Source organism: Streptomyces sp., from assembly GCF_035644915.1.
GTDB lineage: Bacteria > Actinomycetota > Actinomycetes > Streptomycetales > Streptomycetaceae > Streptomyces.
The window spans coordinates 1-57277 of record NZ_DASQNP010000203.1 but is presented as its reverse complement, the minus strand read 5'-3'; the positions used below and the strand labels follow the sequence as shown (position 1 = coordinate 57277).

The 57277-nt window shown below is 74.0% G+C and carries 48 protein-coding genes and 1 pseudogene (1 of these 49 cut by a window edge); 18 read left to right on the top strand and 31 right to left on the bottom strand.

Annotated features, from left to right (window positions below; all coding sequences use genetic code 11):
* The 5 genes in view from tkt to pgl are tightly spaced (at most 35 nt apart) and all read left to right on the top strand, a layout consistent with a single transcriptional unit that may run on beyond the window.
* A protein-coding gene (gene tkt / locus VE546_RS22305; RefSeq protein ID WP_324925136.1) for a transketolase crosses the window boundary here: on the top strand, window positions 1-651 show its 3' portion. 1428 nt of this gene lie to the left of the window's left edge; the window shows 651 of its 2079 coding nt (coding positions 1429-2079); its start codon lies off the left edge, out of view; it ends in the stop codon at window positions 649-651.
* Window positions 652-686: 35 nt separating this feature from the next.
* Window positions 687-1805, top strand: coding sequence for a transaldolase (gene tal, locus VE546_RS22300; RefSeq protein ID WP_324925135.1), 1119 nt, complete (start codon window positions 687-689; stop codon window positions 1803-1805).
* A gap of 5 nt (window positions 1806-1810) precedes the next feature.
* Window positions 1811-3337: a glucose-6-phosphate dehydrogenase gene (zwf, locus tag VE546_RS22295; protein ID WP_324925133.1), complete on the top strand. Its 1527-nt coding sequence runs from the start codon at window positions 1811-1813 to the stop codon at window positions 3335-3337.
* On the top strand, window positions 3334-4428 hold the full coding sequence (gene opcA, locus VE546_RS22290; protein ID WP_324925131.1) for a glucose-6-phosphate dehydrogenase assembly protein OpcA: 1095 nt from the start codon (window positions 3334-3336) through the stop codon (window positions 4426-4428). The genes zwf and opcA overlap by 4 nt, the downstream gene beginning before the upstream one ends.
* Entirely contained in the window at window positions 4425-5216 is a 792-nt protein-coding gene (gene pgl, locus VE546_RS22285; RefSeq protein ID WP_324925129.1) for a 6-phosphogluconolactonase, read from the top strand. The genes opcA and pgl overlap by 4 nt, the downstream gene beginning before the upstream one ends.
* A 96-nt stretch (window positions 5217-5312) precedes the next feature.
* Here the strand turns inward: pgl and pgi are convergent, their stop codons facing one another.
* The 12 genes from pgi to VE546_RS22225 form a co-directional block, all read right to left on the bottom strand.
* A complete protein-coding gene (gene pgi, locus VE546_RS22280) occupies window positions 5313-6968 on the bottom strand; it encodes a glucose-6-phosphate isomerase (RefSeq protein ID WP_324925127.1) in 1656 nt (551 codons plus the stop codon).
* A gap of 145 nt (window positions 6969-7113) precedes the next feature.
* A complete protein-coding gene (locus tag VE546_RS22275; RefSeq protein WP_076971064.1) occupies window positions 7114-7449 on the bottom strand; it encodes an RNA polymerase-binding protein RbpA in 336 nt (111 codons plus the stop codon).
* 163 nt (window positions 7450-7612) lie between these two features.
* The gene (secG, locus tag VE546_RS22270) at window positions 7613-7843 is read right to left on the bottom strand and encodes a preprotein translocase subunit SecG (protein ID WP_324925123.1); all 231 of its coding nucleotides are present in this window, start codon (window positions 7841-7843) and stop codon (window positions 7613-7615) included.
* A gap of 161 nt (window positions 7844-8004) precedes the next feature.
* The gene (tpiA, locus tag VE546_RS22265) at window positions 8005-8781 is read right to left on the bottom strand and encodes a triose-phosphate isomerase (protein ID WP_324925121.1); all 777 of its coding nucleotides are present in this window, start codon (window positions 8779-8781) and stop codon (window positions 8005-8007) included.
* Between the two features lie 4 nt (window positions 8782-8785).
* Complete coding sequence (locus tag VE546_RS22260) at window positions 8786-9988, bottom strand: phosphoglycerate kinase (protein WP_324925119.1); 1203 nt, start codon at window positions 9986-9988, stop codon at window positions 8786-8788.
* A 174-nt stretch (window positions 9989-10162) separates the two neighbouring features.
* Window positions 10163-11167, bottom strand: coding sequence for a type I glyceraldehyde-3-phosphate dehydrogenase (gene gap, locus VE546_RS22255; protein ID WP_324925117.1), 1005 nt, complete (start codon window positions 11165-11167; stop codon window positions 10163-10165).
* A gap of 240 nt (window positions 11168-11407) precedes the next feature.
* Complete coding sequence (gene whiA, locus VE546_RS22250) at window positions 11408-12385, bottom strand: DNA-binding protein WhiA (RefSeq protein WP_324925115.1); 978 nt, start codon at window positions 12383-12385, stop codon at window positions 11408-11410.
* Window positions 12376-13422 carry a gluconeogenesis factor YvcK family protein gene (locus tag VE546_RS22245; RefSeq protein WP_414720548.1) on the bottom strand — a complete coding sequence of 349 codons (1047 nt, stop codon included), beginning with the start codon at window positions 13420-13422 and terminating at the stop codon, window positions 12376-12378. Before VE546_RS22245 ends, whiA begins: the two co-directional genes overlap by 10 nt.
* The gene (gene rapZ / locus VE546_RS22240) at window positions 13419-14396 is read right to left on the bottom strand and encodes an RNase adapter RapZ (RefSeq protein ID WP_324925113.1); all 978 of its coding nucleotides are present in this window, start codon (window positions 14394-14396) and stop codon (window positions 13419-13421) included. Before rapZ ends, VE546_RS22245 begins: the two co-directional genes overlap by 4 nt.
* 49 nt (window positions 14397-14445) lie before the next feature.
* The gene (gene uvrC, locus VE546_RS22235; RefSeq protein WP_324925111.1) at window positions 14446-16464 is read right to left on the bottom strand and encodes an excinuclease ABC subunit UvrC; all 2019 of its coding nucleotides are present in this window, start codon (window positions 16462-16464) and stop codon (window positions 14446-14448) included.
* 147 nt (window positions 16465-16611) lie between these two features.
* On the bottom strand, window positions 16612-17268 hold the full coding sequence (locus VE546_RS22230) for an MBL fold metallo-hydrolase (RefSeq protein ID WP_324925109.1): 657 nt from the start codon (window positions 17266-17268) through the stop codon (window positions 16612-16614).
* 52 nt (window positions 17269-17320) lie between these two features.
* Window positions 17321-18022: a maleylpyruvate isomerase family mycothiol-dependent enzyme gene (locus VE546_RS22225; protein WP_324925107.1), complete on the bottom strand. Its 702-nt coding sequence runs from the start codon at window positions 18020-18022 to the stop codon at window positions 17321-17323.
* Window positions 18023-18218: 196 nt separating this feature from the next.
* Between VE546_RS22225 and uvrA the strand changes: the two genes are divergently transcribed.
* From uvrA to VE546_RS22210, 3 genes are all read left to right on the top strand, one after another.
* Window positions 18219-21065: an excinuclease ABC subunit UvrA gene (uvrA, locus tag VE546_RS22220; RefSeq protein ID WP_324925105.1), complete on the top strand. Its 2847-nt coding sequence runs from the start codon at window positions 18219-18221 to the stop codon at window positions 21063-21065.
* Between the two features lie 163 nt (window positions 21066-21228).
* Window positions 21229-21660 (top strand): Rieske (2Fe-2S) protein, encoded by a 432-nt coding sequence (locus VE546_RS22215; protein ID WP_324925103.1) that lies wholly within the window; start codon window positions 21229-21231, stop codon window positions 21658-21660.
* Window positions 21661-21951: 291 nt separating this feature from the next.
* On the top strand, window positions 21952-25374 hold the full coding sequence (locus VE546_RS22210; protein ID WP_324925101.1) for a phosphodiester glycosidase family protein: 3423 nt from the start codon (window positions 21952-21954) through the stop codon (window positions 25372-25374).
* 52 nt (window positions 25375-25426) lie between these two features.
* Here VE546_RS22210 and VE546_RS22205 read toward each other — a convergent pair whose 3' ends face one another.
* The 4 genes from VE546_RS22205 to uvrB all read right to left on the bottom strand — a co-directional run bounded on the left by VE546_RS22205 (window position 25427) and on the right by uvrB (window position 31558).
* The gene (locus VE546_RS22205) at window positions 25427-26404 is read right to left on the bottom strand and encodes a TerC family protein (protein ID WP_324925099.1); all 978 of its coding nucleotides are present in this window, start codon (window positions 26402-26404) and stop codon (window positions 25427-25429) included.
* Between the two features lie 203 nt (window positions 26405-26607).
* Window positions 26608-28560 (bottom strand): TerD family protein, encoded by a 1953-nt coding sequence (locus tag VE546_RS22200; RefSeq protein ID WP_324925097.1) that lies wholly within the window; start codon window positions 28558-28560, stop codon window positions 26608-26610.
* A 160-nt stretch (window positions 28561-28720) separates the two neighbouring features.
* Complete coding sequence (locus VE546_RS22195; protein WP_324925096.1) at window positions 28721-29299, bottom strand: TerD family protein; 579 nt, start codon at window positions 29297-29299, stop codon at window positions 28721-28723.
* A 129-nt stretch (window positions 29300-29428) separates the two neighbouring features.
* Window positions 29429-31558: an excinuclease ABC subunit UvrB gene (gene uvrB, locus VE546_RS22190; RefSeq protein ID WP_324925094.1), complete on the bottom strand. Its 2130-nt coding sequence runs from the start codon at window positions 31556-31558 to the stop codon at window positions 29429-29431.
* Window positions 31559-31724: 166 nt separating this feature from the next.
* Here uvrB and VE546_RS22185 point away from each other — a divergent pair, with 166 nt between their 5' ends.
* From VE546_RS22185 to VE546_RS22175, 3 genes are all read left to right on the top strand, one after another.
* Window positions 31725-32690 (top strand): glycerophosphodiester phosphodiesterase, encoded by a 966-nt coding sequence (locus tag VE546_RS22185; RefSeq protein WP_324925092.1) that lies wholly within the window; start codon window positions 31725-31727, stop codon window positions 32688-32690.
* 64 nt (window positions 32691-32754) lie between these two features.
* Complete coding sequence (locus VE546_RS22180; protein WP_324925090.1) at window positions 32755-33315, top strand: methylated-DNA--[protein]-cysteine S-methyltransferase; 561 nt, start codon at window positions 32755-32757, stop codon at window positions 33313-33315.
* An 82-nt stretch (window positions 33316-33397) separates the two neighbouring features.
* Window positions 33398-34762: an MFS transporter gene (locus VE546_RS22175; protein ID WP_414720547.1), complete on the top strand. Its 1365-nt coding sequence runs from the start codon at window positions 33398-33400 to the stop codon at window positions 34760-34762.
* Between the two features lie 120 nt (window positions 34763-34882).
* Here the strand turns inward: VE546_RS22175 and VE546_RS22170 are convergent, their stop codons facing one another.
* Both VE546_RS22170 and VE546_RS22165 read right to left on the bottom strand, forming a co-directional pair.
* Entirely contained in the window at window positions 34883-35605 is a 723-nt protein-coding gene (locus VE546_RS22170) for a PIG-L family deacetylase (protein WP_324925218.1), read from the bottom strand.
* Between the two features lie 140 nt (window positions 35606-35745).
* Entirely contained in the window at window positions 35746-36210 is a 465-nt protein-coding gene (locus VE546_RS22165) for a type II toxin-antitoxin system PemK/MazF family toxin (RefSeq protein ID WP_324925088.1), read from the bottom strand.
* 126 nt (window positions 36211-36336) lie between these two features.
* On the opposite strand from VE546_RS22165, the gene VE546_RS22160 reads away from it, so the two are divergent.
* Window positions 36337-37014 carry an AIM24 family protein gene (locus VE546_RS22160; protein WP_324925086.1) on the top strand — a complete coding sequence of 226 codons (678 nt, stop codon included), beginning with the start codon at window positions 36337-36339 and terminating at the stop codon, window positions 37012-37014.
* Window positions 37015-37084: 70 nt separating this feature from the next.
* On the opposite strand, the gene VE546_RS22155 is transcribed toward VE546_RS22160, so the two are convergent.
* From VE546_RS22155 to VE546_RS22130, 6 genes are all read right to left on the bottom strand, one after another.
* Window positions 37085-37612 carry a Pycsar system effector family protein gene (locus VE546_RS22155; RefSeq protein ID WP_324925084.1) on the bottom strand — a complete coding sequence of 176 codons (528 nt, stop codon included), beginning with the start codon at window positions 37610-37612 and terminating at the stop codon, window positions 37085-37087.
* Window positions 37613-37707: 95 nt separating this feature from the next.
* Window positions 37708-38124 (bottom strand): hypothetical protein, encoded by a 417-nt coding sequence (locus tag VE546_RS22150; protein WP_324925083.1) that lies wholly within the window; start codon window positions 38122-38124, stop codon window positions 37708-37710.
* Between the two features lie 5 nt (window positions 38125-38129).
* A complete protein-coding gene (locus tag VE546_RS22145; protein WP_324925082.1) occupies window positions 38130-39149 on the bottom strand; it encodes a hypothetical protein in 1020 nt (339 codons plus the stop codon).
* Window positions 39150-39188: 39 nt separating this feature from the next.
* The gene (locus tag VE546_RS22140) at window positions 39189-41390 is read right to left on the bottom strand and encodes a hypothetical protein (RefSeq protein ID WP_324925080.1); all 2202 of its coding nucleotides are present in this window, start codon (window positions 41388-41390) and stop codon (window positions 39189-39191) included.
* The gene (locus VE546_RS22135; RefSeq protein ID WP_324925079.1) at window positions 41387-42175 is read right to left on the bottom strand and encodes a hypothetical protein; all 789 of its coding nucleotides are present in this window, start codon (window positions 42173-42175) and stop codon (window positions 41387-41389) included. The genes VE546_RS22140 and VE546_RS22135 overlap by 4 nt, the downstream gene beginning before the upstream one ends.
* A 105-nt stretch (window positions 42176-42280) precedes the next feature.
* Window positions 42281-43030 carry a Crp/Fnr family transcriptional regulator gene (locus tag VE546_RS22130; RefSeq protein WP_324925216.1) on the bottom strand — a complete coding sequence of 250 codons (750 nt, stop codon included), beginning with the start codon at window positions 43028-43030 and terminating at the stop codon, window positions 42281-42283.
* Between the two features lie 758 nt (window positions 43031-43788).
* On the opposite strand from VE546_RS22130, the gene VE546_RS22125 reads away from it, so the two are divergent.
* Window positions 43789-44472, top strand: coding sequence for a class I SAM-dependent methyltransferase (locus VE546_RS22125; RefSeq protein WP_324925077.1), 684 nt, complete (start codon window positions 43789-43791; stop codon window positions 44470-44472).
* 849 nt (window positions 44473-45321) lie between these two features.
* Here the strand turns inward: VE546_RS22125 and VE546_RS22120 are convergent.
* Window positions 45322-46008 (bottom strand): hypothetical protein, encoded by a 687-nt coding sequence (locus VE546_RS22120; protein WP_324925074.1) that lies wholly within the window; start codon window positions 46006-46008, stop codon window positions 45322-45324.
* A 69-nt stretch (window positions 46009-46077) separates the two neighbouring features.
* On the opposite strand from VE546_RS22120, the pseudogene VE546_RS28030 reads away from it, so the two are divergent.
* A pseudogene (locus VE546_RS28030) lies at window positions 46078-46362 on the top strand (hypothetical protein); the annotation flags it as partial.
* On the opposite strand, the gene VE546_RS22115 reads toward VE546_RS28030, so the two are convergent.
* Window positions 46331-46726 carry a hypothetical protein gene (locus tag VE546_RS22115; RefSeq protein ID WP_324925072.1) on the bottom strand — a complete coding sequence of 132 codons (396 nt, stop codon included), beginning with the start codon at window positions 46724-46726 and terminating at the stop codon, window positions 46331-46333. The pseudogene VE546_RS28030 and the gene VE546_RS22115 sit on opposite strands and share 32 nt — an antisense overlap.
* A 637-nt stretch (window positions 46727-47363) precedes the next feature.
* Here VE546_RS22115 and VE546_RS22110 point away from each other — a divergent pair.
* Entirely contained in the window at window positions 47364-48413 is a 1050-nt protein-coding gene (locus VE546_RS22110) for an alanine racemase (RefSeq protein ID WP_324925070.1), read from the top strand.
* A gap of 82 nt (window positions 48414-48495) precedes the next feature.
* Here VE546_RS22110 and VE546_RS22105 read toward each other — a convergent pair whose 3' ends face one another.
* Entirely contained in the window at window positions 48496-49269 is a 774-nt protein-coding gene (locus VE546_RS22105; RefSeq protein ID WP_324925068.1) for an HNH endonuclease family protein, read from the bottom strand.
* A 197-nt stretch (window positions 49270-49466) separates the two neighbouring features.
* Between VE546_RS22105 and VE546_RS22100 the strand changes: the two genes are divergently transcribed.
* Entirely contained in the window at window positions 49467-50225 is a 759-nt protein-coding gene (locus VE546_RS22100; protein ID WP_324925066.1) for a hypothetical protein, read from the top strand.
* Between the two features lie 96 nt (window positions 50226-50321).
* Here VE546_RS22100 and VE546_RS22095 read toward each other — a convergent pair whose 3' ends face one another.
* The 4 genes from VE546_RS22095 to rpsA form a co-directional block, all read right to left on the bottom strand.
* Window positions 50322-50693 (bottom strand): tetratricopeptide repeat protein, encoded by a 372-nt coding sequence (locus VE546_RS22095; protein WP_324925064.1) that lies wholly within the window; start codon window positions 50691-50693, stop codon window positions 50322-50324.
* Between the two features lie 196 nt (window positions 50694-50889).
* Window positions 50890-51501 (bottom strand): dephospho-CoA kinase, encoded by a 612-nt coding sequence (coaE, locus tag VE546_RS22090; RefSeq protein ID WP_324925062.1) that lies wholly within the window; start codon window positions 51499-51501, stop codon window positions 50890-50892.
* Between the two features lie 216 nt (window positions 51502-51717).
* The gene (locus VE546_RS22085; protein ID WP_324925060.1) at window positions 51718-52710 is read right to left on the bottom strand and encodes a PAC2 family protein; all 993 of its coding nucleotides are present in this window, start codon (window positions 52708-52710) and stop codon (window positions 51718-51720) included.
* Between the two features lie 378 nt (window positions 52711-53088).
* Window positions 53089-54591 carry a 30S ribosomal protein S1 gene (gene rpsA, locus VE546_RS22080; protein ID WP_324925053.1) on the bottom strand — a complete coding sequence of 501 codons (1503 nt, stop codon included), beginning with the start codon at window positions 54589-54591 and terminating at the stop codon, window positions 53089-53091.
* 374 nt (window positions 54592-54965) lie between these two features.
* Between rpsA and VE546_RS22075 the strand changes: the two genes are divergently transcribed.
* The gene (locus VE546_RS22075) at window positions 54966-55796 is read left to right on the top strand and encodes a class I SAM-dependent methyltransferase (protein ID WP_324925051.1); all 831 of its coding nucleotides are present in this window, start codon (window positions 54966-54968) and stop codon (window positions 55794-55796) included.
* 22 nt (window positions 55797-55818) lie between these two features.
* Window positions 55819-57277 (top strand): helicase-related protein (locus tag VE546_RS22070; RefSeq protein ID WP_324925049.1); only part of this gene is annotated, 1459 nt, incomplete at its 3' end.

The window sequence follows — 57277 nt, the reverse complement described above, 5'->3', positions numbered from 1 at the left end:
CTGCCGGTCACCTACGTGTGGACGCACGACTCCATCGGCCTGGGCGAGGACGGCCCGACCCACCAGCCGGTGGAGCACCTGGCCGCGCTGCGCGCCATCCCGGGCCTGAACGTGGTCCGCCCGGCCGACGCCAACGAGACGGCCATCGCCTGGCGCGAGGTCATGCGCCGCCACGGCGACCGCCCGGCCCCGCACGGCATCGCCCTCACGCGGCAGAACGTGCCGACCTACGAGCCGAACGAGGACGCCGCCCGCGGCGGGTACGTGCTGCTGGAGGCCGAGGGCGGGGAGCCCCGGGTCGTCCTCATCGCCACCGGTTCGGAGGTGCAGCTGGCCGTCGCCGCCCGCGAGACGCTCCAGGCCGAGGGCGTGCCCACCCGGGTGGTGTCGATGCCGTGCCTGGAGTGGTTCGAGGAGCAGGACCGGACGTACCGCGAGAGCGTGCTGCCGCCGTCGGTGAGGGCGCGGGTGGCCGTCGAGGCCGGTGTCGGCCTGACCTGGTACCGGTACGTCGGTGACGCGGGCCGGGTCGTCTCCCTGGAGCACTTCGGCGCCTCGGCCGACTACAAGGTGCTCTTCCGCGAGTTCGGCCTGACCCCGGAGGCCGTGGTCGCCGCCGCCCGGGAATCAATCGACGCCGCCGCGAGCTGACGCCAACAGGCAACGAAGTAGGAGATGCATTTCCCATGACAGACGCACTCAAGCGCCTGACCGACGAAGGCGTCGCCATCTGGCTGGACGACCTGTCGCGCCACCGCATCACGTCCGGCAACCTCGCCGAACTGCTCGACGAGCAGCACGTCGTGGGTGTGACCACCAACCCGTCGATCTTCCAGAAGGCCATCTCCGAAGGCCACGGCTACGACCAGCAGCTCGCCGACCTCGCCTCGCGCGGGGTGACGGTCGAGGAGGCCCTCCGGATGATCACCACCGCCGACGTCCGGGACGCGGCCGACGTGCTGCGCCCGGTCTTCGACGCCACCGGGGGTCTGGACGGCCGGGTCTCCATCGAGGTGGACCCGCGGCTGGCCCACGCCACGCAGCCGACGGTCGCCGAGGCCAAGCAGCTCGCCTGGCTGGTGGACCGCCCCAACACCTTCATCAAGATCCCCGCCACCCGGGCCGGGCTCCCGGCGATCACGGAGACCATCGCCGCGGGCATCAGCGTCAACGTCACGCTGATCTTCTCCATCGAGCGCTACCGGATGGTGATGAACGCCTACCTGGAGGGCCTGGAGAAGGCCAGGGAGAAGGGCCTGGAGCTGTCCGGGATCCACTCCGTGGCGTCGTTCTTCGTCTCCCGGGTGGACACCGAGGTCGACAAGCGGCTGACCGCCCTGGGGACCGAGGAGGCCCTGGCGCTGAAGGGCAAGGCGGCGCTGGCCAACGCCCGGCTGGCGTACCAGGCGTACGAGGAGTTCGTCGCCTCCGACCGCTGGACGGCCCTGGAGTCCGCCGGCGCCAACCGGCAGCGCCCGCTGTGGGCCTCCACGGGCGTCAAGGACCCGAACTACCCCGACACCCTCTACGTCACCGAGCTGGTCGCCCCCGGCACCGTGAACACCATGCCGGAGGCCACCTTGCGGGCCGTCGCCGACCACGGCGAGATCACCGGCGACACCGTGCGCGGCACCTACGAGCAGGCCCGGGCCGACCTCGACGCGATCGCCAAGCTCGGCATCGACTACGACGAGGTCGTCGAGCTGCTGGAGGCCGAGGGCGTCGAGAAGTTCGAGAAGTCCTGGAACGACCTCCTGGCCTCCACCGAGGCGGAGCTGAAGCGCCTCGCCCCGAAGGAGGCGTAACGCAGGTGAGCAGCGCAGCCAACCCGCTGCGTGACGCACAGGACCGACGGCTCCCGCGCATCGCGGGGCCGTCGGGCCTGGTGATCTTCGGCGTCACGGGCGATTTGTCGCGAAAAAAGTTGATGCCGGCCGTCTACGACCTCGCCAACCGGGGCCTGCTGCCCCCGGGTTTCTCCCTCGTCGGCTTCGCCCGCCGCGACTGGGAGGACCAGGACTTCTCCCAGGTCGTGCACGACGCCGTCAAGGAGCACGCCCGCACCCCCTTCCGCGAGGAGGTCTGGCGGCAGCTCAGCGACGGCATGCGGTTCGTGCCGGGCGTCTTCGACGACGACGAGGCGTTCCGCAAACTGCGGTCCACCATCGAGGAGCTGGACAAGTCCCGCGGCACGGGCGGCAACTTCGCCTTCTACCTCTCGGTGCCCCCGAAGTTCTTCCCCACCGTCCTGGAGCAGCTCAAGAAGCACGGGCTGTCCGACGCCCCGGAGGGCTCCTGGCGCCGCGCGGTCATCGAGAAGCCCTTCGGCCACGACCTGGCCAGCGCCCAGGAGCTCAACCGGCTCGTCCACCAGGTCTTCCGCCAGTCCGACGTCTTCCGGATCGACCACTACCTGGGCAAGGAGACCGTCCAGAACATCCTGGCGCTGCGCTTCGCCAACACGATGTTCGAGCCGCTGTGGAACCGCAGCTACGTCGACCACGTGCAGATCACGATGGCCGAGGACATCGGCATCGGCGGCCGCGCGGGCTACTACGACGGCATCGGCGCCGCGCGGGACGTCATCCAGAACCACCTGCTCCAGCTCCTGGCCCTGACCGCGATGGAGGAGCCCTCCTCCTTCGACGCCAAGGCGCTGGTCACCGAGAAGCTCAAAGTGCTCAACGCCGTGCGGCTGCCGAAGGACCTGGGCCGGTACACCGTGCGCGGGCAGTACCAGGCGGGCTGGCAGGGCGGCCGGAAGGTGCCCGGCTACCTGGAGGAGGAGGGCATCGACCCGGACTCCCGGACCGACACCTACGCCGCCCTCAAGCTGGAGATCGACAACCGCCGCTGGGCGGGCGTCCCCTTCTACCTGCGCACGGGCAAGCGGCTGGGCCGCCGGGTCACCGAGATCGCGGTGGTCTTCCAGCGCGCGCCCTACTCCCCCTTCGACGCCACCGACACCCGGGAGCTGGGCCAGAACGCCCTGGTCATCCGGGTGCAGCCGGACGAGGGCGTGACGATCCGGTTCGGCTCCAAGGTGCCCGGCACCTCGATGGAGATCCGGGACGTGACGATGGACTTCGCCTACGGCGAGTCCTTCACCGAGTCCAGCCCCGAGGCGTACGAACGGCTCATCCTGGACGTGCTGCTGGGCGACGCCAACCTCTTCCCCCGGCACCAGGAGGTCGAGCGGTCCTGGGAGATCCTCGACCCGGTGGAGGAGTACTGGGAGACGCACGGCAGGCCCGAGCCGTACACCGCCGGGACCTGGGGGCCCCAGGCGGCCGACGAGATGCTCGCACGCGACGGACGGAGCTGGCGGCGGCCATGAACATCGACCTCACGGACACCACGTCCGGCCAGATCAACGCGGCCCTGGTGCAGGCGCGGCGGGCGATGGGCACCCCGGCCGTCGGCATGGTGCTCACGCTCGTCATCGTCACGGACGAGGGCAGCCACTACGACGCGCTGAAGGCCGCCAGCGAGGCGTCCAAGGAGCACCCCTCGCGGATCCTCGTCGTCATCCGGCGCCCGGGACGCTCCCCCCGGGACCGGGCCACGGCCCGGCTCGACGCCGAGGTGCGGGTGGGCGGCGAGACCGGTTCCGGGGAGACGGTCCTGCTGCGGCTCCACGGCGAGCTGGCCTCCCAGGCCCACAGCGTCGTCCTGCCCCTGCTGCTGCCGGACGCGCCGGTGGTCGTCTGGTGGCCCGCCGACGCGCCCGAGCAGCCTTCGAAGGACCCGCTGGGCGTGCTCGCCCAGCGCCGGATCACCGACGCGGCCGAGACCGAGGACCCGGTGGCGGCGATCGGCCTGCGCGCCCGGACGTACGCGCCCGGCGACACCGACCTGGCCTGGACCCGCGTCACCCTCTGGCGCAGCGTGCTGGCCGCCGCCCTGGACCAGAAGCAGGCCCGGGTCGAGCGGGCGATGGTCGAGGGCGAGGCGTACAACCCCAGCACCGAGCTGCTGGCGCTCTGGCTCGCCGACCGCCTGGCCGTCCCCGTCGACCGCGTGATCTCCGACGGCCCGGGCATCACGGCCGTACGGCTGGTGACGGACGAGGGCGAGATCTGCCTGTACCGCGGCGACGGCTCGCTGGCCCGCCTCTCGGTGCCCGACCAGCCCGACCGCAACGTGGCCCTCCACCGGCGCTCCACGGCCGAGCTGATCGCGGAGGAGCTGCGGCGGCTGGACCCGGACGAGACCTACGCGCGGGCGGTCCGCTTCGGCACCGACCGGCTGAGCGGCCGGGGAGCGGGAGCGGACTCCGCCGCCGGCGGGGACGCCGGGGAGACCGGGAGCACCGGGGACGGCGGCGCGGAGGCCGGCGAAGAAACGGGCGAGGGGAAGGGCGAGGGGACCAGGGCCAGGAAGACGGCCGGGGCCGGGAAGCGCTCCGGAAGGACGGCCGCCCGATGACCGCTTCCGAACCGGCTCCCCCGCAGGTCGTCGTCCACCCCGACACGGAGCGGATGGCCCGGGCCACGGCGGCGCGCCTGATCACCTCCCTGGTGGAGGCGCAGACCGCCCGCGGCGAGGCCTCCGTCGTCCTGACCGGCGGCCGCAACGGCAACGCCCTGCTGGCGGCCCTGGCCCAGGCACCGGCACGGGACGGCGTGGACTGGTCCCGCGTGGACCTGTGGTGGGGCGACGAGCGGTTCCTGCCCGACGGCGACCCGGACCGCAACCACACCCAGGCCCGCCGGGCGTTCCTGGACGCCGTCCCCCTGGACCCGGCACGCGTCCACCCGATGCCCGCCTCCGACGGCCCGCACGGGGACGACGTGGAGGCGGCGGCCGGGGCGTACGCGGCGGAGCTCGCCGCGGCGGCGGAGCGGGGCGGTCACCCGGGCGACCGGGTGCCGCCCTTCGACGTCCTGCTGCTGGGGCTGGGGCCGGACACCCACGTGGCCTCGCTCTTCCCGGACCACCCGGCCGTACGGGAGGACGGGCGCACGGTCGTCGGCGTCCGGAACGCCCCCAAGCCGCCGCCGACCCGGATCTCCCTCACGCTCCCGGCCCTCCGGACGGCCCGGGAGGTCTGGCTGCTGGCGGCGGGCGAGGACAAGGCGGAGGCGGCGGCCACCGCGCTGGCGGCCACGGACCCGCTCCGGACCCCCGCCGCGGGCGCCCGGGGCCGCTCGCGCACCCTGTGGATCCTCGACGAGGCGGCGGCGGCCGGCCTGCCGGCCTCGGCGCGGGACTGACCCGGCGCCCCGGCCGACCCGCCCGTACGGCGGCGGCCCGCTCCCCGGTCGGGGAGCGGGCCGCCGCTTTCCGCTTTCCGGGCGGCTGTCGCCCCGTCAGGCGCGGCCCCGCAGGGCCCGGTAGCGGGCCACCAGGGCCGCCGTGGAGGCGTCCAGCCCGGCCACCTCCGCGCCCTCGGTCAGCGCGGGCTCGATGCGCTTGGCGAGGACCTTGCCCAGCTCGACGCCCCACTGGTCGAAGGAGTCGATGTTCCAGATCGCGCCCTGGACGAACACCTTGTGCTCGTACAGCGCGACGAGCTGCCCCAGCACCGACGGGGTCAGCTCGGAGGCCAGGATCGTCGTCGTGGGGTGGTTGCCCCTGAACGTGCGGTGCGGGACCTGCTCCTCGGCCACGCCCTCGGCGCGGACCTCCTCCTCGGTCTTGCCGAAGGCCAGGGCCTGGCCCTGGGCGAAGAGGTTGGCCATCAGCAGGTCGTGCTGGGCCGCGAGCGCGGGCGGTAGCGCGGCCACGGGCCGGGCGAAGCCGATCAGGTCCGCGGGGATCATCTTGGTGCCCTGGTGGAGGAGCTGGTAGTACGCGTGCTGGCCGTTGGTGCCGGGCGTGCCCCAGACCACCGGGCCGGTCTGCCAGTCGACCGGCTCGCCCTGCCGGTCCACCGACTTGCCGTTGGACTCCATGTCGAGCTGCTGCAGGTACGCGGTGAACTTCGACAGGTAGTGGCTGTAGGGCAGCACCGCGTGGGACTGCGCGTCGAAGAAGGAGCCGTACCAGACGCCCAGCAGCCCCAGCAGCAGCGGGGCGTTCTCCTCCGGCGGCGCGGTGCGGAAGTGCTCGTCGACGGTGCGGAAGCCGTCCAGCATCTCGCGGAAGCGGTCCGGGCCGATGGCGATCATCAGCGACAGGCCGATGGCCGAGTCGTAGGAGTAGCGTCCGCCGACCCAGTCCCAGAACTCGAACATGTTGGCCGTGTCGATGCCGAACTTCGCGACCGCGGCCGCGTTGGTCGACAGCGCCACGAAGTGCCGGGCCACCGCCTCCTCGCCGGCGTTCAGGCCCTTCAGCAGCCAGTCCTTGGCCGAGGTGGCGTTGGTGATGGTCTCGATCGTGGTGAAGGTCTTGGAGGCGACGACGAACAGCGTCTCGGCCGGGTCCAGGTCCCGCAGGGCCTCGTACAGGTCGGCGCCGTCCACGTTGGAGACGAACCGGACGTCGATCTCCCGGTCGGTGTAGGCGCGCAGCGCCTCGTACGCCATCGCGGGCCCCAGGTCGGAGCCGCCGATGCCGATGTTGACGACCGTCGTGATGCGGCGGCCGGTGTGGCCGGTCCACTCCCCGGCGCGCACCCGCCCGGCGAAGTCGGACATCCGATCCAGCACGGCGTGCACCGCGGGGACGACGTTCTCCCCGTCGACCTCGATCACCGCGTCGCGCGGGGCCCGCAGGGCGGTGTGCAGCACGGCCCGGTTCTCGGTGATGTTGATCTTCTCGCCGCGGAACATGGCGTCCCGCAGCCCGGCGACGTCGGCGGCCTCGGCCAGTTCGCGCAGCAGTCGCAGGGTCTCGTCCGTGACCAGGTGCTTGGAGTAGTCCAGGTACAGGTCCCCCACCCGGACGCCGTACCGCTCGCCGCGCCGCGGGTCGTCCGCGAACAGCTCGCGCAGGTGCACCTCCCCGAGCTCCTCGCGGTGCCTGGCCAGCGCCTGCCACTGCGGCATGCGGTCGAGCCTGCCTCGGCCTTCAGCGTTCATCAGCGAATTCAGTCCACTTCTCTCGTGATTCCCTCGTGACGGACCCGCCGCGTTCCAACCTAATGGAACGGCGGCTCGGCCGCGCGCCCCGTCGGGGCGCGCGGCCGAGCCGCCGTCTTCGCCGTCGTGCGCCGGCCCGGGCCGGTCAGATCTCCCCGCGGAGCTTGGCCAGCGCCTCGGCGAGGATCGCCTCGCCGTCGGCGTCGCTGCGCCGCTCGCGCACGTACGCCAGGTGCGTCTTGTACGGCTCGGTGCGCGGCGGGTCCGGCGGGTTGTCCCGGTCCTTGCCTGCCGGGAAACCACAGCGCGGACAGTCCCAGGTGTCCGGGATCTGCGCGTCACTGGCGAAGCTGGGCTGGGTCTCATGCCCGTTCGAGCACCAGAAGGAGATGCGCAGGCGCGGCGCGGACTCGCCTCGCTCGGCCTCCCCCATCGGCCCCGCTCCGACCCGGCTTCCCCGGATCGCGTTGCCACTTGCCACGGTCGTAACTCCCTGCCTCATGGTGCCGCGGAGCGTCGATGAGGCGGCTCCGCTGCGGGTGCCCAGTGTACGTAAGGGCCCAACACGCGTCTGTGGACCGGAGTTACCGCCCCCCGGGTCCGTGGACGCGAGCCTCATGATAGGCCGGGAACACCGGCGGGCGTCAGGCGTCGAGCTTCATCAGGATGCCCAGCGCGACGATGATGGCGAACCAGATCAGGCCGACCACGACCGTGATGCGGTCGAGGTTCCGCTCGGCGACCGAGGAGCCGCCGACGGTGGACTGCATGCCGCCGCCGAACATGTCGGAGAGGCCGCCGCCCTTTCCCTTGTGCATCAGCACGAGCAGCATCAGCAGCAGGCTGAAGACGATGAGGGCGATGGAGAACCCCATGATCACGGCTGGACCAACTCTCTCGGACGGATGACTGTGGAAAATTCTCGGGACTTGCAGGGTACGGGGCCGGGAGACGCCCGGTGTGCTCGCTCCCGGCCCCGACAGGGTACGACGCGCGCGGCCCGCCGTCACTCGTCGCCGAGCGCCTTACCGGTCGCTCACTGGTCGCGGAACCGGATGATCTTCACGAACTCGTCCACGTCCAGCGAGGCCCCGCCGACCAGGGCGCCGTCCACGTCCGGCTGGGCCATGATCGCGGCGACGTTCCCGGACTTCACCGAGCCGCCGTACTGGATGCGGACCGCGTCGGCCGTCTCCCGGTCGTACAGCTCGGCCAGCCGGCCGCGGATCGCGCCGCACACCTCCTGGGCGTCCTCGGGGGTGGCGACCTCGCCGGTGCCGATGGCCCACACCGGCTCGTAGGCGATCACGAGGCCCGCCGCCCGCTCGGCCGGGACGTCCTTGAGCGCGCCGTCCACCTGCGCGAGCGTGTGCGCGACCTGGTTGCCCGCCTTGCGGACGTCCAGGCCCTCGCCGACGCACAGGATCGGGGTCAGGCCGTGCTGGTGGGCGGCCTTGACCTTGGCGTTGCACAGCTCGTCGGTCTCGTTGTGGTACTGGCGCCGCTCGGAGTGGCCGATCACCACGTAGGTGCAGTTCAGCTTGGCGAGCATGGCGCCGGAGACCTCGCCGGTGTAGGCGCCGGAGTCGTGCGCCGACAGGTCCTGGGCGCCGTACCGGATCTTCAGCTTGTCGCCGTCGACCAGGGTCTGCACCGAGCGCAGGTCGGTGAAGGGCGGCAGGACGGCGACCTCGACGGCGTCGTAGTCCTTGTCGTTCAGGGCGAAGGCGAGCTTCTGGACGTGGGCGATGGCCTCCAGGTGGTTGAGGTTCATCTTCCAGTTGCCCGCCATCAGCGGGGTGCGGTGTGCCATGGGGTCAGTCCTCCAGTGCGGCGAGGCCGGGCAGCGTCTTGCCCTCGAGGTACTCGAGGCTGGCGCCGCCGCCGGTCGAGATGTGTCCGAAGGCGTTCTCGTCGAAGCCCAGGGTGCGGACGGCCGCGGCGGAGTCGCCGCCGCCGACGACGGTGAAGGCCGGGCTGTCGATCAGCGCCTGGGCGACGGCGCGGGTGCCGCCGGCGTAGTCCGGGTGCTCGAAGACGCCCATCGGGCCGTTCCAGAAGACGGTGGCGGCGTCGGCGAGCTTCGAGGCGTACAGCTCGCGGCTGCGCGGGCCGATGTCCAGGCCCATCAGGTCGGCCGGGATGGCGTCCGCGGCGACGGTGGTGTGCTCGGTCGGGGCCTTGGTCTTCAGGTCCGGGAACGCGGCGGCGGCCACCACGTCCACGGGCAGGACGAACTCCACGCCGCGTTCCTGGGCGCGCTTGAGGTAGCCCTGGACGGCCGGGATCTGGTCCTCCTGGAGCAGCGAGGCGCCGATCTCGTGCCCCTGGGCCTTCAGGAAGGTGTACGCCATGCCGCCGCCGACGAGGATGCGGTCGGCGCGCTCCAGCAGGTGCTCGATGACGCCGAGCTTGTCGGAGACCTTGGCGCCGCCCAGCACCACGGCGTACGGCCGCCTGACGTCCTCGGTGAGCTTGCGCAGGACGCCGACCTCGGTGGCGATGAGGTCGCCGGCGGCGTGCGGCAGCCGGGCCGGGAGGTCGTAGACGGAGGCGTGCTTGCGGTGCACGGCCCCGAAGCCGTCGCCGACGTACAGGTCGGCGAGGGCGGCGAGTTCACCGGCGAAGGCGCCGCGCTCGGCGTCGTCCTTGCTGGTCTCACCGGGGTTGAAGCGGAGGTTCTCCAGCACCGCGACCCGGCCCTCGCCGAGGGCGGCGACGGTGGAGCGGGCGGAGTCGCCGACGGTGTCGGTCGCGAACGCCACGTCGGCGCCGAGGAGTTCGCCCAGCCGCTTCGCGACGGGGGCGAGAGAGAACGCCTGGTCGGGGGCGCCCTTGGGACGGCCCAGGTGGGAGGCGACGATCACCCTGGCGCCGGCCTCGGCCAGCTTGGTGATCGTCGGGAGGGCGGCGCGGATGCGGCCGTCGTCGGTGATCGTCTCACCGTCGAGCGGCACGTTCAGGTCGGCGCGGACGAAGACCCGCCTGCCCGACACGTCGAGGTCGTCGATCGTCTTCATGTACGGCTCCGTGGTGGTTCCGTGGGGTGGTTCCGTGAGGTGGTCCGTGAGAGCGCTGGGGTCGCCGGGGTCATGGGAGAGGGCCCGCAGGGCGCGGCACCGCGCTCTGCGAGCCCTCTCCCCTCACAAGTCCCGTGTCCTCGAAGTCATCGGCCGGACGGCGGCGGACAGCGGTCAGAGCCGCTCACCGACGTAGACGGTCAGGTCCACGAGGCGGTTGGAGTAGCCCCATTCGTTGTCGTACCAGCCGACAATCTTGACCTGCTTGCCCTGAACCATGGTCAGGGAGGAGTCGAAGGTGCACGAGGCGGGCCAGTTGACGATGTCCGAGGAGACGATCGGGTCCTCGGTGTACTCCAGGATGCCCTTCAACTGACCCTCGGCGGCCTTCTGGAAGGCGTTGTTGACCTCGTCCTTGGTGACCTCGCGGTCGAGCTCCAGCACGAGGTCGGTGACCGAGCCGGTCGGGACGGGGACGCGCATGGCGATGCCGTCCAGCTTGCCCTTGAGCTGCGGCAGGACGAGGGCGGTGGCCTTGGCGGCACCGGTCGAGGTCGGGATGATGTTCTCGGCGGCGGCGCGGGCGCGGCGCAGGTCCTTGTGCGGGAAGTCCAGGATGCGCTGGTCGTTGGTGTACGCGTGGACGGTCGTCATCATCCCCTTGACGATGCCGAAGTTCTCGTCCATGACCTTCGCCATCGGCGCCACGCAGTTGGTGGTGCAGGAGGCGTTGGAGATGACGTGGTGCTTCTCCGGGTCGTAGGCGTCGTTGTTGACGCCCATGACGACGGTGACGTCCTCGTTCTTGGCCGGGGCCGAGATCAGGACCTTCTTCGCGCCGGCCGCCAGGTGCTTGGCGGCGTCCTCGCGCTTGGTGAAGATGCCGGTGGACTCGATGACGATGTCGGCACCCAGCTCACCCCAGGGCAGGGCGGCCGGGTCGCGCTCGGCCATCGTCCTGAAGGTCTTGCCGCCCACCGTGATGGTGTCGGCGGTGTGGCTGATCTCCTGCCTGAGGCGGCCCAGGATGCTGTCGTACTTCAGCAGGTGCGCCAGGGTGGCGTTGTCGGTCAGGTCGTTGACACCGACGATCTCGACGTCCGCCCCCTGCTCCAGAAGAGCGCGGAAGTAGTTGCGACCGATGCGGCCAAAGCCGTTGATGCCTACGCGGATCGTCACGAACCGATCTCCTCGTTAGGTACGCCGGTGCGGACACCGACGTGTGCTGTTTGGGATGTCCCCGACCACTTCCGACCCTACCGCGCTCATGGCCCGGGAGTGACATCGGCCACCCTCCCGGCGCGGTGCGGCGGCGGCCCGGGAGGGTGCCCGGCGGGGGCCGGCGGAAGAGCGAGGGAACGGTGGTGAGCGGGGGACACGAGGGGCGGTACGGACCGGTGCGGCGGACGCGGCGGCCGGTCAGCCGACCATCTCCTCCGTCAGGTTGGACTCGGTGCCGGGGATCCCCAGATCGGCGGCGCGCTTGTCGGCCATGGCGAGCAGCCGCCGGATGCGGCCCGCGACGGCGTCCTTGGTCAGCGGCGGGTCGGCGAGGGCGCCCAGCTCCTCCAGGGACGCCTGCTTGTGCTCCATCCGCAGCCGTCCGGCGGCGGCCAGGTGCTCGGGCACGTCGTCGCCCAGGATCTCCAGGGCGCGCTGCACCCGGGCGCCCGCCGCCACGGCGGCGCGCGCCGAGCGGCGCAGGTTGGCGTCGTCGAAGTTGGCCAGGCGGTTGGCGGTGGCCCGCACCTCGCGGCGCATCCGCCGCTCCTCCCAGGCCAGTACGGACTCGTGGGCGCCCAGCCGGGTGAGCAGCGCGCCGATGGCGTCGCCGTCGCGGACGACGACGCGGTCCACGCCCCGCACCTCGCGGGCCTTGGCGGTGATCTGCAGCCGCCGGGCGGCGCCGACGAGGGCGAGGGCGGCCTCGGGGCCGGGGCAGGTGATCTCCAGGGAGGAGGAGCGGCCGGGCTCGGTGAGCGAGCCGTGCGCCAGGAAGGCGCCGCGCCAGGCGGCCTCGGCGTCGCAGGTGGCCCCGGAGACCACCTGCGGCGGCAGTCCGCGCACGGGACGGCCGCGGCCGTCGACCAGTCCGGTCTGCCGGGCGAGCTGGTCGCCGCCCGCCACCACCCGTACGACGTAGCGGCTGCCGCGGCGCAGTCCGCTCGGGGCCATCACCACCAGGTCGGAGTTGTGCCCGAAGATCTCCAGGATGTCCTTGCGGAGTCTGCGGGCGGCGATGCCGGTGTCCAGCTCGGCCTCGATCACGATGCGGCCGCTCACCAGGTGCAGACCACCCGCGAACCGCAGGACCGACGAGACCTCCGACTTCCGGCAGCAGGTCCGGGTGACGGGGAGTCGGGAGATCTCGTCCTTCACCGCAGCCGTCATCGCCATGGGCCGATCCTTCCATGCATTCGAAAAATACGGTCGTACGCGGCGGCCAGCAGCTCCGGGTCGTGCCGGGGCGCGTTCCCCCCGGAGCCGGGGGACGCTCCCCCGCCGACCGCGGCCACCGGCGCCAGCTCGACCGTGCCGCCGAGCCGCCGGGCGGCGTCACGGAGGCCCTCCTCGTCGGGCACGGCGGCCCGGTCGGCCAGCACCACGTCGAAGGTGAGTTTAGGTGCGTGTCTGACCAAAACCTCCAAATGACGCTGCGGGGAGAAGCCGTCGGTCTCTCCCGGCTGCGGCGCGAGGTTGAGCGACAGCACCCGGCGCGCCCTGGTCTCGGTGAGCGCCTGGAGCAGATCGGGCACCAGCAGGTGCGGGATCACCGAGGAGAACCAGGAGCCCGGACCGAGCACCACCCAGTCCGCGTCGAGGACCGCCTCGACCGCCTCGGGGACGGCGGGCGGGTCGTGCGGGACCAGGTGCACCTGCTGCACCTCGCCGGGGGTGAGGGCGACGGTGGCCTGTCCGCGCACGGTGGTGACCTCGTCCGGCCGGGCCGGGTCGTGGCCGCGCACCAGGGCCCGCAGCTCCAGCGGGACGGCGGACATCGGCAGCACGCGGCCGTGCGCGCCCAGCAGGCGGCCGACCAGGTCCAGGGCCTTCACGTGGTCGCCGAGCTGCTCCCACAGGGCGACGATGAGGAGGTTCCCCACCGCGTGCTCGTGCAGTTCGCCCTTGCTGACGAAGCGGTGCTGGATGACCCGGGCCCAGGTCTGGCCCCACTCGTCGTCGCCGCACAGCGCGGCCAGGGCCTTGCGGAGGTCTCCGGGGGGCAGCACGCCCAGCTCGTCGCGGAGCCGTCCGCTGGAGCCGCCGTCGTCGGCGACGGTGACCACGGCGGTCAGGTCGCGGGTGATCCGGCGCAGCGCGGCCAGCGAGGCGGACAGCCCTCTGCCGCCGCCGAGGGCCACCACCTTCGGGGTTCCGCCGCGGGCCCTGCGGGTGGTGACCAGGCGCCTCAGTCTCCGGGTGCGGATCGTCACTCGCGTCCCATGTCCCGGTGGACGACGACCGTCTCGACGCCCTCGGCGGCCAGGCGGCGGGCCAGCCTCTCGGACATCGCGACGCTGCGGTGCTTGCCTCCGGTGCAGCCCACCGCGATGGTCATGTACCGCTTGCCCTCGCGGCGGTAGCCGGCGGCGATGAGCTGGAGCAGCTCCGCGTAGCGGTCCAGGAACTCCTTGGCGCCGGGCTGGTTGAAGACGTACTGCGCGACCTCGTCGTTGAGGCCGGTGTACGGCCGCAGCCCGGGCACCCAGTGCGGGTTGGGCAGGAAGCGGCAGTCGACGACGAGGTCGGCGTCGACGGGGAGGCCGTACTTGTAGCCGAAGGACATCACGGTCGCCCGCAGTTCGGGCTCCTCCTCCCCGGCGAACTGGGCGTCGAGCTTGGCGCGCAGCTCGTGGACGTTGAGGCCGGAGGTGTCGATGACCAGGTCGGCGTCGCCGCGCAGTTCGCGCAGCAGGTCCCGCTCGGCGGCGATGCCGTCCACGATCCGCCCGTCGCCCTGGAGGGGGTGCGGGCGGCGCACCGACTCGAAGCGGCGCACCAGCGCCTCGTCGGACGCCTCCAGGAAGACGATCCGGCGGGTGACGTGCTTGGCGTCCAGGTCGGCGAGGGACTCCCGCAGGTTGTCGAAGAAGCGGCGCCCGCGGACGTCGACGACGACGGCGATCCGGGCGACGTTGCCCTGCGAGCGGGCGCCCAGGTCGACCATGGTCGGGATCAGGGCGGGCGGCAGGTTGTCCACCACGAACCAGCCGAGGTCCTCCAGGCACTTGGCGGCGGTGCTGCGGCCCGCGCCGGACATGCCGGAGATGATCACCAGCTCGGGGATGGCGGCGGCGCCCTCCGTGCCCGTGGCGCCCTTGGCACCCGTGGCACCTTTGGCCTCGTCTGCCCTGCCCGTGCTCGTGCCCGTGCCCACCTTGACTCCGTCTTCCGTGTGCTCGCTCATCAGCGCTCTCCCCCGATGGCCGTTGCCGTTTCCGCTCGTGCCGCTCGTCTCACTGGTCTTCCAGGATCTCACCCGTGGCGGTGTTCACCGCCGGGGCGGCCGGGGCCGCCCGGTCCAGGGCCTCGGCCACGGCCTCGGCGGTCTTGCGGCCGATGCCGGGGACCTCGCAGATCTGCTCGACGGTGGCGGCGCGCAGCCGCTTGACCGAGCCGAAGTGCTTGATCAGCGCCTGTTTGCGGGACTCCCCGAGTCCGGGGACGGCGTCGAGGGGACCCGCCCTCATCGATTGTGACCGCTTGCCGCGCTGGTAGCGGATGGCGAAGCGGTGCGCCTCGTCGCGGACCCGCTGGAGCAGGTACAGGCCCTCGCTCGTGCGGGGGAGGACCACCGGGTCGTCCTCGCCGGGCAGCCACACCTCCTCCAGGCGCTTGGCCAGGCCGCACACGGCGACGTCGTCGATGCCCAGCTCGTCCAGGGCCCGGCGCGCGGCGGCGACCTGCGGCTGTCCGCCGTCCACCACGACCAGTTGCGGCGGGTAGGCGAACTTCGGCGGCCTGCCGCGGCCCGTCTCCCCGCCGGCCCGCTCCGCCGGGGCCGTGCCGTCCGCACCGTCCGCCCCGGGCCCGTCGGGGCCCTCGGGGCCGTCGGTGGCCCACTCGCCCGTGCGCTGCCGCTCCTGGAGGTAGCGGCGGAAGCGGCGGCTGATCACCTCGTGCATGGCGCGGACGTCGTCCTGGCCGGTGAAGCCCTTGATCTGGAAGCGGCGGTACTCGCTCTTGCGGGCCAGGCCGTCCTCGAAGACCACCATGGAGGCGACCACGTCGTCCCCCTGGAAGTGGGAGACGTCGAAGCACTCGATGCGCAGCGGCGCCGAGTCCAGCCCCAGGGCCTCGGCGATCTCCTCCAGGGCCCGGGAGCGGGTGGTCAGGTCGGAGGCGCGCTTGGTCTTGTGCAGGGCGAGGGCCTGCTGCGCGTTGCGCTGCACCGTCTCCAGCAGGGCGCGCTTGTCGCCGCGCTGCGGCACGCGCAGGCTGACGGACGCGCCCCGCCGGCCGGTGAGCCACGCCGTGACCGGTTCCACCGGCTCGGGCAGGGCCGGGACCAGCACCTCCCTGGGCACGGCGTCGCCGCTCTCCTCGCCGTAGAGCTGCTGGAGGGCGTGCTCGACGAGTCCGGCGGTGCCCACCTCCTCCACCTTGTCGGTGACCCAGCCGCGCTGGCCGCGCACCCGGCCGCCGCGGACGTGGAAGATCTGGACGGCGGCCTCCAGCTCGTCCTCCGCGACCGCGATCAGGTCGGCGTCGGTGGCGTCGGCGAGGACGACGGCGTTCTTCTCCATCGCGCGCTTCAGCGCCTCGATGTCGTCGCGCAGCCGGGCGGCCCGCTCGTACTCCATCTCCTCGGCCGCCTCCCGCATCTGCTCCTCGAGCCTGCGCAGGTAGGCGCCCGTGCGGCCGGCCATGAAGTCGCAGAACTCCTCGGCCAGCCGGCGGTGTTCCCCGGCCGAGACCCGGCCGACGCAGGGCGCGGAGCACTTGCCGATGTAGCCGAGCAGGCAGGGGCGGCCGATCTGCGCCGAGCGCTTGAAGACCCCGGCCGAGCAGGTGCGCACCGGGAAGACCCGCAGCATCAGGTCCACGGTCTCGCGGATCGCCCAGGCGTGCGCGTACGGCCCGAAGTACCGCACGCCCTTCCGCTTGGGCCCGCGCATCACCTGCACCCGCGGGAACTCCTCGTTCAGCGTCACCGCGAGGGAGGGGTAGCTCTTGTCGTCGCGGTACTTGACGTTGAACCGGGGGTCGAACTCCTTGATCCAGGAGTACTCCAGCTGGAGCGCCTCGACCTCGGTGGAGACCACCGTCCACTCCACGGAGGCGGCCGTGGTGACCATCGTGCGGGTGCGCGGATGGAGGTTCGCCAGGTCCTGGAAGTAGGACGAGAGCCGCTGGCGCAGGCTCTTCGCCTTCCCGACGTAGATCACCCGGCCGTGTTCGTCGCGGAACTTGTAGACCCCCGGCGAGTCGGGGATCTCTCCAGGCCTGGGGCGGTAGCTGGAGGGGTCTGCCATGCGGTCCACCCTACTGGCGACGGGTGACGGGAGGGGTACGGCGGGAGGTGCCGGAGGACGCCCCGCCGCCCCGTGCCGGCCTTCTCCGTCCCGGCCGGCCCGTCCCTCCGTTCCGCCCCTCCCGCCGCCCGGCCCGCTGCCCGGCCGTCACCAGCCGCGCTCGCGCCACTCCGGCAGGTGGGGGCGCTCGGCGCCCAGGGTGGTGTCGGCGCCGTGGCCGGGGTAGACCCAGGTCTCGTCGGGGAGTTCGCCGAAGAGCTTGGTCTCCACGTCGTGCAGCAGGGTGGCGAACGCCTCGGCGTCTCCGTGGGTGTTGCCGACGCCGCCGGGGAAGAGGCAGTCGCCGGTGAACAGGTGGGGGTGGCCGTGGGGGTCGTCGTAGACCAGGGCGATGGAGCCGGGGGTGTGGCCCCGCAGGTGGCGGGCGGTGAGCGTGATCCGGCCGACGGTGACGGTGTCTCCGTCCTCCAGGGGCACGTCGGTGGGGACGGGGATGCCCTCCGCGTCGTAGCGCCCGGCGTAGGTGCGGGCGTCGGTGGCCTGGACGACGGTGTCGAGGGCCTGCCAGTGGTCGCCGTGCCGGTGGGTGGTGACGACCCCGGCGATGCCGTCCTCGCCGATGAGGTTCAGCAGGGTGTCGGGCTCGCTGGCGGCGTCGATCAGGAGCTGTTCGCCGGTGGCGCGGCAGCGCAGCAGGTAGGCGTTGTTCTCCAGGGGGCCCACCGCGACCTTGGAGATCACCAGGTCGGTCAGCTCGTGGACGTCCGGCGGGCCGCCGACCGCGACCTTTCCTGTGTACGGCATGGGACTCAGGGCTCCTTCCAGAAGGGATGGCGCGCGGCCGGCGATCAGTGTGTCAGAGCGGCGGCAGGGGCGGCAGGACCTCCGCGGAGGCGGTGAGCCCGCTCCCCGTCGTGCGGCCGGTGAGCCAGCCGACCAGGGCGGTGGGCGAACCCGAGACGACCACCGGCGGGTCCCCTCCGCCGTCCGCGCGGCCGGTGCGCCAGACCCGGCCGTCCTCGGTGCGCAGCTCCAGGGGCCGCACGTCGGGGTGGCCCGAGAAGCGCCCGACCATGTTCTCCAGCTCGCGGTCGGTGAAGGAGGCGGGGAGGTCGTCGAGGGTGTAGCCGATGCCGAGGTCGACGTGGTGCAGCTCGACCTCGATCCGGCGGCGGAAGGGGACGGAGGCGGCGAGGTCGGTGACGCCGTTGCGCAGCGCCACGGTGGCCCGCCACTGCTCGTCGGTGAGGGCGGCCATCGCCTCGTCCAGGCCGGCGGCGCTGGTCCGCAGGTCCTCCAGGTGGGCTGCGAGGGGGCGGTGGGCGTCGCGCTCGATGTCGGCCTCGCGCGCCTCGGCGCTGGCGTACATCGGGCGTCCGGCGAGCACGTTGACCAGGGCGTCGGCGTTGCGGGCGAGGTGGGCCAGGACGTGGCCGCGGGTCCAGCCCGGCAGCAGGGAGGGCTCGGCCAGGGAGGCGTCGTCCAGCTTCTCCACGGCGGCCAGGAGGCGGTCGGTGGAGTCCCGCAGGGCGGCGGTGTCGTCGGCAGGCGAGGTCATGATCCAAAGCTATCCCCACCACTCCTTCGGGTGAAGCCGTCGGAGACCGCCCGTAAATCGAATGTGCGTGCTATAAGCTCGCGGTGTCCCGCAGGCGTCGTATCGGCGGGCAGCGATACGACATCGCGGCGGCGCTCCCCCTACCCTGGGGCGGGGGCTCCGTACCCCTCATCCCACACGAAAGGTGCCAACCGGCGTGGCCGACCGTCTCATCGTCCGTGGCGCTCGCGAGCACAACCTCAAGAACGTCTCGCTCGACCTCCCGCGCGACTCCCTCATCGTCTTCACCGGGCTGTCGGGGTCGGGGAAGTCCTCGCTCGCCTTCGACACCATCTTCGCCGAGGGACAGCGCCGCTACGTGGAGTCGCTGTCCGCGTACGCCCGGCAGTTCCTCGGCCAGATGGACAAGCCGGACGTGGACTTCATCGAGGGCCTGTCCCCGGCGGTCTCCATCGACCAGAAGTCCACCTCGCGCAACCCGCGCTCGACGGTCGGCACCATCACCGAGGTCTACGACTACCTGCGCCTGCTGTTCGCGCGGATCGGCAAGCCGCACTGCCCGGAGTGCGGGCGCCCGATCGCCCGGCAGTCCCCGCAGGCGATCGTGGACAAGGTGCTCTCGCTGGAGGAGGGCAGCCGCTTCCAGGTGCTCTCCCCGCTGGTGCGCCAGCGCAAGGGCGAGTTCGCCGACCTCTTCGCCGAGCTGCAGGCCAAGGGCTACAGCCGCGCCCGGGTGGACGGCACGACGGTCCAGCTCGCCGATCCGCCGAAGCTGAAGAAGCAGGAGAAGCACACGATCGAGGTGGTCGTGGACCGCCTGACGGTCAAGGAGAGCGCCAAGCGGCGGCTGACCGACTCCGTCGAGACCGCGCTGGGGCTGTCGGGCGGCATGGTCGTCCTCGACTTCGTCGACCTGGACGAGGACGACCCGCAGCGCGAGCGGATGTTCTCCGAGCACCTGTACTGCCCGTACGACGACCTGTCGTTCGAGGAGCTGGAGCCGCGCTCGTTCTCCTTCAACTCCCCCTTCGGCGCCTGCCCGGAGTGCACCGGCATCGGCACCCGGATGGAGGTGGACCCGGAGCTGATCGTCCCGGACGAGGACAAGTCCCTGGACGAGGGCGCGATCCACCCCTGGTCGCACGGGCACACCAAGGAGTACTTCGGGCGGCTGGTGGGCGCGCTGGCCGACGCGCTCGGCTTCCGCACGGACGTCCCCTGGGCCGGGCTGCCGCAGCGGGCGAAGAAGGCCCTGCTGTACGGCCACAAGACGCAGATCGAGGTCCGCTACCGCAACCGCTACGGGCGGGAGCGCTCGTACACCACGGCCTTCGAGGGCGCGGTGCCGTTCGTCCGGCGGCGGCACTCGGAGGCCGAGACGGACTCCAGCCGGGAGCGCTTCGAGGGCTACATGCGCGAGGTGCCCTGCCCGGCCTGCGAGGGGACGAGGCTCAAGCCGATCGTCCTGGCCGTGACGGTGCAGGGGAAGTCGATCGCGGAGATCTCCGCGATGTCGATCAGCGAGTGCGCCGAGTTCCTGGCCTCCCTGAAGCTGAGCGACCGGGAGAAGGTCATCGCCGAGCGGGTGCTCAAGGAGGTCAACGAGCGGCTGCGCTTCCTGGTCGACGTCGGCCTGGACTACCTCTCCCTCAACCGCGCGGCCGGGACGCTCTCGGGCGGCGAGGCGCAGCGCATCCGGCTGGCCACCCAGATCGGCTCCGGCCTGGTGGGCGTGCTCTACGTCCTGGACGAGCCGTCCATCGGGCTGCACCAGCGGGACAACCACCGGCTGATCGAGACCCTGGTGCGGCTGCGCGACCTGGGCAACACCCTGATCGTCGTCGAGCACGACGAGGACACCATCAGGACTTCCGACTGGGTGGTGGACATCGGCCCGGGCGCGGGCGAGCACGGCGGCAAGGTGGTGCACAGCGGGCCGCTGAAGGAGCTGTTGGCCAACGACGAGTCGCTGACCGGCCAGTACCTGGCGGGGAAGAAGAGCATCCCGACCCCCGCCGAGCGGCGCCCGGTGGACCGCAAGCGCATGCTCACCGTGCGCGGGGCGAAGGAGAACAACCTGCGGAACATCGACGTGTCCTTTCCGCTGGGCGTGCTCACCGCCGTCACGGGCGTCTCCGGCTCGGGCAAGTCGACCCTGGTCAACGACATCCTCTACACCCACCTGGCGCGCGAGCTGAACGGCGCGAAGACGGTGCCGGGGCGGCACGTGCGGGTCGAGGGCGACGACCTGGTGGACAAGGTCGTGCACGTCGACCAGTCCCCCATCGGCCGCACCCCCCGCTCCAACCCGGCCACCTACACGGGTGTCTTCGACCACGTGCGCAGGCTGTTCGCGGAGACGACGGAGGCGAAGGTGCGCGGCTACCTGCCGGGGCGCTTCTCCTTCAACGTCAAGGGCGGCCGCTGCGAGAACTGCTCCGGCGACGGCACCATCAAGATCGAGATGAACTTCCTGCCGGACGTGTACGTGCCGTGCGAGGTCTGCCACGGCGCGCGCTACAACCGGGAGACGCTGGAGGTGCACTACAAGGGCAAGTCCATCGCCGAGGTGCTGGACATGCCGATCGAGGAGGCGCTGGAGTTCTTCGAGGCGGTGCCCGCCATCGCCCGCCACCTGCGCACCCTCAACGACGTCGGGCTCGGCTACGTCCGGCTCGGCCAGCCCGCGCCCACCCTCTCCGGCGGCGAGGCGCAGCGGGTGAAGCTCGCCTCCGAGCTGCAGAAGCGCTCCACCGGGCGCACGGTCTACGTCCTGGACGAGCCGACCACCGGTCTGCACTTCGAGGACATCCGCAAGCTGATCACGGTGCTGTCCGGGCTGGTCGACAAGGGCAACACGGTCATCGTCATCGAGCACAACCTCGATGTGATCAAGACGGCGGACTGGATCGTGGACATGGGCCCGGAGGGCGGCAGCGGCGGCGGCCTGGTCATCGCCGAGGGCACCCCGGAGCAGGTCGCGGCGGTCCCGGAGAGCCACACGGGCAAGTTCCTCCAGGACATCCTGCCGCTGAAGCCGTGACGGCCGGGCGCGGGCGCCCCACCCGCCGTACGGCACGGGGCGGGGCGCCTGCCATGATGGCGGCGATCACCGTCCCCCGCGCCGTACGGCAGGCGCCCCCGCCGGAGCCCTCCGGGCCCGCCGGGAGGACCGCCGGGAGGAACGCCGAAGAGAGGGAGCGACCATGAGCACTCGGCCCGTCGGCCGCCGCACCGTGCTGTGCGGCGCGGCGCTCAGCGGGGCCGCCGGGCTCGGCCTGGCCGGTCTGACGGCCTGCTCGGGCACGGGCGGCGAGCGGGCCCCGGCGACCCCGACCGCCCCCGTGGACCTCGGCCCGGCCGACGCCGTGCCGGTCGGCGGCTCCCGGCTCTACCGCGAGCAGAGGCTGGTGGTCTCCCGGCCCGCCGAGGGCGAGTTCAAGGCGTTCGGTGCGGTGTGCACCCATGCGGGCTGCGTGCTGACCTCGGTGGAGCGGCTGGAGGGCGACTGCTCCTGCCACGGCAGCCGCTTCGACACCACCACCGGCGAGGTGCTGGCGGGCCCGGCCAACGCGCCGCTGCCCGAGGTCCCGGTCCGGGTGGAGGGCGGCAGGCTCGTCGCCGGCCCCGGCGCCTGACCCCGGCCGCCCGGGGCAGCCGGCGCGAACCGGTACGGCCCGGCGGCACCTTCTCCGGCAGGTGTTCCCCGTGCGCCCGTCCGGCCCAACGGCCGGACGGGCGCTCCGCGTTGTCCCCTCCGGGTTGTTCTCCCCCCGGTTAGCGCACGCCCTCTGGTGTGGACCGGTCGGCCTTGGAACCCTGTGGCGCTGGGTGCGCAGGAAGCGCATGGTCTCGCCGCGTCTGTGGGTGGTGTCGTGTCACACGTGTCACAAGGGTCGCAGGGCAGAAGATTCTCCGGACGGGCGGCGGTGTCCCTCGCGGCCCTGTGCGCACTCGGGCTGGGGCTGGCGCCGCCGGCCCTCGCCGGGCCGGACGGCCGCCCGGCCGCCGTCCCCGCCATCACCGTCCCGTCCCCCGCCTCCTCGTCCCCCGCCTCCGTCCGCCCCCTGGGCATCGCCGACGGCGACGGCCTGGAACTGTCCCGCACCACGCGCCCGGTGGCGCCCGGCACCACCCTGACCTCGTTCGACCGGCTGGAATCGGACAAGTGGCTGCGCGCCGACGCCCTCAGCGTCGACCTCGACGGCGGCGCCGGGGTGGACTACCTGTCCTCCGGCAAGGTCTCCGGCCGCGCGACCGTCTCGGAGCTGGCCGCGGCGCACGACCCCGGCGCCGGCCGGCGCACCGTCGCCGCCTTCAACGCCGACTTCTTCGACATCAACGAGACCGGCGCCCCGCTCGGCCCCGGCCTCGACGACGGCGAGGTCCCCCACTCGCCGGCCCCGGGCGTCACCGAGGCGGTGGGCTTCGGCCCCGGCGGCGCGGGCCGCATCCTCGACCTGTACTTCGAGGGCACCCTCACCCTGCCCGACGGGCCGAGGCCGCTGGCCGCCCTCAACGCCGCCGACGTCCCCGCCGGAGGCATCGGCGCCTACAACGCCCAGTGGGGCGAGGCCGACCGCGCCCTGGCCGTGAACGGCTCGGCGGAGGTCACCGAGGTCACCGTCGTCGGCGGCCGGGTCACCGGCGTCGCCGACCGGCCCGGCGGCGGCGCGATCCCCGAGGGCACCACCGTGCTGCTCGGCCGGGACGCCGGCGCCAGGGCCCTGGCCGGTCTGGCCCCGGGCGACCCGGTGAGCTGGGAGTACCGGCTGCGCACCGACGACGGCGCACCGGTGCCGCGCACGGCCGTCGGCGGCCGCGGCGTCCTGGTGGTGGACGGCGAGCCGCAGAACTGGGAGGGGCGCCCCAACAACGCCGCCGCGCCCCGCACGGCCGTCGGCTTCTCCAAGGACGGCACCACCTTGCACGTGCTGACCGTGGACGGCCGCCAGGCCGCCTCCGGCGGCGTCACCCTCACCGAACTGGCCCTGATGATGGACGAGCTGGGCGCGCACAACGCGCTCAACCTCGACGGCGGCGGCTCCTCCACGCTGGTCGCCCGGGAGCCCGGCTCGGACACCCCGCAGGTGGAGAACAGCCCGTCCGACGGCGCCGAGCGCGAGGTGCCCAACGGACTGGCCGTCACCGCCCCCGACGGCAGCGGGAAGCTCGCGGGCTTCTGGGTGGAGACGGCCGCGGACCCGGCGCTGGCCCCCTCGGCGGACACCGTGCCCGGCGGGCATCCGGAGCGGGTCTTCCCCGGGCTGACCCGCAGGCTCACCGCCGCCGGGTACGACGAGACGTACGGCCCGGCCGGCGGGGACGCCGACTGGTACAGCACCCGCCCCGGCGTCGGGCGGGTGGACGGCGAGGGCGTCTTCCACGCCCGCGGGACCGGCCGCACCGAGGTCGTCGCCCACCGGGGCGGCGCCCGCGGCTCCACCACCCTGACCGTGCTGGGCCCGCTGGAGCGGATCGCCCCGACCCGGGAGCGGGTCGGGCTGGCCGATCCCGGTGCCGAGGGCGCCTTCGGCTTCACCGGCTTCGACGCCGGGGGCCACAGCGCCCCCGTCGAGCCGTCGGACGTGACGCTGGAGTACGACCGCTCCCTCTTCCGCGTCTCCCCCGATCCGGCGCACGGCGGTTTCACCGTCGCCGCCCGCGACGGCACCGGGTCCGTCTCCGGGGTGATCCGGGCGACCGTGGCGGGGCGGACGGCGGCCCTGGCCGTCACCGTCGGCCTGAAGGACCAGCCGGTCGCGGAGTTCGAGGACGCCGGGGAGTGGACCTTCAGCGCCGCCCGGGCCTCCGGCTCCCTGGCCGCCGACCCCGCGGGGCAGGACGGCACCGGGCTGCGGATGGCCTACGACTTCACCCAGTCCACCGCGACCCGAGCCGCCTACGCCAACCCGCCCGGCGGGAGCATCCCCGTGCCGGGCCAGCCGCAGGGCTTCACCCTGTGGCTCAAGGGCGACGGCCGCGGCGCCTGGCCCTCGCTCCACCTGGTCGACGCCGCGGGCACCGGCCAGGTGCTGCGCGGCCCGCACGTCACCTGGACCGGCTGGCGGCGGATCACCTTCGAGGTGCCCGCGGGCGTCGCCCACCCGCTCCAGGTCAGACGGTTCTACCTGGCCGAGACCCGGCCCGCCGAGCAGTACCGGGGCGAGGTCGTCATCGACGGGCTGACCGCCCGGACCCCTCCGGACGCCGAGTTGCCCGCCGTCGGGCCGCACCCGGACCCGCTGATCTCCACGGCCGCCGGCACCGCGGGCCGCGACTGGCGGTTCGCGGTGGTCTCCGACGCCCAGTTCGTCGCCCGCGACCCGGACAGCGCCCTGGTGCGGCAGGCGCGGCGCACCCTGCGGGAGGTGCGGGCGGCCCGGCCCGACTTCGTCGTGGTCAACGGCGACTGGGTGGACGAGGGCTCCCCGGAGGACCTCGCCTTCGCCCGCCGGATGCTCCAGGAGGAGCTGGGCGACGGACTGCCCTGGTACTACGTGCCGGGCAACCACGAGGTGATGGGCGGCTCCATCGGCAACTTCCGCGCGGAGTTCGGCCCGACCCACCGCTCCTTCGACCACGAGGGCACGCGCTTCATCACCCTGGACACCTCCTCGCTGACGCTGCGCGGCGGCGGCTGGGAGCAGGTCCGGCTGCTGCGGGAACAGCTCGACGCCGCCGCGGAGGACCGCGGGATCGGCTCGGTCGTCGTCCTGGCGCACGTACCGCCGCGCGACCCGACGGCGCAGCGGGCCAGCCGGCTCACCGACCGGCTGGAGGCGGACCTGCTGGAGGACTGGCTCGGCGACTTCCGGCGCCGCACCGGCAAGGGCGCGGCGTTCATCGGCTCCCACGTCGGGGTCTTCCACGCCTCCCGGGTGGACGGCGTGCCGTACCTGGTCAACGGCAACGCGGGCAAGGCGCCCGCCGCGCCCCCGGCGGCGGGCGGCTTCAGCGGCTGGTCGCTGGTGGGCGTGGACCGGGGCGCGGGCGACGACTGGATCTCCGTCCAGACCCGCGCCCACGTGGACGGGCTCACCCTGGAGGCGCCGCCGACCGTGACGGCGGGCGGCGCCCCGGGGAAGGTCTCCGCGGCGGTCGTCCAGGGCTCCGGGGAGGCGGCGCGGACGGTGCCGGTGGGCTGGCCGCTCAGCGCGGACTGGTCCGGCTCACCGGGTCTGTGCACCGGGGACGCGGAGCGGGCGCGGGCGCGCGGGCGCTGTGTGGCGGTCCTCGATCCGGTGGCGGGCACCCTGACGGGGGTGCGGCCGGGCACGGTGACCCTGGCGGTGACCGTGAGCGGCGAACAGCAGGAGAGGCAGGTCTCGGTGGTGCGCGGCCCGCGGTGACACGCCGGTGGTACGGCGGGGCGGCGCGCCCCGTCGTACCACCGTCGGCCGGTCAGTCCCGCGAGGCGGCGGACTGGCGCTCCTGCCGCCGGGAGGCGCGCAGGCTGGTGATCGTGGTGACGACCAGCACCGCGCAGATCACGCCGAGCGAGACGGGGGTGGAGATCTCCGGGACGTGGACCCCCGCCTCGTGGAAGGCGTGGAGCACCAGCTTGACGCCGATGAAGCCGAGGATGATCGACAGCCCGTAGGACAGGTGCACCAGCTTCTTCAGCAGCCCGCCGATGAGGAAGTAGAGCTGGCGCAGGCCCATCAGCGCGAAGGCGTTGGCGGTGAAGACGATGTACGGGTCCTCGGTCAGGCCGAAGATCGCGGGGATGGAGTCCAGGGCGAACAGCAGGTCGGTGCTGCCGATCGCCAGCATGACGATCAGCATCGGGGTCATCAGCCGCCTGCCGTTCTCGATGACGAACAGCTTGGTGCCGTGGTACTCGGAGGTGGAGGGGAAGCGCCGCTCGACCGCCTTCAGCAGGCGGTTCTCCTCGTACGCCTCCTCCTCGTGGCCCTGGCCCTCGGCGCGGGCCTCGCGGACCAGCTTCCAGGCGGTCCAGATGAGGAAGCCGCCGAAGATGAAGAACACCCAGGAGAAGGCCGAGATCAGCGCGGCACCGGCCGCGATGAAGACGGCGCGCATGACGAGCGCGACGAGCACGCCGACCATCAGCACGCGCTGCTGGTAGATCGTCGGCACCGCGAACTTCGCCATGATGAGGACGAAGACGAAGAGGTTGTCGACGCTGAGGGACTTCTCGGTGATGTAACCGGCGGCGAACTCACCGGCCGGTCCGCCGCCTCCGGCGACGTAGAGGCCGCCGCAGAAGAGGACGGCGAGCACGATCCAGACGACCGTCCAGGTGCCGGCCTCTCTGAGGGAGACCTCGTGCGGCTTGCGCCCGATGAAGAAGTCGACGGCGATCAGGGCGCACAGACCTGCGACGGTCAGTACCCAGGTGGTCAGGGAAACGTCCATACAGAAATCCTCCGGCTCCGGTTGCCGGAGGTCTCTTCCGTCCGGGCCCGATCGGCCTGCGGACCGACGCCCCGGGACCGGTCACGCCCGGTCCGTACTGACGGAACGCCGCAGTGATGGGAATACTCCCCTCCGCCCAAGACAGGGTAAAGCAACGCCAAGGAACGGTAAAGCCCCGGGTGGGAGAGGGAGACGGCGGGGTGTCAGCGGCCGTACCTCCTGCGGGCCTCGGCGACCTTCCCCAGCACCTGCGGCAGGACCCGGCTGCCCCGCGGCACCAGGGGCGGCTCGTACGTCCACGCGTGGCCGACCCAGGGGTCGGCGAGGTGGTCGTCGGGCACCGGGGTGATCCGCAGCAGGGCGCGCCACAGCGGGTCCAGCACGGGGCCGTAGGCCTGGGCGTCCTCCCGGTCGGCGACCATCATCAGGTGGACCCCGACGGACGGCCCCTCGTCGGCGAGGTAGCGGAGCTGGGTGACGGCGCGGTCGTCGAAGCCGTGCGGGAAGTCGTGGACGACCAGGAGCTGCTCGGCGGTGTCCACGTCCGGGGGAAGGGCGTCGGCGGCCCGGGTGCGCAGGGCCATCTGCACCAGGTCGACACGGCGGGTCAGCTTCGCGATCACCGCCGCGACGCCCCCGGGCCCCGTCGCGGGCGGCTCGCGCAGCACACCGGACTCCACCAGCGGGGCCAGGGCGGGCGCGGCGGCGCCCGCCGGGTCGATCACGTGGACGGCGAGGTCGCCGACCGGATGGACGGCGAGCAGCCGGCCGACGACGGCGGTGGCCAGCTCGCCCGCGAGGCGGCGCATCTCGTGGGGGTCCACCACGAGGGAGGCCGCCGAGCGGCCGCGCCCGGCGTCGATCCACAGCCCGCGCTCCAGCGGCAGCCGGACCAGCATGGGGACGCGCAGGCCGCCGTGCTCGGGAAGGCTCAGGTCGCCCAGGCGCAGGGCCATCGGGCTCTCCATCGGCACCTGGTAGGCGTGCCAGACGGGGCTGTCCCAGCGGGCGAAGGCGGGCGGCAGGGCGGGCTCGACGACCTCGGCCTCGGCGGCGAGCTGGGCCAGGTCGCGGTCCAGGCGGGCGCGGGCCTGGTCGACGAGCTGGGTGTGTCTGACCTGGGCCCGGGAGCGGGCGGCGTCGGCGGCGGGGCCCAGCCGGGCCCGCGGGTCGGACAGCGCCTTGTCGAGTTCCTGCTCCATGCGGGAGTCGGCGAAGTCGACGGCGCTGCGGTAGGCCGCGGTCGTCCGGGCCAGGTCCTCGAACATGCCCCAGACCTGGTTGTAGAGCCGCTCCTCCGGGCTCCAGCCCGCGGCGTCGCCCGCCACGGGCACGGCGGGCTCCCCGGGGGCGGGCGGCGGGGCGGCCGGCGGCGGAGGGGGCGGCGCCGCCGTCGTACGGCCGGGGTGGCGGTAGTCGATCGGGCCCGGGCCGGCGGACGGCGCGGGGGGCCGCCCCGCGCCGGGCGGCGCGGGCGGCGGGGCGGGCTGCGGTTCCGGTGCCGTCCCGGGGATGTCGCCCGGGGCGCCGACCGGGGCCGTGCGCCTGGTCCGGTCGCCGTCGCCGCCGCGGGGCGGCTGTGGCGGTGGCGTCACGGAGCGGGCCATCCCCCGGGCGACGGCCTCGTCGACGGCGGTGGCCAGCTCACGGGCCCGGGGCAGGCCCTGGTCGGCCAGCAGGGCGGCGAGTCCGCCCGCGTACCCCTGGCCGACCGCGCGCACCTTCCAGCCGCCCTGCCGGCGGTAGAGCTCCAGCGCGACGACGGCGGACTCGGCCTCCAGGCCGGTGATGGTGTAGCCGGCGACCTCGGTGCCGTCCAGGCCGGTGACGGCGACGGAGGGGGCGGGCAGGGCGCCGAAGGACAGCGGCCCGCCGACCCCGGTGGGCAGCGCGAGCAGCACGTTGACCCGGTGCACGGCCTCCGGGAGCGCGTCCAGGTCCACCGCGAGCCGGTGGTCGGCGGCGGCCTGCCGGGAGACCTCCAGCCCGGGCAGGCCGGGGGAGCCGGGGTGCGCGATCCAGCCCGGCTCGCGCAGCCGCCCCTCCTCGTCGTTGAGCGTCGCCGCGGCCACGACCGGTTTCCCGGCGGACACCCGGATCTCCAAACGGGTCTCGGACAGCGGGTGGTTCTGTCCGCGGACCAGCTCGGCCGTCATCGCCGCGCCCCCTCCTGGTGTGTTCTCTTGTGCTCGGTGGCGCTTCGCGGCGCGCCGTGGTCTTCGCCGGCGGGCCGTCACCGCGACGGGCCCGGCGGAGTCGGCACCGCCGGGCCCGGGACGACCACCGGTCCGCCCGCTGGGTTGTCCCTCCGCTGGGTTACAGGAGCGGCAGCATCGTCGGCAGCAGGTCCTGGAAGGTGCGGCCGTTGGCCGGGGCGCCCAGGGCGGTCATCTGCCAGCCGCTGCCCTGGCGGTGCACCTTGGCCATGATCTGCGCGGTGTACTGGCCGCCGCCGGTCAGGGTGTAGCGCGCCAGCTCCTGACCGTTGGTCTCGTCGACCAGCCGGCAGAAGGCGTTCTCCACCTCGGCGAAGGTCTGGCCGGTGAAGGAGTTCACGGTGAAGACGATCTGGTCGATGTGGACCGGCACCCGCTGGAGGTCCACCAGGATCGACTCGTCGTCACCGCCCTGGCCGGCGCCGCCGACGAGGTTGTCGCCGGTGTGGCGCACGGAGCCGTCGTCGCTGACGAGGTGGCGGAAGAAGACCACGTCCACCGGCTGCTTGTCGGCGAAGAGCACGGCCGAGGCGTCGAGGTCGATCTCCCGGGTGCGCCTGCCGAACAGGCCCCGGCGGGGAGCAGCCTGCCATCCGAGTCCCATCCGCACCGCGGTCAGGGTGCCCCCGTCGGACTTCTGCAGGCTGACCGCCTGCCCCTTGGACAAGTTGACCGTCACGTGCGTTCCCCTCTTTCCCGTCAACTGCGATCGGCCGTCGTCGCCGACGGCTGCCACGAACCCTACGCACCGTGCCCGGCGGGCCGGGCGGCGCCGGACGGCTTTGTGTCGGTCTTGCAACACTTCCCGCTACCGCAGGCCCGCCTCCTTCATCTGCCGCAGCTCCTTCTTCAGTTCGCTCACCTCGTCGCGCAGCCGGGCGGCCACCTCGAACTGCAGCTCGGCCGCCGCGGCCCGCATGCGCCCGGTCATCTCCTCGATCAGCTCGGCGAGTTCGGCCGCGGGCCGGTCGGTGGGCCGTCCGGCGCCGCCGGCGCCGTCCCCGCGCGTTCCGCGGCCGAGCGCGGGCACCGGGGCCCGGCCCCTGCGGTCCTCCCCCGCGCCCGCCTTGCGGTAGCCGCTGCCCAGCAGCTCCCGGGTGTCGACCTCCTCGCGGGCGAGCGTCGCCACGATGTCGCCGATCTTCTTGCGCAGCGGCTGCGGGTCGATGCCGTGCGCCTCGTTGTAGGCGATCTGCTTGGCCCGGCGCCGGTTGGTCTCCTCGATGGCCCTCTCCATCGCCGGGGTCACCTTGTCGGCGTACATGTGCACCTGGCCGGAGACGTTGCGCGCCGCGCGGCCGATGGTCTGGATCAGGGAGGTGCCCGAGCGCAGGAAGCCCTCCTTGTCGGCGTCGAGGATGGCCACCAGCGAGACCTCCGGCAGGTCCAGGCCCTCGCGCAGCAGGTTGATGCCGACCAGCACGTCGTACTCGCCGGCGCGCAGCTCGCGCAGCAGCTCGACCCGGCGCAGGGTGTCCACGTCGCTGTGCAGGTAGCGGACCCGGATGCCCAGCTCCGTGAAGTAGTCGGTGAGGTCCTCGGCCATCTTCTTGGTCAGGGTGGTGACCAGGACGCGCTCGTCCTTCTCGGTGCGGGTGCGGATCTCGTGCACCAGGTCGTCGATCTGCCCCTCGGTGGGCTTGACCACGACCTCCGGGTCGACCAGCCCGGTGGGCCGGATGATCTGCTCCACCACGCCGTCGGAGCGGGACAGCTCGTACGGCCCCGGGGTCGCCGACAGGTAGACCGTCTGCCCGATGCGCTCCAGGAACTCCTCCCACTTCAGCGGCCGGTTGTCCATCGCGGACGGCAGCCGGAAGCCGTGGTCGACCAGCGTCCGCTTCCGGGAGGCGTCGCCCTCGTACATGGCGCCGATCTGCGGGACGGTGACGTGGGACTCGTCGATGACCAGCAGGAAGTCGTCGGGGAAGTAATCGAGCAGGGTGTGCGGCGGGGAACCCTTCTCGCGGCCGTCGATGTGCAGCGAGTAGTTCTCGATGCCGGAGCAGGTGCCGACCTGCCGCATCATCTCGATGTCGTACGTCGTCCGCATGCGCAGCCGCTGGGCCTCCAGCAGCTTGCCCTGCTTCTCCAGCCGGGCGAGGGTCTCCTCCAGCTCCGCCTCGATCCCGGCGATGGCCCGCTCCATGCGCTCGGCGCCCGCCACGTAGTGCGAGGCGGGGAAGACGTACAGCTCCCGGTCGTCGGAGATGACCTCGCCGGTGATCGGGTGGAGGGTGGAGAGCGCCTCGATCTCGTCGCCGAACATCTCGATGCGGACGGCCAGTTCCTCGTACACCGGGAAGATCTCGATGGTGTCGCCGCGCACCCGGAAGGTGCCCCGGGTGAACGCCATGTCGTTGCGGGTGTACTGGATGTCGACGAAGCGGCGCAGCAGCTCGTCCCGGTCGATCTCCTGGCCCACCCTCAGCGGCACCATCCGGTCGACGTACTCCTGCGGGGTGCCCAGGCCGTAGATGCAGGAGACGGAGGCGACCACGACGACGTCGCGCCGGGTGAGCAGCGAGTTCGTCGCGCTGTGCCGCAGCCGCTCGACCTCCTCGTTGATGGAGGAGTCCTTCTCGATGTAGGTGTCCGTCTGCGGGACGTACGCCTCGGGCTGGTAGTAGTCGTAGTAGGAGACGAAGTACTCGACGGCGTTGTTCGGCAGCAGCTCGCGGAACTCGTTGGCGAGCTGGGCGGCGAGCGTCTTGTTGGGCGCCATCACCAGGGTCGGCCGCTGGAGCCTCTCGATCATCCACGCCGTGGTCGCCGACTTGCCGGTGCCGGTGGCGCCGAGCAGGACGACGTCCTTCTCGCCCGCCCTGATGCGCCTCTCCAGCTCGTCGATGGCCGCCGGCTGGTCACCGCTGGGTCGGTAGGGGCTGACGACCTCGAAGGGCGCCGCCTTGCGTTCGATCTGAGTCACGGGCCGCATGTCCCCACCGTACGGCTCCCCACCGACAACCGGGGCCGCGGACGGGTTCCGGACGGGCGGGGGCTTCCATGGGGCGTTCAGGTTCTGTCCACTTCCCGCCCATGTATCCGCGCGCGGATGCCGGAATGCTCTTGGGGTCAGTGCACCGAAGACGTGAGGAGTCCCCGTGTCCCTACGCCCCGCTGCCGCCGTCACCGGTTCACTCGCCGGCCTCTGCGTGCTCGTCCTCGCCGCCGTCCCCGTCCAGGCCGCGCCGCGGGCGGACGCCCCGCGCGCCGCCGACCGGGAGGCCCCCGTCCCGGTCGCGCACCGCGGTGCCTCCGCCTACGCCCCCGAGAACACCCTGGCCGCCGTCGACGCCGCCCACGAGCGGGGCATCCGCTGGGTGGAGAACGACGTGCAGCGCACCAGGGACGGCGAGCTGGTCGTCATGCACGACGCCACCCTGGCCCGCACCACGAACGTCGAGCAGCTCTTCCCCGACCGCGCCCCCTGGAACGTCGCGGACTTCACCGCCGACGAGATCGCCCTGCTGGACGCGGGGAGCTGGTTCGACCCGCTGTACGCGGGCGAGCCGGTGCCCACCCTGGAGGAGTACCTGCGGCACCTGCACGGCACCCGCCAGAACCTGCTGCTGGAGATCAAGAGACCCGAGCTGTACCCGGGCATCGAGGCCGACATCCTCCGGGAGCTGCGGGAGGAGGGCTGGCTGGACCGGCGGCACGTGCGGAGCAAGCTGATCATCCAGAGCTTCGGCGCCGACTCGGTGCGGGCCGTGCACCAGCAGGCCCCGGCTGTCAAGACCGGCTTTCTGGGCACCCCGGCCGTCGGCGACCTTCCGGAGTACGCGCGGTTCGCCGACCAGATCAACCCGACCCACACCAGCCTGTCCGAGGAGTACGTGCGGCAGGTCCACGCCCTGAAGGGGGCGCACGGCAAGCCGCTGGAGGTCTTCACCTGGACGGTGAACGACGCGGCGACGGCCCGGCGGGTCGCCGCCATGGGCGTGGACGGGATCATCTCCAACGCCCCGGACGTCGTCCGGGACGCCACCCGGGGCGACACCGGGGACAGCACCGGGAACAGCGCCGGGGACAGCACCGGGGACCGGGCCCGGGCCGCCGGGGACTGAGGCGCCCGGGCCGGGCGTCCGGGGACCGGGGCCCGTTGTCGGTGGCGGCCCGTAGGCTCGTCACATGACCGACATCCCGGCCGGACGCCCGGCCACAGCCCCGGCCTGGACGGTGCGGGACACCCCGATCGGCCCGCTGCTGCTCGCGGCGACCGGGCGGGGGCTGGTGACCGTCGTCTTCCACGCCGACGAGCGGACGGTCCGCCGGTCCCTGGCCCGGCTCGCCGGGCGGCTGGGCGCCGAGCCCGTGCGCGACGACGGCGATCCGGTGCTGGCCGGGGCGGCCCGGGAGCTCGACGCGTACTTCCGGGGCGCGCTGCGGGAGTTCTCCGTGGCCCTGGACTGGTCGCTGACCTCCGGGTTCAACGGGCGGGTGCTGCGGGCCCTGGCCGAGTCCGTGCCGTACGGCAGCGTCGTCGGCTACCAGACCCTGGCCGACCGCGTCGGCGAGCCGGGCGCGGCGCGTGCGGTGGGCGTCGCCATGGGCTCCAACCCGCTGCCGGTGGTGGTGCCGTGCCACCGGGTGGTGGAGAGCGACGGCGGGATCGGCGGCTTCGGCGGCGGGCTGGAGACCAAGCGGGCACTGCTGGCGCTGGAGGGCGTCCTCCCGGCGCCGCTGTTCTGAGCGCCGGCCACGGGCCGCGTCCGGCTCCGCCCGGCGCCGCACCGCTGTCCCTCTCCCGCGCCCGCCTGGCAGACTGCCCGCCGTGACCGGCACCTCCGACACCACCGGCGCCGCCGGCGGCCCTCCGGGCGCACCGCGCGGCACCGCCGCGGTCCCCTCCGGCAGCGAGCTGGCCGCGCTGCGCCGCCGTACCTCCGCCGTGCTCGTGGCCACCCAGGTCCTGGGCGGCCTGGGCGTGGCCACGGGCATCGCCCTGGCCGCCGTGCTGGCGCAGGAGGTGAGCGGGTCCGAGGGGCCGGCCGGTCTGGCGGTGACGTCCTCGGTCCTCGGCACGGCCGTGCTGTCCCTGCCGCTGGCCGTCCTGATGGCCGCGCGGGGCCGCCGCGCGGGGCTCTGCCTGGCGTACCTGATCGGCGCCGCAGGCGGCGGTGTCGTGGTCCTCGCCGCCGTCGCCGGCAGCTTCCCGCTGCTGCTGTTCGGCATGGCGGCCTTCGGCGCGGGCTCCTCCGCCAACCTCCAGGCCCGCTTCGCCGCCGCCGACCTCGCCGAGCCCGCCCGCCGCGGCCGGGCCATCTCCACCGTGGTGTGGGCCACGACCGTCGGCGCGGTCCTCGGCCCGAACATCGCCGCCCCGGCCGGACGCAGCGTCTCGGGCCTGGGGATACCCGCGACGGCGGGCCCGTTCCTGTGGGGCGGGGCCATCTTCCTGCTGGCCGCCGCGCTGGTGTTCGCCCTGCTGCGCCCCGACCCGCTGCTCACCGCCCGTGCCCTGGCCGAGGCCGGTACCGAGGCCGGTACCGGGGCCGAGACCAAGGCCGGTGCCGAGGCCCGTACCCCGGCGGAGGGCCGGTCGCTGCGGGCCGGGCTCGCGGTCGTCGCCGCCTCCCCGCGCGCCCGGCTGGCGCTGGCCGCCGTCACCTGCGCCCACAGCGCCATGGTCTCGATCATGGTGATGACGCCGGTCGACCTCGGCCACCACGGCGCGGACATCGAACTGATCGGCCTGGTGATCAGCGGTCACATCGCGGGCATGTACGCCTTCTCCCCGCTGATGGGCCGGCTCTGCGACCGCCTCGGCCGGATCCCGGTGATCTCGCTCGGCGTCGCGCTGACGGCGTGCGCGGCGCTGCTGGCCGGTACGGCGGACGGCGACCACGTCCGCAGCGCCGCGGGCCTGTTCCTCCTCGGCCTGGGCTGGTCGGCCGGGCTGATCGGCGGCTCCACCCTGCTCACCGACTCGGTGCCGCAGGAGGCCCGCGCGGCCGTCCAGGGGCTGTCCGACCTGACCATGAACGCCGCGGCGGGCGCGGGCGGCGCACTCGCCGGGCTCGTCGTCGCCCAGGCGGGCTACGGCTGGCTCAACGCGATGGGTGCCGCCCTGCTCCTGCCGGTCGCCGCGTTCGTCCTGCTCGTCCGGGGTCGCCGCCCGGCCCCGGACGGCCGGTGACGCGAACGGAACCGGCCGCCTCCCGGGCGAAGGCCCCCGGCCGGTCCGGCCGCCACCGGTCCCCCCGTGCCGTCCGGGTGCCCGGCCGTCCCGCGGCGGGACCGGCGGTACGCGCGTCCGTCAGCCCATCGGATAGACCTGGAAGGCCACGGCGCGGCGCCCGCCCGTGCGTTCGGCGAGGGCGTCCATCGTGCCGGTGAGGACGGTGCGGGCGTACTCGGCGGGCTCCTGGTCGCTGAGCGCCGTGATGTACGCGCGGTGCTCGGCGAGCGAGGCGATGGCCTTCTCCACCTCCTCCTCCCCCACCTCCACCGCGTGCGTCGGCTCCGGCGATCCCGCGACCGCCACCCAGCGCACTCCGCCCCAGGGCTGGAGCCCCTCCCGCTCGGCCAGTTCGGGGAAGATCCAGCGGTTGCCCGCGTCCCCGGCCGCGTCCAGCACCGCGCGTCCGACGGCCCGGTGGTCGGGGCTGTTCCACCAGCCCTCCTGGCCCCAGGTGTCGTGGTGGTTGAAGGCGATGAGCAGTTCGGGCCGGTGGCGGCGGATCGCGGCGGCCAGGTCGCGGCGCAGTGCGACGCCCTCCTCGATCACCCCGTCCCGGTGGTCCAGGAACTCCACGCTCTCCACGCCGACCACGGCCGCGCTCGCCCGCTGCTCCGCCTCCCGCACGCGCGCCGCCTCCGCCGGCTCCATGGTGTCGATCCCGGCCTCGCCGCGCGTCACCAGCAGGTACGCGATCTCCCGTCCGGCGCCGGTCCACCGCGCGATGGCGGCGGCCGCCCCGTACTCCAGGTCGTCGGGGTGCGCCACGACGGCGAGCGCGCGGTTCCAGTCCTCGGGCATGGGGCTGAGCTGACCTTCCACGGTGGTCTCCTCGGGGTGTTCCTCAGGGTGTCGGGCTGGGTGTCGGGCTGGGCTTCGGACGAGGGTGGGCAGGGCTGCGGGCAGGACTGTGAACGGGGTGGCGGGCGGTGCGCGGACGGTCAGTGCCAGCCGTACAACTGCCGCAGGCGGTGCACGACCCGGTTGAACCTCGCCCGGTCCAGCGCGCACGCCTCGCGCCGCATTCCCCGCGGGTGGACCCGCAGCACGCGGTCCAGGTCCGCCCACGAGTCGCGCCCGGACCGGTCCCACGGGCCGGAGCCCAGCGGCATCCAGTCGCGCCGCCCGTCCCGGGGCCGGCTGGAGAGCTGCACGGCCAGCAGGGTGCCGGCCGCCTCGCGGGCCACGACGAGGACGGGCCGGTCCTTGCCGCGCCCGTCCGCCTCCTCGTAGGGGACCCAGGTCCACACGATCTCGCCCGGGTCCGGGTCGCCGTCCGGATCGGGGGCGTAGGACGTCCGTACGGGCCCCACCTCGTCCGCCCGCACCTCGGCGGTCGCGGCCGGCCCCCACCTCCCCGGGTTCTCCCGGAGCCCGCCGACCGCCTGCGCCTCGTCCATCGCCATGGGCACACGCTAGCGGTACCGCCTGGCGCGGTCCGCCGGGCGGCACCGCCGCGTCCGGCCGCCGGGTGGCCCGGCCCTCCGCGCGGTGCCTTGGCAGGCCGGGGGGTTCGGGGAAGCATACGGCCCATGCGCAGCGATCTCTTCGCCTCCGAGCACACGGTCCAGCCGGCCACCGCGCCGGGGATGTCCCTGCAGAACCCCAAGTCGATCAGGTACGTGGTGAACGGCGAGTGCTACGCCCGGCAGGGCGCGATGATCGCCTTCCGCGGCGACCTGAGGTTCGAGAAGAAGGGCCAGGGGGTGGGGAACTTCCTCAAACGGACCGTCACCGGCGAGGGCCTGCCCCTGATGGCCGTGCGCGGCCAGGGCGAGGCCTGGTTCGCCCACGAGGCGGCCAACTGCTTCGTCGTCGACTTCGCCCCCGGCGACAGCCTCACCCTCAACGGGCGCAACGTGCTGTGCTTCGACGCGACCCTCGGCTACGACATAAAGGTCGTCAAGGGCGCCGGCATGGCCGGCGGCGGCCTGTTCAACAGCGTCTTCACCGGGCAGGGCAGGCTGGGCGTGACCTGCGAGGGCACCCCCATCGTCATCCCCGTCTCCCCGGACCTGCCCGTCTTCGTCGACACCGACGCCGTCGTCGGCTGGAGCACCCACCTCCACACCTCCCTGCACCGGTCGCAGAGCTTCGGCTCGATGCTCCGCGGCGGCTCCGGGGAGGCCGTGCAGCTCAGGCTGGACGGCGAGGGCTTCGTGATCGTCCGTCCGAGCGAGGCGCAGCCGGTGAGGCAGGCGTCCGGCTGACCGCCGCCCCCGTCCGGGCGCGGGCCCCGGGCGGGCCCGGGCGGGGACGGACGGTCAGGCGGTCGGCCGGTCAGGCGATCAGGGCCGCCGCGGCTCCCGCGGGCACCAGCGCGAACCCGACGGCGAAGCAGGCCAGCGCGGCCCGCACCCAGCGGTGCTTGGCCGCCGCGATGCGGCTGGTGTCCGTGAGCGCGTCGACCAGGCTGTCCAGCGGGCGCTCCTCGGTGCGGCGCAGCGCCTCCCGCAGCTCGTCCGCCTCCGCCGCCTCGCGGATGTCGTGGAAGTACGCGAGGGTGTCCCCGGGCGTCCAGGAGCCGCGCCGGTAGCGGGGAGCGACGGCCGCCAGCAGGCAGGCCAGGGACGCCGCCCAGGCCAGGCACCCGGTCCACCACAGCAGCAGCCCCGGCCAGGCCGGGCGCCCCGGCTCCCAGGTGCCCGCCACCGCCACGGCGCCGGTCCAGGCGGCGGTGCTCACCCCCATGGCGGCGACCAGGACCGCGGCCTTGGCGTCCGCCCGTCCTATCTCGGCCCGGAGTTCGGCCAGCAGCCGCTCCCCGGCCCGCACCCCCGGCGGGCTCCCCGCGGGCGGTTCGCTCATCCCGGTCCCCCCTTCGCCCTTCCTGCCGTTCCGTGTCCGCGCGGTCGCGCACGCGGTGCCGTGCGGTCCCGTCCGGCACCGTGCGTGCCGTGCGCCTACGTCCGCGCGGAGTACAGCAGCGCCGCGCTGAGCAGCAGGCTGATCACCAGGGCCGTCCGGTGGTCGATGCGCCGTGCCGCGTCGTGCAGCGTTCCCATGACCGCGGCGGCGCAGCGGTGCGTCCCGCAGGCCAGCCCGCAGACCGCGTCGCCGTAGGCGTACGCCAGCGGCGCCGCCCGTCCCGACGCCCTGCGCGTCACCCGGGTGACCAGGTACTCGGGGAGCAGCAGCCCCACGGCGAGCAGGTTCACCCCGTACTCCACGCCGGAGGACAACTGCGCCACGGCACGCGCCGCGCCCCACCGCGCGGCCACGTAGAGGGCCGTCGTCAGCAGTGCGAAGACCAGCAGCGCTCCCCCGACCGCCCAGGGCTCGACCGCCCGGGACCACCCGCCGCCGGTCGCGGGGTCCACCGGGTTCACCGTCCCCCGCCCGGGGTCCCGGAGCCGTCCGCCTCCTCCGGCGCCGGTGCCCGCTCGAGCTGCTCCCGGTACAGCGGCTGCTTGCGCGTCCGGCCCCGGGCCGCCTCCATCAGCGGGGCCTTCAGGCTCTCCACCGCCATCCGCGCCGTCTCCTCCACCATGTGGTCCTCCAGCGCCCCGGTCTCCAGCAGTTTGCTCACGATGCCGATCTGGTTGGCCATGGCCTCCCGCGCGTCGTCCCGGATGCCCTCCAGCGCCAGCGGCAGGTCCTCGGGGTTGCGCGCCACCTGCAGGGCCCACCGGGCGATGTCGCCGTCCTCCAGCAGGGAGGTGTAGAACCGGGTCTTCTCCTCGGTCAGTTCGTGCTGGTGACGGGTCCGCAGCCGCTCCAGCAGGTGCTCGCTCTCGGCCCGGACGCGGGCGTAGTCCAGCCCCCGGATGGCCGAGTACTGCCGGACGGCCTCCTCGTCCAGGCTCAGCCGCACCGCGCAGGTCACCGTCAGGCCCTCGGCCTCGGCCAGCGGTGACAGCGCCAGGGCGTCGTGCACGGCGGTCTCGGCCGCCGCGCTGCGTTCGATGTCGAAGCGGCGGGTCTCCTGGCGCATCCGGGCGAGCAGTCTCGGCTCCAGCAGCGCCCGTACGTCGCGCACCTGCTTGCGGACCACCGCGCCGGGGTCGGTGACCTGCCAGGTGACGTCGGTCTCGGCGTGGAAGAAGAAGGCGTCGCCCGCGCTGGGCAGCCGGTGTTCGAAGGAGAGGTACTGGTAGCCCGTCTCCACCTCGTAGAGCCTGCGGAAGTTCCTGCTGACCAGTTCGCCGCGCGTGGGCTGCCGGTCCGGCGGGTACGCCACGGTCTCCCCCGAGGCCGTCACCAGCACCAGGGCCCGGTCGGCGGAGACCGGCGGGCGGTTGCGTATGAACTCGAAGCGGCTCAGCTCCCGCTCGGCGCGCACCGGGTCGTTGACGACCCGGGGGTGGGCGGGTGCGCCGCCCGTCGGTTCGGTGGTCTCGTTCATGGTGTCCGTTTCTCTTTCCTCGTCCCTCGTCCGTCCCGCTCAGCGGGCGCGGCTGCCGCCCAGCGCGCCGGAGAGCCGGCCGGCCACCGGCAGCGGCTCGCCCGTCTCCCTGAGGTGCCGGCCCTGGACCTTGCGCAGCAGGTGGTCCAGGCGGTCGGTCTCGTTGCCGGTGGCGGCCATGCCCGGCAGCAGTCCGGCCAGCGCGTCCTCGAGTTCGGCGTCGTGCCCGGCGGCGCGGACCCAGGCGCCGATCCGCTCCAGGCCGTCCCGGCGCAGCGCCGGGTCGCCCAGCACCTGGCGCCACAGCTCCACGTACCGCTCCCAGGCCGCCCCGCCCTCACGCGCCCACCGGACCGGGGACGGCAGGGGCGCCCGTGTCCCGTCCGGGGCGGTGTGGTGGTGTGCGGCGGCCCTGAGGAAGGCGTCGGCCGCCAGGTGCCGCAGCCACCGGTCCGGCTCGCGCCAGCGGTCGAGCCGGGCCAGTACCTCCGGGCCGGCCGGGCCGCCGATCAGCGTCTCCAGCGTCTGGACGACGGCCTGCCGCAGCCGGGAGCCGGCCGCGGCGTCGGTGCCGGCGGCCGTCGCGGCCACCGCGGCGAGGTCCGCCAGCGCCGTGGGGACCATCGCGTCGCCCAGCAGGGCGTAGGCGCGGACCGCCGTCCACCGCCGTCCCTCGTCGCCGCCCCGGCTCCAGCTCCGCAGCAGCCGGCGGACCGGCGTCTCCCGGCCTGCTTGGTGGGCGGCCGCCAGCGCCCACGCCGCGAGCTGGCGTTCCCGCGGTCGCGGGGAGGCGGCCCAGGGGGCGATCAGGCGGTCGGCGGCGAAGGCGAAGTCGTGGCAGGCCAGGGTTCCGGCGCAGACGGCGGCGCGGATGCGCACCATGGCCCGGGGGTCGGTGCCGAGCCGGGCGAGCCATGCCAGCGCCGGTTCCCGCACGGTCGGGTGGGTCATCCAGACGCGGCCGAGCAGGACCTCCCACAGGCCGCTGTCCCGGAAGGCCACCAGGCGCTGCGGCAGCGTCCCCCACGGTGTCTCCAGCGCGCCGTCGTACTCCACCGCCCGGGCGGTGCGCAGGCGTGCCTCCAGGGGGGTGGCGAAGACCGGCAGGGCGACGTCGCGCCCCGGCGTCTCCAGCCGGCGCAGTTCCCGGAACAGCAGGTCGGCGAACTCGGCCACCAGCGGGTACGGGGCGGCGTCGAAGACGGCCAGGGAGATCAGGAACGCCTTCTCGCGCAGCTTCAGGCCGGGGTCGGCGAACCAGGCGTCGACCCGCTGTTCCGCCGCGGCGCGCCCGTACTCCTCCAGCTCGCCGGCGGCCACCCGGCCGCGTGCGTGCTCCGCGAGCAGCCGCGCGAATCCGGCGGCCTCCGCGGGGGTGGGGCAGCGGCCCAGGAACGCCTTGGTCTCCGGCCGGTGGAGCAGGTCCTCCCCGGTGCCGCCGGCGTCCTCCCCGAGCAGGACGCGCAGGTGGGCGCGGATGATCCGGTCGGCCTCCGGGGCCTCCCAGCGGGCGGGGTCGACGCCTTCCAGCACCGTCTCCGGATCGGCGGTGATGACGAGGAATCCCCCGCTGCCGGCCAGCCGCTCCCGCAGGGCGTGCAGCCGCACCGCGCGCAGCGGGGACTCCCCGCTCGTCACGGGGTCGGCGAGGAGGTGGCCGCAGCCGGGCTCCAACTGCCCGTCCAGCTCGGCCGGTTCCGCCAGGTCGGTGCCCGGGTCGAGCGCGATGACCCTCCCGTCCCCCACCACCTGCCGCAGCAGCCGCACCCCGGCCGTCCGGCGTCCCGTGCCGCGCTGTCCGCGCAGTACCAGGACGCGCTGGGCGCGGAGCCGGTCGTACGCCTCGTCGTAGCGGCGGCCGGCCACGAAGACGCGTTCCACGGCGGCGATCTCCTCGGCGGGCAGCGGTCCCGACGCCCGGCCGGCCGCGGTCCGGGCGGCGGCGTGGCCGTACAGGTGCAGGTCGTACTTGTCCCCGCCCACCACGTCGCCGCGCACGTCGGGGTCGCGCAGGACGTTGCCGCTGCCGCCGCGCGCGAAGAGGTGCCGTGCCAGGGAGCGCAGTTGCTCGGACGCCTCCCACGCGTCCGGGGCGTCCTCCTCGCCCCGTGCCGCCCCGGTCTGCCGCTCCCCGGTCTCCTCCCCGGCCTTTCGCGTTCCGGTCTCCTCCGGCGCGGATGCCCCTCCCCCGGGTTCCTCCGCGCCGCCCCCGGCCGGTGTCCGCTCGTTCCGCTCCGTCACCGGTCCGCGCCCCCGTCCCACGGCCGGCCCACGATCTTGTGGCCGGCCACCACGTCCCCGGTGATCTGCGGGGAGTGGCCGAAGAAGAAGTTGCCCGACCCGCCCGGCGGGGGGAACGGGCCCGCCGGCCCGCCGCTGCCGCCGCTGCCGCGGTCCGCGGCGGCGGTGTCAGCGGTGGTGGCCGCCTCCGCGGTGCCGTCCTCCGCCCGCTTGCGGGAGCGGTCGTGGATCCAGCCGCCCAGCCTCCCCTCGCTGCCCTTGCCCCGGATCTCGAAGCGGTGGAAGTGCTCCGGCTCGATGCCGGGGTGCGCGTGCCGCACCACCCCGCGGTGCACCGCCTCCGACACGCACAGCACGCACGGCTCGTCCGTCTCCTTCAGCGCCGCGCGCAGCGGGTCGGAGTCCAGCAGCCGGAAGCCCTCCACCAGGTCGGAGCCCACCGCCCCGTACGCGTCGAGCGCCACCTCCCCCGAGTGCAGCACCATGCGCAGCCGGACCTGGGTGCCCTGGCTGGACAGCCGGTTGGCGGCGGCCAGACGCATGGGCGTCTCGGTGAGGAGGGCCCGGATGAGCTGGGGTTTGGGGACGGTGGCGTCGAGCAGCGTGAGGACGCCGTCGCCCCGGTCCTCCGTCCGGTACTCGGTCGCCTCCACCGACGCCGCCGACAGCGTCTCCTTCAGCACCCCGTACAGCAGCCTGCGCAGCACGCCCTGCTCGACGTCCGACCTGCTGCCGGACCCCTCGATGTCCATGAGCAGGATCGTCCTGTTGACGGGTTCCTCCACCACCGCTCCCCTCGCCGTCCGGTACGGCCCGTGGCCGCTGCCCGGGAGCATTCCGCAGCGGGGCGCCCGGGTGGAGGAACGATGACGCAGTCCGGATGTGACCGATTACCGGTGCGGCCGGCCGCCGCCGCACCGGCGGTCCGCGCCCGGCCGTCCGGCCCCGGCCGGGGCACCGCCGATGCGCCGCAGCACCTCCGGGCGCAGGACCACCAGGTGCCGGCGCCGCGTCACCACCACCTCGCGCGTGCGGAGCACGCGCAGGGTCCGGGTCACCGCCTCGCGCGACGCCCCGATGGCACCGGCCAGTTCCTGCTGGGTGAGCGGTACCCGGATGACGACACCGCCACCGTCGGCGCGTTCGCCGTGCCGCTCGGCCAGCTCCAGCAGCAGCCGGGACAGGCGCTCCTCGACCGTGGAGGCGCCGTACTCCAGCCGCCTGCGGTCCCCCGTGCGCAGCCGGTCGCTGATCAGCGACAGCAGGTGGAGGGCGGCCTGCGGCCTGTCCTGCAGGAACCCGGTGAAGCGTTCGGCGCTGATCACGGTCGCCTCCACCCGCTCCAGCGCCGACACGGTCGCCGACCGGGGCGCGCCGTTCAGTGCCGCGCCCTCCCCCACGACGTCGCCGGGACCGCGCAGCGCCAGCAGCGCCTCGTGCCCGGTGACGGCGGTGGAGGTGACCTTGAGCCAGCCGCGCCTGATCAGCAGCACGTGGCTGGAGGGCTCGCTCTCGCGCAGCAGGACGGCCCGCGCGGGGTAGCTCATCTCCCTGCCCAGCGCCAGCAGTTCGTTCCGGGTCCGCTCGTCGATCCGTGCCAGGTACGGAACCCGGTCGTCCAGCCGTCCGCCTCCGCCCATGTCATCGCTCACCGGCACCGGTCCCCCCTCGGCCGTCCACGTTCCAGGCCCAGCAGCCTAGAACAGCGGTAACCCACCGTGTGCACGTCGGTACGGATCCGGTGGGCCGGGGCGCGGAGCGGCGCGCCCGTCCCTTACCGGAAGCGGTTCAAGGGCCCGGGGCAGGCCGGCCCGGCCTCCTGCCGCGGCGCCGGCCCCGGCGGCACGTCCGTGCTTCTCACGGCGGTCCGGCCGGGAATCCGGGCGGAAAATCTTATCGGAAATTTTCCGGAAGAAGTCGTTGACGGCGGCCCGGGGCGGTCCCATACTCCATACCGCTCGCCACCCGCCCGCCGCCGATCACCCGATCACCGCGGATGTGCGCGGGCACGGCCGGCACCCCGGCTCCCCCGGCCGGTTCCCCACCCGCCCCGAGAAGGGGACAGCGATGACCGACGGACCCTCCCGCGGACCGACACCTCCCCGGGCGCGCTTGCGCGGAGCGCGGACGCGCAGCGGCCGCGGCTCCGGGGGGACCGGCTCCGGTGACGGCCCGGGTGAAGACCCCGGTGGCCCGGGCGACCCCCAGGATCGGCTCCTGCCGGCTTCCTGACCTCGGCCGGCGACCGGTGGGCGGCGGCGTGGCGATCTCCTCCCCGATCGCCGCGCCGTCCGCCGTCCGGTCCCACGGTCGGCGGTTCCGCCGTGAGCGGAATCCGGATCACCCCAACTCCCCCCGCACGTAAAGAGGTTGGACAGCTCAACCCGGGGAGGGGCCGATGGCGCCGACGGCGACGTACCACGAGATCGCGGACCGGTACGAGGAGGAGCCCGCCGGAGGACGGCGGACGCGGACCGGCCCCGGGGACGCCGGCCCCCTCGGCATCGGCCCCCTGCTGCGGGACCTCCTGGGCGAGGGCAGCGGCGTCTGCCTGGAGGTCGGCCACACCGCCCCCGTCCGCGGGACCGTCCGCGAGCTGGGCTGGACACCGCTCGGCGTCGGCCCTTCCGCCGGGGTGCCGCGCCCCGCCCGGGACCGTCCGCCGGCCGTACGGGCCGACGCCGGACGCCTTCCGGTGCGGGACGGCTCCGTCCCGGCCGTGCTCGCGGTGATGGTCCACACCGACGTGCCCGACTACCCGGCGGTGCTGCGCGAGGCGGCCCGGGTCCTGCGGCCGGGCGGGGTGTTCGTGCACGTCGGCGAGCACCCCTGCTCCTGCGGCGGCCTCACCGACCGCACCGGCCCCGAGACGGTGGTGGTCCGCCCCGGCCGCGCGGACGGCCGCGCGGCGGAGGGGCCCTGGACGGACCGCGGCGTACGGGACGGGACCGGCGCCCCGCACCGCCCGCTGCCCGAACTGCTGCACGCGTTCCTCGACGCGGGGCTCACCCTGGAACGGTTCGCGGAGAGCGGCGCCCCCACCCCGGCCGTCCTCGCCGTGGGCGCCCGCAAGTACGGCTGACCCGTCGTCAGGAGCGCCTCCGTACAGCTCCGGCGGACTCCGGTGGCGTCCGCCGGCCCGTGCGCCGGTCCCCGGCGGGTGCGCCGGAGCGCGGGTGTGCGGGTACTCACAGGGGGGCTCCGGGACCGGGCCGGGGCCGATACGGTGGAGGTGTGTTGCCTTCCCCCCGTTTCCCGTCCCCTCCCCGCCTCTGCCGCTTCAACGAGCCGTCCCGCCCGCGCCCGGACCGGGCGCGCTGCCGCCCGGCGGGAGGGAGAGGACGCGCCGGGCGGACGGCGGGCGGCCCCGGCCACCGGGCCGGCTCCGGCCGGACGGCCGCCTGCCGGCGGCTGTGCGGCTACGCGCAGCCGCCCGGGACTCCCTGAGACGGACGCTCCCGGGAGTTCCGGGGCCGGCGGCGCGGAACGGCACCGTGCGCCGGCACCCGGGCTCCTCCTGGGGCGCGTGCCGAGTCGTGATCGTGTGGCTCGTGCGAGGTCCTCGATCCGGATATGGAGCCGCGGAGGTGGAGTCCGGCCCGGTGGCTTCCGGGGCCTTGTCGTAGCGGGTGGCGATGCCGCGCCGGGCTTTCAGCGTGTTGATCAGGCACCCGACGGTGTTCCCGGCCTTTCGGCGGATACGGCTCGATGCATTCCTACTCCGCACCAGTCGGTTGCATCTGCGCCGCAGAAGACGATCTGCCAGAACAAACGTCGCCCTGCCGTGGGAAATCCGTCAGGTGCCGCGTGACGCGGTGCAGGTGCGTGCCGCAATCGACTCCGGTGGCGGAGGCGGGACACCCGACGTCCTTCCGTGCACCGAGGGTCGGTCATGCGAGTTCCCGGACGTCGGCGGTGTGCCGCGCGTCGGTCACGGCCACGAGGTCGGGGGCGGGCCGAATGCGCGGCGACCGGCCCTCACGGTCAGAGTGGCGATGGCAGCGTTGGCGCCACCACCGATCACAGCGCCGATACCGAACGGTGCCACTCGACCGAGAACGATGATTCCCTGCTTGGTCCCGTACTTCGTGACGAAGTTCTTCCCCAGGACCTTGTTGATCTGACGCAACGTCTCGACGGGCACCTTGGCGACGACCTGACGTCCCCAGTGTTGCCCCGTACGCCCGGCGACCTTGGTGATGGTGGTGGAGCCGGTCCCGCCGAGCATGATTCCCATCACGATCGTCCGGCGGCGCTCGATCTCGTCGATGGGAACTCCGTGGACTTCGGCGATCGAGAGCGCGAAGAGGGCGGTCAGCTCAAGGGATGAGAAAGCCTCGCCCGCCGACAGTGCCAGGGCGACTCCCGTACCGACGCCGGGCGCGGCTGCAGTTCCTCCGACTGCGGCACCTGTCCCGGCCAGGGCGCTGACGTACATCCGCTCCAGATTGCGGATCACCTGTGCTGGTGTCGCCTCTGGGTTCCGCTGGCGGGCCCGGGCGATGTTCTTGCGCACCAGTGGGCCCTGCATGTCGATCGCCTTGTCCAGGAGGTCGAGGACTCGCTGCCCACCTCCGGCTGCTGCCGGAACCGGCCCGTCGAGGTCACCTGTTGCCATGCTGCGAACTCCTTACGTCGTCACGTCCCGATCAGGTCTCCCGCTCAACCGGCCGAGCAGACCTTGCGCCGGCCGGACCAGGCCGCCAACCGCAGGAAGAAGGGCAGCAAGGGCGATCGGCCCGTCAGCCACGACGCCGACCTCCACAAGGAGCGGAGCACCGTTGAGCAACTGATCGACAGGCCGGAGGCGTGGCGGGGCATCGCCACTCGCTACGACAAGACCCCTGCCAGCCGCCTCGCCGGCCTCCACCTGCGAGCCCCGATGACCTGGATCGAGGACCTCGCTCGAACCACTCCCCGATCACGACTCGATACGCGCCCTAGGAGTACGGGCAGTGTCTCGCGCCGTTGAGGTACAGACAGCCGCCGTCCCCGACCCGCCACTCGTAGATCCGCGGCTTCCCTTCGTCGGGGTAGGTCAGAATCGTGCTGCCCCTGACCTCGTAGCGGCCCGTGGTCCTGATCGCCCCGGCCTCCCGGGTGAAGAATCCGTCCTCGTAGAAGCTGTGGACGGTCGGATCGAAATCGCTGGAGTGGTCCGTGCTCCAGCTCCCCACCAGTTCGGGGGGAATGCCCTGCCGGCCGTCACCGGCTCCGGCCCTCTCCGTGGCGCTGCCGGTCCCCTCCCCGGCGCCGTCCGTCCGGCCGCAGCCGCCCAGCACGAGGACGCCGGCCACCACCACCGCGGTCACCACCGTTCGCCGTGTCGTGCCCACAGACCCCGCCTCCCGTCGCATCGCCCCGGCGCCGCACAGTACCTTCGCCGGCTCTCCGACCAGGGCGGTGTGCGGGAATACCGCTGCCTCTCCGGGGAAAGTCCGTCAGTTCGTCCCCCCGCCGGTGTGCCGCCGTCGTAGTTCCCCTACGGCAGCGGATCGGCGTTTCCGGACGCGGCCCTCCGGCCGTCACCGGCCGGAGGCATGACGCCGCGCGGCCACCCGGGCGCCCGGCCGGAGTCCGCCGGGCCGCGGAGGACCCCGTTCGGGTTCTCCACCGTCCAGAGCGGACGGCACCCCCGCCGTCCGGTATCCGGATGGCGCTGTCCTCCGCAGCGGACACGGTCGCGCGGCGCTTGAGCCGGCCCGCGCCCGCCGGCCGGACGCCGCGCTGCCGGGCATCCGCAGGCCGGGAGCCCCCGGAGATCCGCACCGGCCCGCGGACCGGGCGCGGCCGTCCGCGATCATGGTGGGTGTGGCGGTGACGGTGGCGGGGACGCGGATGCGGGCCGGCAGTCCGGCCGGGAACCGCGGCGCGCCGGTCCCGCACGGCAGCGGCGTCCGGTGCCGCCGACCCGGCACACCACCGCCGCCGACAGCCGACCTCACCACCGCGAGAAGGGTTCCGGAATCCGCCGTGGCGCTCACACTTCACATCGACACCGCACGCTGGCGCGGACACCAGGAGGCCGTCCTCGAACGGCTGCCCGGTCTCGTGCCGGTCTGCAAGGGCAACGGTTACGGTTTCGGCCTCGACCGGCTGGCCCGGGAGGCCACCCGTCTGGGAGCCGGACTCCTCGCGGTGGGCACCGTCCACGAGGCCCTGCGGGTGCAGGACGTCTTCGAGGGGGACCTGCTGGTGCTGACGCCCCATCACCGCCATGAGGCGCGGCTGCCGCTGCACGAGCGGGTCATCCGCACCCTCTCCACCGTCGACGACCCGGGCGCCCACGGCCTCGCGGGCGCCCGGGTCGTCGTCAAGCTGATGTCCTCCATGCGGCGTCACGGGGTGCACCCCCGGGACCTCCACCGGGTGCGGACGGCGCTGCGGAACTGGCAGTTCGAGGGGTTCTCCATCCACCTGCCGCTGGACCGTCCGGCGGGCGCCGGCGGGGTCGGCGAGATCGTCGCCTGGATGGACCGGCTGCGTGCGGCCGGGCTGCCCCGGCACACCCTCTTCGTCAGCCACCTCTCCGCCGGCGAACTCGCGCGGCTGCGCGAGCGGTTCCCCCGTACCGCGTTCCGCCCCCGCGTGGGCACCGGCCTCTGGCTGGGTGATCCGAAGGCCACGCAGTACCGCAGCACCGTCCTGGACGTCGTGGACGTCGCCCGGGGGGAGCGGTTCGGCGTCCGGCAGCGCCCGGCTCCGGCCGACGGCCACCTCGCCGTGGTGGCGGGCGGCACCTCCCACGGCATCGGGCTGAGCGCACCCCGGCTGCTGCACGGCGCGCGGCAGCGCGCCCGGCACATCGCGGGGATCGGGTACGCCCTCGCCAACCGCCACCTGTCCCCGTTCGTCAGGGACGGGCGGCGGTACAGGTTCGCGGAGCCGCCGGACGTGGCGGAGTCCGTGCTGTTCATACCGGCCGGCCGGACGCGGCCGGTGCCCGGCGAGAGCCTCGTGGCACAGTTGCGTTACACCATCACCCGGCCCGACCGGGTCGTCGACGCACCGCACGGCCTGTGAGGCGCGCCGGCCGTCCCGCCGGCCGGGGGACGCGGGGGGACGCCGCACGGGCGGGGTGCCGACGGCACGCCCGCGGGGGCGCTCACCCCCCGCACTGGCGCAGCATCATCCGCTTGTCCGCGGCCGTCACCGGCAGCTCGTACTTCTCGGCGACCTGCGCGAAGCGCACCGCGTAGGCGCACCGGACCGGTTTGTTCGGCGGCAGCCAGGAGGCGGGCCCGGAGTCTCCCTTGGCCGAGTTGGCGCGGCCCTCGACCGGCAGCAGGTTCAGCGGGTCGTTGGCGAGCTGTTCGCGTTTGCTCTCCGGCCAGCGGGACGCGCCCATCCGCCAGGCGTACGACAGCGGCACCACGTGGTCGATCTGCACCTCGGCGGCGTCCTGCTTCCTCCAGGCGATCTCCTTGCCCGTGTACGGGTCGGCCAGCGTCATGGAGACGACCACGCAGTCGGAGCCGGAGCGGAACCGCAGCTCCTGGCCGTCGCGTTTCATGAGGTCGTTCCGGGTGTCGCAGCCGTTCCGCGCCAGCGGCACCCCGTCGGCGGTGTCCATCCAGGCGTATCCGAACTCCTCGCGGTCGTAGCCGGTCCCGGGGCCGCGCCCCTTCGTCGCCAGCTCCCCTATGAGCCTGCGCGCCTCGCTCCTGCCGGTGTCCGAGGTGACGGGCGCGAGTCCGGGCCCGGTGCCGTCGTGGTTGTCCAGGGGGTTGACGGACCGTCCGCCGGACGCGGCGGTCCCCGGGCCGGGCGACGGGTTCCCGGTGCCGGCGGCCCCGCATCCCGTCAGGGAGAGGGCGGTGGCCAGCGCGAGGGCGGCGGGGTGTGCCGGGCGGAGGTGTCGGAGGTGTCGGAGCGTCATGCTGCGGTCCCGTGGTCGGAGTCGGGGGTGCGGTCACGGGCCGCCGGTGCCGGGGCCCGTCGTCCATCGTGCCCGCCCGTCCCGCGCGAAACCCGGTTGCCGTCCGGTGGAGAGCGGGGGGACGGTAGGGGCTGTCACGGTGATCGACTCCGGTCGGCGTCATGGGCGATCGGTTCTCCACGGGGGTGTTTCCTGACATGGCCAGTCACTTCGGTGCCATCGGTCTCGAGGTGCGCGATCAGCAGGAGTACGGCGAGCTGCTGCACCGGCTGTACGGGCTCGGGCGGGCGGAGCCCGTCGGCGAGGGCGCCACACGGGTGGTGTGGAGCGGCGCGGGCGGCACCCGCGTCGAGCTGGAATTCGACGGCGAGGGGGCGCTGACGTACGTCCTGCCGTGCCTGGTGCCGCGGGGGGCGCCGGTCCCGGTGCGCGGGATCGCGCTGGCGCCGGACGGCACCGCGCACATGGAACTGCTGGACGGCGAGGGCGGGGAGATGCTGTGCCCGCTGCCCGTGGAGCTGACCGACCGCGCGGAGCTGCGCGCGCTGGGCCGCGGGGAGGCCGGGGCGCCCAGGGAGGGCAGCCTGCGGCTGAGCGCGCTCGCCGAGCGGATCGACCTGCACGCCGACGAGGCGGCGTACGACGCGGCGCAGGGCGACCGCGAGCCGAAGTTCGCACCGGACTTCCTCATCCCCGCCGGGCTGTTCCGCCCGGACGACGCGGACCGGGAGTGGACGCCGACGGCGCACGCGCTGTTCGCGGGCGGGGTGGTGGCCGCCGAGCGCACCGAGAGCGAGATCAGCGGTGAGGCCTTCCACCGGATCCGGGTACGGACGATCGGCGGGATCGAGGTGGACGTCGCCGCCGCCGACACCCAGCTCCCGCACCCTCCGGTGCCCGGTCAGTGGGTGGAGGGGGCGTTCTTCATGACCGGTTCCCTGGGGCTGGCCCCGTGACCGGTCCGGCGGCGCGGGGGGCGGGCGGCGGCAGCGGACGGGCCGGTTCCGGCGTGTGTCGGAACCGGCCCGTCCGGTGGCGTGCCAGGCGGCGTGTCAGGCGGCGCGGTCGCCGAACCGGGCCGCCTCCCAGAAGTCCGGGCGGGGGTCCAGCGCCGCCGCGAGGCGGAAGTGGCGCAGCGCCTCGTCGTCCCGGCCCGCGCGCTCCAGGGTGCGGCCGAGGGCGAAGTGCGCGAAGGAGTTGTCCGGCTCGCGCTCCAGGACGACCTGGAACTCCTCCTCGGCGGCGCGCAACTGGGCGCTGAGGAAGAAGGCCCTGGCGCGCAGCAGCCGGACGGAGGTCTTCTCCGGGAAGGCGGCGACCACCGACTCCAGGAGCTTCAGGGCGCCCCTGGGGTCGCGGGCGGCCAGCAACTGCTCCGCCGCGCGGTACTGGATGACATGGGTCTCGGGCGTGGTCTCGGGCACGTCGGCGCCTCCTCGCCCGCGCTCGGCCGCGTTCGTACTCGTCCGCGGGATCACGGGTCCTCGGGTACGGATGGTGGTTCCGGAGTGCCGCGCGACGCCGGGGACGTCACGGGCACCGTGGTGCACCGCCACGGGAACGCGCCGGCCTGCGGGCATATTCCCCCGTTCGGTGCAGTCTTCCCGGTTCGGGCGCCGGTCAAGCGTCCGGGGTCCGGCGGGCCCTCTCGGTCAACCGCCGCCAGACCTCCGCGACCTGGGGCTCCAGCTTCTCCAGCGGGCCGTCGTTGTCGATGACGATGTCCGCGACCGCCAGCCGCCGTTCGCGCGTGGCCTGGGCGGCCATCCGGCTGCGGGCGTCCGCCTCGTCCATGCCGCGCAGGCGCACCAGGCGGTCGAGCTGGGTCTGCGGAGAGGCGTCGACGACCACCACCACGTCGTAGAGGGGCGCGAGGCCGTTCTCGACCAGCAGCGGCACGTCGTGGACGACGACCGCGTCCTCCCCGGCCGCCGCCTGCAGCTCGGCGGAGCGCGCCCCGACCAGCGGGTGGACGATCGCGTTGAGGGCCTTCCGCCTCTCGGGGTCGTTGAAGACGATGGAGCCGAGCCGGGGCCGGTCCAGGGTGCCGTCCGGGGCGAGGACCTCCTCGCCGAACTCGGCGACCACGGCGGCCAGCCCCTCGGTACCGGGCTCCACGACCTCGCGCGCGATCTTGTCGGCGTCGATGATCACGGCGCCGTACGCGCCCAGGAGCCGGGAGACCTCGCTCTTGCCCGCGCCGATCCCGCCCGTCAGCCCCACGGAGAGCATGCCCACGCCTCCACCCGTCCGGTGCCCGGTCGCCCCCCGCACCGTGCGGCGGGGCCGCGGGCCGCGGCGGTCCCCCCGCCACGGCCGCCGCTCAGCCTACCGAAGCCGCCTACCGAAGCCGCCTGCCGACGCCGCGCGGGCGGCCCGGCACCGCACGGGGCCCGTGAAGCCGCGGGGCACACCGTGACCTGCCGTGGCCTGCGGCGACCCGCGGGGTCAGGGCCGGGGGCCGGTACCGTCCGCGCCGTTCCCGCCGTCCGGGCCGTCCGCGCCGCCGCTCTCGCGTTCGGCGAGGAAGCGCTCGAAGACCTCGCCCAGCTCCTCGGCGGACGGCAGCTCCGTGGGCTCGGCCACCAGGCTGCCGCGGGTCTCGGCCCCGGCTATGGCGTCGTACTGCTGCTCCAGCCCGCGGACGACCGCGACCAGTTCGCCGTCGCCCTCGGCGAGCTGCCGCTCGATCTCGTCCTGCACGCGGTGCGCGTCCGTGCGCAGCGCGTGGGTGACCTCCGGCAGGACCAGGCCGGTGGCCGCGGTGATCGACTCCACGACGGTCAGGGCGGCGTCGGGGTAGGTGGAGCGGGCCACGTAGTGCGGTACGTGCGCGGCGAAGCCCAGCACGTCGTGGCCGGCCTCGGCCAGCCGCAGCTCCAGCAGCGCGGCGGCGCTGCCGGGCACCTGGGCCTCGTCGAAGGGGGTCTGCCGCGCGGGGGTCAGGTCCAGGCGGTTGCCGTGCGGGGTGAGGCCGACCGGGCGGGTGTGCGGGACTCCCATGGGGATGCCGTGGAAGGTGACCGCCAGCCGCACGCCGAGCCGTTCGACGATCCCGCGCACGGCGGCCGTGAACCGCTCCCACTCCACGTCCGGCTCCGGGCCGGCGAGCAGCAGGAAGGGGGCTCCGGTGGCGTCCCTCAGCAGCCGCAGCTCCAGCCGGGGCCGGTCGTAGGACACCCAGTGGTCGCGGCGGAAGGTCATCACCGGGCGGCGGGCGCGGTAGTCGACGAGGCGGTCCACGTCGAAGCGGGCGACGGTCAGGTGCGGCTGGCGGTCCAGCAGCCGCTCGACGACCTGGCCACCGGTCTCCCCGGCGTCGATGAAGCCCTCGAAGTGGTAGAGCATGACGAGTCCGGCGCTGCCCGGCTCACCGATGACCGCCTCGGCCTCCTTCAGGCCGGTCGGTTCCCACTCGTACAAACTCTGCGGATCCAGCACTGCCGCCGCTCCTCCGTATCGCTCCTGTCTGTCGGCAACGTCCGCCGTCGCGCACGCATTCCCACGGTCGGTGACCGGGGGCTCCCGCCCGCGGGGCGTCCACCGGCCCGGTGGGCGGAAGGGGCCGGGACCTTGGCGTCCGCCGGGTGCGGGGGAGCCCGCCCGCGGCGCTCCGTCCGCCGCGCCCGTGGCGCTGCCGGGGCCGGGTGGCCGCCGGCACGGTCACGCATGGTGCCACGTCCGGCGCGGGCCCCCGCACCGGGTCCGGCGGGAGCCGCAGGCCCCGGGGCGCGGGGCGCGGGCACGCCGCAGGGCCCGCCCCCCGTGCGGGGGGCGGGCCCTGTCAGGCGTTGTGGCGCGTCGGCCGACCCGGTCGGGTCAGCTCTGGCCGCCCGCGAGCTTCTCGCGGAGGGCCGCCAGGGCCTCGTCCGAGGCCAGGGCGCCGGAGTTGTCGCTCGACTCCGAGGAGTACGAGCCGCCGGAACCGCCGCCCTGCTGGCCGCCGGCACCGCCGCCGGCCCCCTCGGCCTCCGCCTGCGCGTCGGCCTCGCGGGACTTCAGGACCTGCGCCTGGTGCTGCTCGAAGCGCTGCTGCGCCTCGGCGTACTGGCGCTCCCACTCCTCGCGCTGCTTCTCGTAGCCCGGCAGCCAGTCGTTGGCCTCCGGGTCGAAGCCCTCGGGGTAGATGTAGTTGCCCTGGTCGTCGTAGGAGGCGGCCATGCCGTACAGGGTCGGGTCGAACTCGGCCGCCAGCGGGTCGGCGCCGAAGGCCTCGTTGGCCTGCTTCAGCGAGAGGCTGATGCGGCGGCGCTCCAGGTCGATGTCGATGACCTTGACGAAGATCTCGTCGTTGACCTGGACGACCTGCTCGGGGATCTCCACGTGGCGCTCGGCCAGCTCGGAGATGTGGACCAGGCCCTCGATGCCCTCGTCGACGCGGACGAACGCACCGAACGGCACCAGCTTGGTGACCTTGCCGGGGACGACCTGGCCGATCTGGTGGGTCCGGGCGAACTGCTGCCACGGGTCCTCCTGGGTCGCCTTGAGCGACAGGGAGACCCGCTCGCGGTCCATGTCGACGTCGAGGACCTCGACGGTGACCTCCTGGCCGACCTCGACCACCTCGGACGGGTGGTCGATGTGCTTCCAGGACAGCTCGGAGACGTGCACCAGACCGTCGACGCCGCCCAGGTCCACGAAGGCGCCGAAGTTGACGATCGAGGACACGACGCCGGAGCGCACCTGGCCCTTCTGCAGGGTGGTGAGGAAGGTCTGGCGGACCTCGCTCTGGGTCTGCTCCAGCCAGGCGCGGCGGGAGAGGACCACGTTGTTGCGGTTCTTGTCCAGCTCGATGATCTTGGCCTCGAGCTCCTTGCCGACGTACGGCTGGAGGTCGCGGACACGACGCATCTCGACCAGGGAGGCCGGCAGGAAGCCACGGAGGCCGATGTCGAGGATCAGACCACCCTTGACGACCTCGATGACGGTACCGGTGACGATGCCGTCCTCTTCCTTGATCTTCTCGATGGTGCCCCAGGCACGCTCGTACTGGGCGCGCTTCTTCGAGAGGATCAGGCGGCCCTCCTTGTCCTCCTTCTGGAGGACGAGGGCCTCGATCTCGTCACCGACGGCGACGACCTCGTTCGGGTCGACATCGTGCTTGATCGACAGCTCACGGGAAGGGATGACACCCTCGGTCTTGTAGCCGATGTCGAGCAGGACCTCGTCCCGGTCGACCTTCACGATGACGCCGTCGACGATGTCGCCGTCGTTGAAGTACTTGATCGTCTCGTCGATCGCGGCGAGGAAGGCTTCCTCGGAACCGATGTCGTTAACCGCAACCTGCGGGGTGGTCACGGTGGTCTCGGTGCTGCTCGTCATGTGGAAAAGGGCTCCGGTACGGACATTGAAGTCGTAGGTACTGCTACGCCGAGAGCCCTTATCGCACTGCCGAAGCCGGACAGCCTGAGAGGCGCTTCTGTCAAGATCTCCACCTTCGAGGAAATCAACAAGCACCTCGACAACCGAGGGGACATACAACAGATGCGAGCGCGACCTGCTCCGTCCGAGGCGCGCAGGCCCGCAGCGCAACTTGTAGCATACGGGGGCAGCCGGGCATGGTCAATGCACGAACGAGGACACACGGGACTTACGTCTCATATCCGGCAGGATCCCGCGCTCGGCGGCCGTCCTCACGGCGCCCCACGGTGCCTCTCCGCCGCGCGCCCGCACCGCAGGCTACGACGACGGGCAGCATGAACCAAGACAGCGAACCGGAGCCGGAGGTCGCGCGCCGCGCCGCGGACGACGCGGAGAGCAGCCGGGCCAGCCGCGTCTGGTGGGACCGGAACGCGGACGACTACCAGCGCGAGCACGGTGACTTCCTCGGCGACGCCCGCTTCGTGTGGGGCCCCGAGGGGCTGGACGAGGAGCGGGCCGGGCTGCTGGGCCCGGCCGGGGAACTGGCCGGGCGGTCGGTGCTGGAGGTCGGCGCCGGGGCGGCGCAGTGCTCTCGCTGGCTGGCGGCGCGGGGCGCGCGACCGGTGGCGCTGGACATCTCGCACCGGCAGTTGCGGCACGCCCTGCGCGCCGGCGCCGGCTTCCCCCTCGTCCAGGCCGACGCCGGCGCCCTGCCCTTCGCCGACGGCTCCTTCGACCTGGCGTGCTCCGCGTACGGGGCGCTGCCCTTCGTCGCCGACCCGGTGCGGGTGATGCGCGAGGTGCACCGCGTCCTGCGGCCGGGCGGGCGGTGGGTCTTCTCGGTGACGCACCCGATCCGCTGGGCCTTCCCCGACGAGCCGGGACCGGAGGGCCTGACGGTCCACGCCTCCTACTTCGACCGCACGCCGTACGTGGAGCAGGACGGGCACGGGCGCGCCGTCTACGTCGAGCACCACCGCACGCTCGGTGACCGCGTGCGCGACGTCGTCGCCGCCGGCTTCCGCCTGCTGGACCTGGTGGAGCCGGAGTGGCCCGAGTGGAACCGGCAGGAGTGGGGCGGCTGGTCCCCCCTGCGCGGACGGCTGATCCCGGGCACGGCGATCTTCGTGTGCGAGCGCGACGGCGAGCGCGACGGGCGGCCGTAGGACGCTTGCGAGGATGGAGGGCATGCCCCTGCGGACCGATGCCCTCCACCGACTGCCCGTACGTTCCGTGCTGCCCGCCCTCCGCGACGCGCTCGAGGCGCGCGGGGCGGCCGTGCTGTGCGCGCCGCCGGGCACCGGCAAGACCACGCTGGTGCCCCTGGCCCTGGCCGGGCTGGCGGATTCCGGCGATCCCGGCCGCACCGGCCCCGTCCGGCGCGTGGTGGTGGCCGAGCCGCGCCGCATCGCGGTACGGGCCGCCGCGCGGCGGATGGCCTGGCTGCTGGGCGAGCGCGTGGGGGAGCGGGTGGGGTTCACCGTGCGCGGGGAGCGCGTGGTGGGCCCCGAATGCGCCGTGGAGGTGGTGACCACCGGGGTGCTGCTCCAGCGCCTGCAGCGCGACCCGGAGCTGGCCGGGGTGGACACGGTGCTGCTGGACGAGTGCCACGAGCGGCACCTGGACGCGGACACCGCCGTCGCCTTCCTGCTGGACGTGCGGGCCGCGCTGCGGCCGGAGCTGCGCCTGGTCGCCGCCTCGGCGACCACCGACGCCCAGGGCTGGGCGCGGCTGCTGGACGCGCCCGTGGTGGAGGCGCCGGGCGCGGCGCACCCGGTGCGGGTGGTGTGGACGCCTCCCCCTCGTCCGGTGCGCCCCGCGCACGGCACGTGGGTGGACCCCGCCCTGCTGGAGCACGTGGCCGCCGTGGTGCGGCGGGCGCTGCGGGAGGAGAGCGGCGACGTGCTGTGCTTCCTGCCCGGGACCGGGGAGGTCGCGAGGGTGGCCGGGCTGCTGGGCGGCGACGGCCCGGGAACCGGAGAGGGGACCGGCGGAGCGGACGTCGAGGTGCTCCAGGTGCACGGGCGGGCCCCGGCCGCCGTCCAGGACGCGGTGCTGGCCGGCTCCGCCGGGCGGCGCCGGGTGGTGCTGGCCACGGCGGTCGCCGAGTCCAGCCTGACCGTGCCGGGGGTGCGGGTGGTGGTGGACTCCGGGCTGGCCCGCGAGCCGCGCACCGACCACGCGCGGGGCCTGGGCGCGCTGACGACCGTGCGGGTCTCCCGGGCGTCGGCCGAGCAGCGCGCGGGCCGGGCCGGGCGCGAGGCGCCGGGCGTGGTGTACCGCTGCTGGCCGGAGGCCGAGCACGGGCGGCTGCCGCGCTTCCCCTCCCCCGAGATCGCCGTCGCGGACCTGACGGCGTTCGCCCTGCGCGCGGCCTGCTGGGGCGATCCGGACGCGCGCGGCCTGGCGCTGCCGGACCCGCCGCCGGACGGGGCGATGGCCGCGGCCCGCGAGGTGCTGCGCGCGATCGGCGCCGTGGACGGCTCCGGGCGGGTCACCGGGCGCGGGGAGGCGATGGCCCGCCTGGGCCTGCACCCCCGCCTGGCGCGCGCCCTGCTGGACGGCGCGCCCCTGGTGGGGGCCCGGCGGGCGGCGGAGGTGGTGGCGCTGCTGAGCGAGGAACCGCCCCGGGAGTACGGCGGCGAGG

Excerpts from the sequence above, each read along its gene's own strand:
- tal (WP_324925135.1), top strand. The coding sequence starts at position 687 with ATGACAGACGCACTCAAGCGCCTGACCGACGAAGGCGTCGCCATCTGG.
- opcA (WP_324925131.1), top strand. The coding sequence starts at position 3,334 with ATGAACATCGACCTCACGGACACCACGTCCGGCCAGATCAACGCGGCC.
- pgl (WP_324925129.1), top strand. The coding sequence starts at position 4,425 with ATGACCGCTTCCGAACCGGCTCCCCCGCAGGTCGTCGTCCACCCCGAC.
- pgi (WP_324925127.1), bottom strand. The coding sequence starts at position 6,968 with ATGAACGCTGAAGGCCGAGGCAGGCTCGACCGCATGCCGCAGTGGCAG.
- secG (WP_324925123.1), bottom strand. The coding sequence starts at position 7,843 with ATGGGGTTCTCCATCGCCCTCATCGTCTTCAGCCTGCTGCTGATGCTG.
- tpiA (WP_324925121.1), bottom strand. The coding sequence starts at position 8,781 with ATGGCACACCGCACCCCGCTGATGGCGGGCAACTGGAAGATGAACCTC.
- VE546_RS22260 (WP_324925119.1), bottom strand. The coding sequence starts at position 9,988 with ATGAAGACGATCGACGACCTCGACGTGTCGGGCAGGCGGGTCTTCGTC.
- whiA (WP_324925115.1), bottom strand. The coding sequence starts at position 12,385 with ATGGCGATGACGGCTGCGGTGAAGGACGAGATCTCCCGACTCCCCGTC.
- rapZ (WP_324925113.1), bottom strand. The coding sequence starts at position 14,396 with ATGAGCGAGCACACGGAAGACGGAGTCAAGGTGGGCACGGGCACGAGC.
- uvrC (WP_324925111.1), bottom strand. The coding sequence starts at position 16,464 with ATGGCAGACCCCTCCAGCTACCGCCCCAGGCCTGGAGAGATCCCCGAC.
- VE546_RS22230 (WP_324925109.1), bottom strand. The coding sequence starts at position 17,268 with ATGCCGTACACAGGAAAGGTCGCGGTCGGCGGCCCGCCGGACGTCCAC.
- VE546_RS22225 (WP_324925107.1), bottom strand. The coding sequence starts at position 18,022 with ATGACCTCGCCTGCCGACGACACCGCCGCCCTGCGGGACTCCACCGAC.
- VE546_RS22215 (WP_324925103.1), top strand. The coding sequence starts at position 21,229 with ATGAGCACTCGGCCCGTCGGCCGCCGCACCGTGCTGTGCGGCGCGGCG.
- VE546_RS22205 (WP_324925099.1), bottom strand. The coding sequence starts at position 26,404 with ATGGACGTTTCCCTGACCACCTGGGTACTGACCGTCGCAGGTCTGTGC.
- VE546_RS22200 (WP_324925097.1), bottom strand. The coding sequence starts at position 28,560 with ATGACGGCCGAGCTGGTCCGCGGACAGAACCACCCGCTGTCCGAGACC.
- uvrB (WP_324925094.1), bottom strand. The coding sequence starts at position 31,558 with ATGCGGCCCGTGACTCAGATCGAACGCAAGGCGGCGCCCTTCGAGGTC.
- VE546_RS22180 (WP_324925090.1), top strand. The coding sequence starts at position 32,755 with ATGACCGACATCCCGGCCGGACGCCCGGCCACAGCCCCGGCCTGGACG.
- VE546_RS22170 (WP_324925218.1), bottom strand. The coding sequence starts at position 35,605 with ATGCCCGAGGACTGGAACCGCGCGCTCGCCGTCGTGGCGCACCCCGAC.
- VE546_RS22165 (WP_324925088.1), bottom strand. The coding sequence starts at position 36,210 with ATGGCGATGGACGAGGCGCAGGCGGTCGGCGGGCTCCGGGAGAACCCG.
- VE546_RS22160 (WP_324925086.1), top strand. The coding sequence starts at position 36,337 with ATGCGCAGCGATCTCTTCGCCTCCGAGCACACGGTCCAGCCGGCCACC.
- VE546_RS22155 (WP_324925084.1), bottom strand. The coding sequence starts at position 37,612 with ATGAGCGAACCGCCCGCGGGGAGCCCGCCGGGGGTGCGGGCCGGGGAG.
- VE546_RS22145 (WP_324925082.1), bottom strand. The coding sequence starts at position 39,149 with ATGAACGAGACCACCGAACCGACGGGCGGCGCACCCGCCCACCCCCGG.
- VE546_RS22130 (WP_324925216.1), bottom strand. The coding sequence starts at position 43,030 with ATGGGCGGAGGCGGACGGCTGGACGACCGGGTTCCGTACCTGGCACGG.
- VE546_RS22125 (WP_324925077.1), top strand. The coding sequence starts at position 43,789 with ATGGCGCCGACGGCGACGTACCACGAGATCGCGGACCGGTACGAGGAG.
- VE546_RS22120 (WP_324925074.1), bottom strand. The coding sequence starts at position 46,008 with ATGGCAACAGGTGACCTCGACGGGCCGGTTCCGGCAGCAGCCGGAGGT.
- VE546_RS22105 (WP_324925068.1), bottom strand. The coding sequence starts at position 49,269 with ATGACGCTCCGACACCTCCGACACCTCCGCCCGGCACACCCCGCCGCC.
- VE546_RS22100 (WP_324925066.1), top strand. The coding sequence starts at position 49,467 with ATGGCCAGTCACTTCGGTGCCATCGGTCTCGAGGTGCGCGATCAGCAG.
- coaE (WP_324925062.1), bottom strand. The coding sequence starts at position 51,501 with ATGCTCTCCGTGGGGCTGACGGGCGGGATCGGCGCGGGCAAGAGCGAG.
- rpsA (WP_324925053.1), bottom strand. The coding sequence starts at position 54,591 with ATGACGAGCAGCACCGAGACCACCGTGACCACCCCGCAGGTTGCGGTT.
- VE546_RS22075 (WP_324925051.1), top strand. The coding sequence starts at position 54,966 with ATGAACCAAGACAGCGAACCGGAGCCGGAGGTCGCGCGCCGCGCCGCG.